Source organism: Nonomuraea sp. NPDC050547 (genome assembly GCF_044457345.1).
In the GTDB taxonomy this organism is placed as follows: domain Bacteria; phylum Actinomycetota; class Actinomycetes; order Streptosporangiales; family Streptosporangiaceae; genus Nonomuraea.
Genome location: NZ_JBITGW010000030.1, coordinates 56442 through 102689, shown reverse-complemented (window position 1 = coordinate 102689; position 46248 = coordinate 56442). Strand labels below are relative to the sequence as shown.

General features: G+C 69.4%; 51 protein-coding genes and 1 rRNA gene (1 of these 52 cut by a window edge). 24 read left to right on the top strand and 28 right to left on the bottom strand.

Features of this window, described 5'->3' with window-relative positions; translation table 11 throughout:
* Positions 1 to 83 (top strand): 5S ribosomal RNA (gene rrf / locus ACIBHY_RS50850); the annotation flags it as partial.
* A gap of 568 nt (positions 84 to 651) precedes the next feature.
* On the opposite strand, the gene ACIBHY_RS50845 is transcribed toward rrf, so the two are convergent.
* A complete protein-coding gene (locus ACIBHY_RS50845) occupies positions 652 to 1113 on the bottom strand; it encodes an Lrp/AsnC family transcriptional regulator (protein WP_397258166.1) in 462 nt (153 codons plus the stop codon).
* 218 nt (positions 1114 to 1331) lie between these two features.
* On the opposite strand from ACIBHY_RS50845, the gene ACIBHY_RS50840 reads away from it, so the two are divergent.
* Together ACIBHY_RS50840 and ACIBHY_RS50835 are read left to right on the top strand one after the other, a co-directional pair.
* The gene (locus tag ACIBHY_RS50840) at positions 1332 to 2213 is read left to right on the top strand and encodes a phenylalanine 4-monooxygenase (protein ID WP_397258164.1); all 882 of its coding nucleotides are present in this window, start codon (positions 1332 to 1334) and stop codon (positions 2211 to 2213) included.
* Positions 2214 to 2261: 48 nt separating this feature from the next.
* A complete protein-coding gene (locus ACIBHY_RS50835) occupies positions 2262 to 3260 on the top strand; it encodes a serine hydrolase (protein ID WP_397310578.1) in 999 nt (332 codons plus the stop codon).
* Positions 3261 to 3264: 4 nt separating this feature from the next.
* On the opposite strand, the gene ACIBHY_RS50830 is transcribed toward ACIBHY_RS50835, so the two are convergent.
* Genes ACIBHY_RS50830 through ACIBHY_RS50810 form a run of 5 tightly spaced genes read right to left on the bottom strand, consistent with a single transcriptional unit; the run spans position 3265 to position 7657 of the window.
* Entirely contained in the window at positions 3265 to 3969 is a 705-nt protein-coding gene (locus tag ACIBHY_RS50830) for a response regulator transcription factor (protein WP_397258160.1), read from the bottom strand.
* Positions 3969 to 4796 carry a phosphate ABC transporter ATP-binding protein PstB gene (gene pstB, locus ACIBHY_RS50825; protein WP_221341587.1) on the bottom strand — a complete coding sequence of 276 codons (828 nt, stop codon included), beginning with the start codon at positions 4794 to 4796 and terminating at the stop codon, positions 3969 to 3971. The genes ACIBHY_RS50830 and pstB overlap by 1 nt, the downstream gene beginning before the upstream one ends.
* 19 nt (positions 4797 to 4815) lie before the next feature.
* Positions 4816 to 5712: a phosphate ABC transporter permease PstA gene (pstA, locus tag ACIBHY_RS50820; protein WP_397258159.1), complete on the bottom strand. Its 897-nt coding sequence runs from the start codon at positions 5710 to 5712 to the stop codon at positions 4816 to 4818.
* Complete coding sequence (gene pstC / locus ACIBHY_RS50815; protein WP_397258157.1) at positions 5712 to 6653, bottom strand: phosphate ABC transporter permease subunit PstC; 942 nt, start codon at positions 6651 to 6653, stop codon at positions 5712 to 5714. Before pstC ends, pstA begins: the two co-directional genes overlap by 1 nt.
* A complete protein-coding gene (locus ACIBHY_RS50810; RefSeq protein WP_397258155.1) occupies positions 6653 to 7657 on the bottom strand; it encodes a PstS family phosphate ABC transporter substrate-binding protein in 1005 nt (334 codons plus the stop codon). Before ACIBHY_RS50810 ends, pstC begins: the two co-directional genes overlap by 1 nt.
* 150 nt (positions 7658 to 7807) lie before the next feature.
* Here ACIBHY_RS50810 and ACIBHY_RS50805 point away from each other — a divergent pair, with 150 nt between their 5' ends.
* Positions 7808 to 8278 carry a low molecular weight protein-tyrosine-phosphatase gene (locus ACIBHY_RS50805; RefSeq protein WP_397258153.1) on the top strand — a complete coding sequence of 157 codons (471 nt, stop codon included), beginning with the start codon at positions 7808 to 7810 and terminating at the stop codon, positions 8276 to 8278.
* On the top strand, positions 8275 to 9060 hold the full coding sequence (locus ACIBHY_RS50800; RefSeq protein ID WP_397310577.1) for a fructosamine kinase family protein: 786 nt from the start codon (positions 8275 to 8277) through the stop codon (positions 9058 to 9060). The genes ACIBHY_RS50805 and ACIBHY_RS50800 overlap by 4 nt, the downstream gene beginning before the upstream one ends.
* On the opposite strand, the gene hisN is transcribed toward ACIBHY_RS50800, so the two are convergent.
* Entirely contained in the window at positions 9061 to 9879 is an 819-nt protein-coding gene (hisN, locus tag ACIBHY_RS50795) for a histidinol-phosphatase (protein WP_221341570.1), read from the bottom strand. It lies immediately after the preceding gene.
* Between the two features lie 94 nt (positions 9880 to 9973).
* Between hisN and ACIBHY_RS50790 the strand changes: the two genes are divergently transcribed.
* Positions 9974 to 10417, top strand: a complete 444-nt coding sequence (locus tag ACIBHY_RS50790; RefSeq protein WP_397258147.1) for a DUF4442 domain-containing protein — start codon at positions 9974 to 9976, stop codon at positions 10415 to 10417.
* A gap of 241 nt (positions 10418 to 10658) precedes the next feature.
* Here the strand turns inward: ACIBHY_RS50790 and ACIBHY_RS50785 are convergent, their stop codons facing one another.
* From ACIBHY_RS50785 to aroA, 3 genes are all read right to left on the bottom strand, one after another.
* On the bottom strand, positions 10659 to 11558 hold the full coding sequence (locus ACIBHY_RS50785; protein ID WP_397258146.1) for a zinc-binding dehydrogenase: 900 nt from the start codon (positions 11556 to 11558) through the stop codon (positions 10659 to 10661).
* A 162-nt stretch (positions 11559 to 11720) separates the two neighbouring features.
* Positions 11721 to 12764 carry a ribosome small subunit-dependent GTPase A gene (rsgA, locus tag ACIBHY_RS50780; RefSeq protein WP_397258173.1) on the bottom strand — a complete coding sequence of 348 codons (1044 nt, stop codon included), beginning with the start codon at positions 12762 to 12764 and terminating at the stop codon, positions 11721 to 11723.
* The gene (gene aroA, locus ACIBHY_RS50775; protein ID WP_397310576.1) at positions 12761 to 14062 is read right to left on the bottom strand and encodes a 3-phosphoshikimate 1-carboxyvinyltransferase; all 1302 of its coding nucleotides are present in this window, start codon (positions 14060 to 14062) and stop codon (positions 12761 to 12763) included. Before aroA ends, rsgA begins: the two co-directional genes overlap by 4 nt.
* Before the next feature lie 88 nt (positions 14063 to 14150).
* Here aroA and ACIBHY_RS50770 point away from each other — a divergent pair, with 88 nt between their 5' ends.
* Both ACIBHY_RS50770 and ACIBHY_RS50765 read left to right on the top strand, forming a co-directional pair.
* Complete coding sequence (locus tag ACIBHY_RS50770; protein WP_397258142.1) at positions 14151 to 14897, top strand: SOS response-associated peptidase; 747 nt, start codon at positions 14151 to 14153, stop codon at positions 14895 to 14897.
* 152 nt (positions 14898 to 15049) lie between these two features.
* Positions 15050 to 15382, top strand: a complete 333-nt coding sequence (locus tag ACIBHY_RS50765; RefSeq protein WP_184972441.1) for a TraR/DksA C4-type zinc finger protein — start codon at positions 15050 to 15052, stop codon at positions 15380 to 15382.
* Here ACIBHY_RS50765 and ACIBHY_RS50760 read toward each other — a convergent pair.
* Positions 15379 to 16113, bottom strand: coding sequence for a class I SAM-dependent methyltransferase (locus ACIBHY_RS50760; protein WP_379638938.1), 735 nt, complete (start codon positions 16111 to 16113; stop codon positions 15379 to 15381). The genes ACIBHY_RS50765 and ACIBHY_RS50760 overlap by 4 nt on opposite strands.
* Before the next feature lie 253 nt (positions 16114 to 16366).
* On the opposite strand from ACIBHY_RS50760, the gene ACIBHY_RS50755 reads away from it, so the two are divergent.
* The 7 genes from ACIBHY_RS50755 to ACIBHY_RS50725 all read left to right on the top strand — a co-directional run bounded on the left by ACIBHY_RS50755 (position 16367) and on the right by ACIBHY_RS50725 (position 22843).
* Entirely contained in the window at positions 16367 to 16972 is a 606-nt protein-coding gene (locus ACIBHY_RS50755) for a sigma-70 family RNA polymerase sigma factor (RefSeq protein ID WP_397108455.1), read from the top strand.
* Positions 16969 to 17235: a mycothiol system anti-sigma-R factor gene (rsrA, locus tag ACIBHY_RS50750; RefSeq protein WP_184972447.1), complete on the top strand. Its 267-nt coding sequence runs from the start codon at positions 16969 to 16971 to the stop codon at positions 17233 to 17235. The genes ACIBHY_RS50755 and rsrA overlap by 4 nt, the downstream gene beginning before the upstream one ends.
* Before the next feature lie 10 nt (positions 17236 to 17245).
* Positions 17246 to 18184: an NAD-dependent epimerase/dehydratase family protein gene (locus ACIBHY_RS50745; protein ID WP_397310575.1), complete on the top strand. Its 939-nt coding sequence runs from the start codon at positions 17246 to 17248 to the stop codon at positions 18182 to 18184.
* A 236-nt stretch (positions 18185 to 18420) separates the two neighbouring features.
* Positions 18421 to 19770, top strand: a complete 1350-nt coding sequence (locus ACIBHY_RS50740) for an HD-GYP domain-containing protein (protein ID WP_397258139.1) — start codon at positions 18421 to 18423, stop codon at positions 19768 to 19770.
* Positions 19767 to 21029, top strand: coding sequence for an HD-GYP domain-containing protein (locus ACIBHY_RS50735; RefSeq protein ID WP_184972453.1), 1263 nt, complete (start codon positions 19767 to 19769; stop codon positions 21027 to 21029). The genes ACIBHY_RS50740 and ACIBHY_RS50735 overlap by 4 nt, the downstream gene beginning before the upstream one ends.
* A gap of 176 nt (positions 21030 to 21205) precedes the next feature.
* Entirely contained in the window at positions 21206 to 22588 is a 1383-nt protein-coding gene (locus ACIBHY_RS50730) for an acetyl/propionyl/methylcrotonyl-CoA carboxylase subunit alpha (protein ID WP_397258137.1), read from the top strand.
* 42 nt (positions 22589 to 22630) lie between these two features.
* Positions 22631 to 22843, top strand: a complete 213-nt coding sequence (locus ACIBHY_RS50725; RefSeq protein ID WP_397258135.1) for a biotin/lipoyl-binding carrier protein — start codon at positions 22631 to 22633, stop codon at positions 22841 to 22843.
* Here the strand turns inward: ACIBHY_RS50725 and ACIBHY_RS50720 are convergent.
* Positions 22833 to 23213: a thioesterase family protein gene (locus tag ACIBHY_RS50720; protein ID WP_397310574.1), complete on the bottom strand. Its 381-nt coding sequence runs from the start codon at positions 23211 to 23213 to the stop codon at positions 22833 to 22835. The genes ACIBHY_RS50725 and ACIBHY_RS50720 overlap by 11 nt on opposite strands.
* 239 nt (positions 23214 to 23452) lie before the next feature.
* Here ACIBHY_RS50720 and ACIBHY_RS50715 point away from each other — a divergent pair, with 239 nt between their 5' ends.
* Entirely contained in the window at positions 23453 to 25018 is a 1566-nt protein-coding gene (locus tag ACIBHY_RS50715; RefSeq protein WP_397258131.1) for a protein kinase, read from the top strand.
* Between the two features lie 5 nt (positions 25019 to 25023).
* Here ACIBHY_RS50715 and ACIBHY_RS50710 read toward each other — a convergent pair whose 3' ends face one another.
* From ACIBHY_RS50710 to ACIBHY_RS50695, 4 genes are read right to left on the bottom strand one after another with little or no spacing between them, the layout of a single operon-like run.
* A complete protein-coding gene (locus ACIBHY_RS50710) occupies positions 25024 to 26670 on the bottom strand; it encodes an acetolactate synthase (protein WP_397310573.1) in 1647 nt (548 codons plus the stop codon).
* A gap of 39 nt (positions 26671 to 26709) precedes the next feature.
* The gene (locus ACIBHY_RS50705) at positions 26710 to 27477 is read right to left on the bottom strand and encodes a DUF4097 family beta strand repeat-containing protein (protein ID WP_397310572.1); all 768 of its coding nucleotides are present in this window, start codon (positions 27475 to 27477) and stop codon (positions 26710 to 26712) included.
* Entirely contained in the window at positions 27474 to 28127 is a 654-nt protein-coding gene (locus ACIBHY_RS50700) for a response regulator (protein WP_397258126.1), read from the bottom strand. Before ACIBHY_RS50700 ends, ACIBHY_RS50705 begins: the two co-directional genes overlap by 4 nt.
* Positions 28118 to 29278, bottom strand: coding sequence for a histidine kinase (locus tag ACIBHY_RS50695; protein ID WP_397310571.1), 1161 nt, complete (start codon positions 29276 to 29278; stop codon positions 28118 to 28120). Before ACIBHY_RS50695 ends, ACIBHY_RS50700 begins: the two co-directional genes overlap by 10 nt.
* A gap of 147 nt (positions 29279 to 29425) precedes the next feature.
* On the opposite strand from ACIBHY_RS50695, the gene ACIBHY_RS50690 reads away from it, so the two are divergent.
* Positions 29426 to 30058, top strand: a complete 633-nt coding sequence (locus tag ACIBHY_RS50690) for a hypothetical protein (protein ID WP_397310570.1) — start codon at positions 29426 to 29428, stop codon at positions 30056 to 30058.
* Positions 30059 to 30061: 3 nt separating this feature from the next.
* Here ACIBHY_RS50690 and bioD read toward each other — a convergent pair whose 3' ends face one another.
* Together bioD and ACIBHY_RS50680 are read right to left on the bottom strand one after the other, a co-directional pair.
* Positions 30062 to 30778 (bottom strand): dethiobiotin synthase, encoded by a 717-nt coding sequence (bioD, locus tag ACIBHY_RS50685; protein ID WP_397310569.1) that lies wholly within the window; start codon positions 30776 to 30778, stop codon positions 30062 to 30064.
* A 149-nt stretch (positions 30779 to 30927) separates the two neighbouring features.
* A complete protein-coding gene (locus tag ACIBHY_RS50680; RefSeq protein WP_184972473.1) occupies positions 30928 to 31647 on the bottom strand; it encodes a GntR family transcriptional regulator in 720 nt (239 codons plus the stop codon).
* A 1033-nt stretch (positions 31648 to 32680) separates the two neighbouring features.
* Between ACIBHY_RS50680 and ACIBHY_RS50675 the strand changes: the two genes are divergently transcribed.
* Positions 32681 to 34171 (top strand): histidine kinase N-terminal domain-containing protein, encoded by a 1491-nt coding sequence (locus ACIBHY_RS50675; RefSeq protein ID WP_397258117.1) that lies wholly within the window; start codon positions 32681 to 32683, stop codon positions 34169 to 34171.
* Positions 34172 to 34587: 416 nt separating this feature from the next.
* Here the strand turns inward: ACIBHY_RS50675 and ACIBHY_RS50670 are convergent, their stop codons facing one another.
* Together ACIBHY_RS50670 and ACIBHY_RS50665 are read right to left on the bottom strand one after the other, a co-directional pair.
* Positions 34588 to 34839 (bottom strand): WhiB family transcriptional regulator, encoded by a 252-nt coding sequence (locus ACIBHY_RS50670; RefSeq protein WP_184972476.1) that lies wholly within the window; start codon positions 34837 to 34839, stop codon positions 34588 to 34590.
* A gap of 273 nt (positions 34840 to 35112) precedes the next feature.
* The gene (locus ACIBHY_RS50665; protein ID WP_397258115.1) at positions 35113 to 36054 is read right to left on the bottom strand and encodes a diacylglycerol/lipid kinase family protein; all 942 of its coding nucleotides are present in this window, start codon (positions 36052 to 36054) and stop codon (positions 35113 to 35115) included.
* A 455-nt stretch (positions 36055 to 36509) separates the two neighbouring features.
* On the opposite strand from ACIBHY_RS50665, the gene ACIBHY_RS50660 reads away from it, so the two are divergent.
* Positions 36510 to 36869 (top strand): hypothetical protein, encoded by a 360-nt coding sequence (locus tag ACIBHY_RS50660; RefSeq protein ID WP_397258113.1) that lies wholly within the window; start codon positions 36510 to 36512, stop codon positions 36867 to 36869.
* On the opposite strand, the gene ACIBHY_RS50655 is transcribed toward ACIBHY_RS50660, so the two are convergent.
* From ACIBHY_RS50655 to sodN, 3 genes are all read right to left on the bottom strand, one after another.
* On the bottom strand, positions 36866 to 37645 hold the full coding sequence (locus ACIBHY_RS50655) for an RNA polymerase sigma factor SigF (protein ID WP_379612213.1): 780 nt from the start codon (positions 37643 to 37645) through the stop codon (positions 36866 to 36868). The genes ACIBHY_RS50660 and ACIBHY_RS50655 overlap by 4 nt on opposite strands.
* Before the next feature lie 17 nt (positions 37646 to 37662).
* Positions 37663 to 38088 carry an anti-sigma factor gene (locus ACIBHY_RS50650; RefSeq protein ID WP_184972484.1) on the bottom strand — a complete coding sequence of 142 codons (426 nt, stop codon included), beginning with the start codon at positions 38086 to 38088 and terminating at the stop codon, positions 37663 to 37665.
* Between the two features lie 144 nt (positions 38089 to 38232).
* Complete coding sequence (sodN, locus tag ACIBHY_RS50645) at positions 38233 to 38634, bottom strand: superoxide dismutase, Ni (RefSeq protein WP_221341572.1); 402 nt, start codon at positions 38632 to 38634, stop codon at positions 38233 to 38235.
* Positions 38635 to 38706: 72 nt separating this feature from the next.
* Here sodN and ACIBHY_RS50640 point away from each other — a divergent pair, with 72 nt between their 5' ends.
* Complete coding sequence (locus tag ACIBHY_RS50640; RefSeq protein WP_397310568.1) at positions 38707 to 39042, top strand: S24 family peptidase; 336 nt, start codon at positions 38707 to 38709, stop codon at positions 39040 to 39042.
* Here the strand turns inward: ACIBHY_RS50640 and ACIBHY_RS50635 are convergent.
* From ACIBHY_RS50635 to ACIBHY_RS50620, 4 genes are read right to left on the bottom strand one after another with little or no spacing between them, the layout of a single operon-like run.
* Positions 38991 to 39758, bottom strand: a complete 768-nt coding sequence (locus ACIBHY_RS50635) for an ABC transporter substrate-binding protein (protein ID WP_397310566.1) — start codon at positions 39756 to 39758, stop codon at positions 38991 to 38993. The genes ACIBHY_RS50640 and ACIBHY_RS50635 overlap by 52 nt on opposite strands.
* A 47-nt stretch (positions 39759 to 39805) precedes the next feature.
* Positions 39806 to 40552: an amino acid ABC transporter ATP-binding protein gene (locus ACIBHY_RS50630; RefSeq protein ID WP_397258107.1), complete on the bottom strand. Its 747-nt coding sequence runs from the start codon at positions 40550 to 40552 to the stop codon at positions 39806 to 39808.
* Positions 40549 to 41358: an amino acid ABC transporter permease gene (locus tag ACIBHY_RS50625; RefSeq protein WP_397258105.1), complete on the bottom strand. Its 810-nt coding sequence runs from the start codon at positions 41356 to 41358 to the stop codon at positions 40549 to 40551. The genes ACIBHY_RS50630 and ACIBHY_RS50625 overlap by 4 nt, the downstream gene beginning before the upstream one ends.
* Positions 41358 to 42209, bottom strand: a complete 852-nt coding sequence (locus tag ACIBHY_RS50620) for an ABC transporter substrate-binding protein (protein WP_397258103.1) — start codon at positions 42207 to 42209, stop codon at positions 41358 to 41360. The genes ACIBHY_RS50625 and ACIBHY_RS50620 overlap by 1 nt, the downstream gene beginning before the upstream one ends.
* A 274-nt stretch (positions 42210 to 42483) precedes the next feature.
* Here ACIBHY_RS50620 and ACIBHY_RS50615 point away from each other — a divergent pair, with 274 nt between their 5' ends.
* From ACIBHY_RS50615 to ACIBHY_RS50600, 4 genes are all read left to right on the top strand, one after another.
* A complete protein-coding gene (locus tag ACIBHY_RS50615) occupies positions 42484 to 43674 on the top strand; it encodes an NADP-dependent malic enzyme (RefSeq protein ID WP_397258101.1) in 1191 nt (396 codons plus the stop codon).
* A 109-nt stretch (positions 43675 to 43783) separates the two neighbouring features.
* A complete protein-coding gene (locus ACIBHY_RS50610) occupies positions 43784 to 44236 on the top strand; it encodes a hypothetical protein (RefSeq protein ID WP_397258099.1) in 453 nt (150 codons plus the stop codon).
* A 103-nt stretch (positions 44237 to 44339) separates the two neighbouring features.
* Positions 44340 to 45698, top strand: a complete 1359-nt coding sequence (locus ACIBHY_RS50605; RefSeq protein ID WP_397258097.1) for a hypothetical protein — start codon at positions 44340 to 44342, stop codon at positions 45696 to 45698.
* A 36-nt stretch (positions 45699 to 45734) separates the two neighbouring features.
* Positions 45735 to 45956, top strand: coding sequence for a sigma factor-like helix-turn-helix DNA-binding protein (locus tag ACIBHY_RS50600; protein ID WP_397258095.1), 222 nt, complete (start codon positions 45735 to 45737; stop codon positions 45954 to 45956).
* Positions 45957 to 46004: 48 nt separating this feature from the next.
* Here the strand turns inward: ACIBHY_RS50600 and ACIBHY_RS50595 are convergent, their stop codons facing one another.
* A protein-coding gene (locus tag ACIBHY_RS50595) for a trypsin-like serine peptidase (RefSeq protein ID WP_397310565.1) crosses the window boundary here: on the bottom strand, positions 46005 to 46248 show its final stretch. It continues 1241 nt past the right edge of the window; 244 of the gene's 1485 nt are visible here — the last part of the coding sequence; its start codon lies off the right edge, out of view; its stop codon occupies positions 46005 to 46007.

Here is a 46248-nt window from a genome sequence, read left to right as displayed (position 1 = left end):
ACATTCCGAACCCGGAAGTTAAGCTTCTCAGCGCCGATGGTACTGCACTCGGGAGGGTGTGGGAGAGTAGGTCACCGCCGCACAAACACGTATGCGAGATGAAGGGGTCCAACCTTAGGGTTGGGCCCCTTTTTCGCGTTCACCACCACCACACAACACGCAACACGCAACACGCAACACGACCTTCGTGCGCGCCTCCCACCACACCACCCCGCCTGCATTTCCATCCCCGCCTGCGCTTCCACCACACGATCCCCCTCGTGCACCTCCACACACGATCCCCGCCAGCCGGGCCTGGCCACCCCGCCCTTGCGGCCACCTTGCCCCGGGCGAGGTTCGCCGCACCGTCCCGGCGAGCGCCCGCCGGCCCCCACCTCACCCTCTCCACCCACATCACCGCCCTCACGCCTCGCCTCGCCGCCCACCCCTCGACGCCCACCCACTCCCCGCCACCTCCCCGACGCTTGTCCGGCGCCGGTGCGGCGAACACCCCCACGGGCACGAACGGCGCAACGCGCACGGCGCTCGGGTCCGTCTCGTCGCTTGTCCAGCGCCGGTCCTGGGAGAGCTCGGGCGGGTGTGTTGGGCCGGGGCGGATCCGTCGTGGCATCCTGCATCCCCGCCGCCCCGGGGGGACGGATCCTTCTTGGGTTATGGGGTTGCTGCTGTGTTGAGGAGGGGCTCTATGCGGAACGGGATCTGCGTGGAGAGGGCGATGGTGGAGTCGGTGCGTTGGACGGCGGGGGAGGCCAGGACTGTGGCGATGATCTCCTGGAGGTGTTCGGTGCTTTTCGCCACCACTCGGCACAGCAGGTCGTGCTGGCCGCTGGTGCCGTGGACCTCCAGGATCTCCGGGATCTCGTGCAGGGCCTCTACGGACTCGGTCAGCCGGCCCTGGGCTATCTGGAGCCACACGAACGCCAGGATCGGGTAGCCGACCCTGGCGGGTTCGACCGTGGGGCCGAAGTCGGTGATCACGCCGCGGGTCGTCAGCTTTTCCACGCGGGCCTGGACGGTGCCCCTGGCCACCCCCAGGAGGCGGGCCAGTTCGGTCAGGCCGATGCGGGGGTGTGCCCGCATGGTCGTCAGCAGGCGGGCGTCCAGTTCATCCATGCGTCTACCCCTGTGCGATACGACCAGGGATCGAGGCCGTCCCTGTATGAGGCGGAGCCTATCTGGCGTTGGGCTGTACGTTTCGGCCAAGGGTGGCATGACCTATGCGCTGTGCGGAATGACTAGCTTCCGCAGATCTTGTCGGGCGATTTGAGGCAGATCGTGCAGTCCAACTGCTCGCTCTTGCCAGCGAATCAGGAAATTGCTGTCATGTGCACATGTTCGAGGAAGCACAGTACTTCGCCCCGGTCGAGACGCAGGGGGATGGCTCGGTCGTGGTCGAGCTTGCGCAGTCGCATCCGGGGTTCGCCGATCCGGTCTACCGGGCGCGGCGTAACGCGATCGCGGGGCTGGCCGTGAACCATCGGCGGGGGATGCCGATTCCGGCCGCCGAGTACACCGAGGAAGAGCACGGCATCTGGGCGCTGGTCGCGGGGGAGCTGGCCGTCAAGCACAAGCGCTACGCCACCGAGGAGTACCTGGAGGGAGCTGCTCGGCTCGGCCTGCCGTACGAGCGGATTCCGCAGTTGGAGGAAGTGAGTGAGCTGCTGGAGCCGCTCACCGGGTTCCGGTATCTGCCGGCGGCGGGGCTGGTGCCGCTGCGGGAGTTCTATGGGGTGCTGGCTGATGGGCTGTTCCACTCCACTCAGTACATTCGGCATCATTCTGTGCCGTTCTACACGCCTGAGCCTGATGTCATCCATGAGGTGATCGGGCATGCCAACGCGCTGGCGAACGATCGGTTCGCGGCGCTCTACCGGCTGGCCGGGGATGCCGCGCGGCGGGTCGAGGGGGACGAGGCGCTGGAGTTCGTGTCCAAGGTCTTCTGGTTCACGATGGAGTTCGGCGTGATGGCGGAGCGGGACGAGCTGCGCGCCTATGGGGCGGGGATTCTGTCGTCCTATGGGGAGATCGAGGAGTTCCGCGGGATGCGGATCCGGCCGCTCGATCTGCGCGACATGGGGCAGACGGAGTACGACATCACCAAGTACCAGGATGTCCTGTTCCGGGCGGAGTCCATGCGGCATCTGGAGGACGTGGTCGGGGAGTTCTGGGCCACCTGCGACGACGACTCGATCGCGAAACTTACCCACGTCTAGCAGTCCCCGTGATTTATCACGATAATGCGTGACAAATCACGGGGGAGAGTGGGATACGTGTGGTGGCGGGTGTTCGCGGCCTCCGCGCTCGTCCTGCCCACCAGCCTGTACGGCCTGCCGCCCGTCAACCACAGATCACCCGCCCGGCAACCCCACACGGCCCGAGCCGCCCCGTTGATCGGCCCTACCCGGCCGACCACCGAAGAGGATCACGGCACGCCATCGGACGGCACCCAAGCGCCGCCGCCGGACGGAACCCGGGCCACACAGGCCACGCCGCCGCCCAAGGAAGGCACGGACGAGCATGAGCCCAAGCCGCCCCCACTCAACCCCAAGGCGATCACCAAGCGGCTGAACCGCTACCTGGCCGGCCGTCCGGGTCCGGTCACCGCCACCGTCAAGGACCTGGCCACCGGCCGCGTCTACCGCTACCACAAGGGCGAGCGCCTCATCACCGCCAGCACCGCCAAGGCGCTCATCCTGATGGCCCTGCTCCGCAAAACCCCGTGGCGCAAGCTGGACAAAGCCACCCGCCACGACGCCGACATCATGATCCGCTACAGCGACAACCACGCGGCCGACCGGCTGTGGACACGCATCGGCGGCGCCGCCGGCTTCACGAAGGCGGCCAGGAAGTTCGGGCTGCGGCACACGAGCGGTGTGCCCGGCGACTGCCTCGACCTGTACTGCTGGGGCATCACCAGGACCTCGGCCGACGACCAGGTCAAGCTCATGAACGCGCTGGTGTCGAAGAGGAGCCCACTCCCGGAGAAGGAGCGCGAGCGAGTGCTCAAGCTGATGGGCGCGGTGATCGACGGCCAGAACTGGGGCGTGAGCGCGGGCGCGTGCGAGGGCCAGCGGACAGCGCTGAAGAACGGCTGGCTCAAGCGGGTCTCCACCAAGCGCTGGGCCGTGGTCAGCGTGGGCCTGATCGGCAGAAGGTACGCGGTGGCGGTCCTGACCGAGGGCAGCCCGCAGGTGGGCGACGGCATCGCCATGGTCGAAGGCGTGGTCACCCGGATCCTGCGCTCATTCAGGAAGTGCTAGGAAGCTAAGGCGTCACCAGGCGATAGCCCACACCTCTGACCGTCTGGATGAGCTGGTCGTCCTCGTCGCCGAGCCGTGCGCGCAGCCGTTTGACGTGGACGGCGATGGTGTTGGTGGACGTGGCGTCGGTGGCGTTCCACACGTGCCGCATGATCTGCTCGCGCGTCACCGTGCGGTCCGCGTTGCGCATCAGGTAGTGCAGCAGCTCGAACTCACGCAGCGGCAGGTGTACGGCCCGGCCGCTCACCCGCACCTGGTAGGCGCGTACGTCGAGCTCCACCTCACCCACCCGCAGCAGCGTGCGCGACTCCGGAGAGGCGGCCTGCACGAACGGGAGCAACTCCAGCACCCGGTACGGCCGGGCCACACAGGCCGCCGCTCCCGCCGCCAGAGCCTGCACCGCCTGCTCGGCATGCCCTTCGCCGACGCCGAGCAGTACGGGAACGGCTCGCGTCAGCCGTACTGCTCGCACGAACTCCACGGCGCTGATGACCGGCAGGGTCGCCGAGACCAGCACCACATCGGGCCTGAGAGCTCCAGCTTGGAGCAACGCCTGCGCGCCGTCGCTGACTCCGGCGACGGTCACGCCCTCGCGTTCGAGCGCGGTGGCCAGCTCCTGGACGATGCTCTCGTCGGGATCGGCCACCAGCAGCACGGGCGCCGTACGAGTGTCCCCGTGCACCTCGGATGCCGTCTGCTGGTGGGCCATCAGCCGAATCGTCCGGTGATGTAGTCCTCGGTGCGCTTGTCAGAGGGATTGGTGAAGATTCGGCTGGTCTCGTCGAACTCCACCAGGCGGCCGTGCCGTACGCTCTGCTCGTCCACTTCGGCGGTGAAGAACGCCGTGCGGTCGGACACGCGTGCGGCCTGCTGCATGTTGTGCGTCACGATCACGATCGTGTAGTCGCGCGACAGCTCCTGCATCAGATCCTCGATCTTGGTGGTGGCGATCGGGTCGAGGGCGGAGCAGGGCTCGTCCATGAGGATGACCTCGGGCCTGACCGCGATCGCGCGGGCGATGCACAGTCGCTGCTGCTGGCCACCGGACAGGGACAGGGCGTTCTGCTTGAGCTTGTCCTTGACCTCGTCCCAGAGGGCCGCCTGGGTGAGCGCCTGCTCGACCAGGTCGTCCATCTTGCCCTTCATGCCGTTGACGCGGGGGCCGTAGGCGATGTTGTCGTAGATCGACTTGGGGAAGGGGTTCGGCTTCTGGAAGACCATGCCGATTCGGCGGCGTACCTCGATGGGGTCGACGTGGTCGCCGTAGAGGTCCTCGCCGTGGTACATGATCGAACCGGCGGCACGGGCGCCTGGGATGAGGTCGTTCATCCGGTTGAAGCAGCGCAGCACCGTGGACTTGCCACAGCCGGACGGACCGATCATGGCGGTGATCTCGCGGTTGCCGATGGTCAGGTCGACTCCGCGGACGGCCTCGTAGTCGCCGTAGAAGACGCTGAGATTCGAGACGGTGAACACCGGGTCCAGAGCCTCGATGTTCCGGGGGGCCTCCGGCCCGCGAACGGTGATGTTCGGCATGATCTCGGTCATTTCTTCCTTACCACCGCTTCTGGTAGCGGTTACGGAGCCAGATGGCCGCTGAGTTCATCAGCAGCAGGATCGCGAGCAGGACCACGATGGCCGCCGCGCCCACGACCTGGACCTCGGGACGAGAGTTGGTGATCAGGTTGTAGATCTGGACCGGCAGGACGGAGAAGCTGCTGCTCAGCCCGTCAGGGTTGAAGCGGACCAGCGTGGCCGCACCGAGCAGCAGGAACGGCGCCGCCTCGCCGATCGCGCGAGACAGCGCCAGGATGGAGCCGGTCGCGATGCCGGGCACCGAAGCCGGCAGCACCTGCCGCCAAATCGTCTGCCACTGCGTGGCGCCGAGGGCCAGCGAGCCCTCGCGGATGGACGGCGGCACCGCCTTGATCGCTTCGCGGGCGGCGATGATCACGATGGGCAGCACCAGGAGCGACAACGTGATCGCACCGGTGATCACGCTCGGGCCGAGGCCGAAGCCGCGGGAGATGACGCCGAGACCGAGGATGCCGTAGACGATCGAGGGGACCGCCGCCAGGTTGGCGATGTTCAGCTCGATCAGCCGGTTGTACCACTTGGTCTTGTCGGCGTACTCCTCCAGGTAGACCGCGGCGAGCACACCCGTGGGCAGTGCCATGATCGCGGTCAGCGCGACCACCCACAGCGTGCCCATGATGCCGGACAGCACACCGGCCGTCGCGGCGTTGACCGACCGCAGCGACGGGAAGTTCTGGATGAGGTTCAGGTCGAGACGCTGCCAGCCCTGCGTCACCACGTAGACGAGCAGGACCACCAGGAAGATCATGGCGATGCCCAGGCTGGCGAGCAGAGCGATCCGGAACAGGTGCTCCTTGACCGGTCTGCCCTGGCTGGCCAGCCGTACGGTCGAGGCAGGCGTGGACAGGATTGCCATCAGTCGTACACCTCGCGGTACTTCTGCACCATCCGGGCGCTGAACCAGTTCATCGCGAAGGTGATGATGAACAGCAGCGAACCCACGGCGAAGATCGTCTTGTAGGGGATCGAGCCGGTCGAGAGGTCGCCGGCGCCGGCCTGGGCGATGAAGGCCGCCATGGTGGCCATCTCGTTCGTCGGGTCGAAGGTGAAGATCGACTTGAAGCCGCCCGCGACCGCCACGATCATCGTCTCGCCCGCGGCGCGGGAGATCGCCAGGATGACCGCGGCCACGATGCCGGAGAACGCCGCGGGCACCACGACGCGGACCGAGGTCAGCATCTTCGAGGCGCCCAGCGCGAAGGAACCCTCGCGCAGGCCGTTCGGCACCGCCGCCATCGAGTCCTCGGCGAGGGAGGCGACGATCGGGATGATCATGATGCCGACGAGCAGGCCGGCCGAGAGCGCGTTCTTCGCCTCAAGGTTCAGGAAGGGGAAGACGTCCTTCAGCAGCGGAGTGAGGAAGGACAGCGCGAAGTAGCCGAAGACGACGGTCGGCACACCGGCCAGGATCTCGAGGACCGGCTTGAAGAACTTGCGGACGCCCGGCTTGGCGTACTCCGAGAGGTAGATCGCCGCGGCGAGGCCCAGCGGCACCGCCACGATGACGGCGATCAGCGTGATCTCCAGCGTGGCCACGACGATCGGCCAGACGCCGAACGTGGCCGGCTTGATCAGCGGGCCCCAGTTGGTCGAGCCGAAGAACTGGGCGAGGCTGACCTCTCCGAAGAACTCGATCGTCGGCTCGACGAGCGAGTAGATGATGCCGACCGTGGTCGCGATGGAGACCAGCGCCGCCGCAAGAAGCAGCGCCTTGACGATCGCCTCTCCGTAACGCGGGCGCGACCGCGCCAGGGACCTTCCGGTCCCCGGTGCGGTCGCCCGGTGCTGTGCAGCCATCAGCCCGCCTTCAGCGCCGTGATGTCACTCTTGAGCTTGGCCTCCTGCTCGGCGTTGAGCGGGATGAACTTCGCCTCCTTGGCCAGCGAGCCGATGTTGGCGCTCAGGTAGTCGAGGAAGCCGGCGACCTCGGGCCGCTTCACGGCCGCGGTCGACGGGTAGACGAACAGCGAGCGAGCCAGCGGGGTGTACTTGCCACCCTGGGCGGCCTCCACGCTGGGGGCGACGCAGCCGCTGCCGGAGTCGATCTCCACGGCGGTCAGCTTGTCCATGTTCTCTTCGTAGTAGGTGAACCCGAAGTAGCCCAGGCCGCCCTTGGCGCCGGCGACGCCGTTGACGATGTCGTTGTCGTTCTCGGAGGGGCTGTAGTCCTTGCGGCTCGCGCCCTCCTCACCGTTGATCTCGTCGGTGAAGTAGTCGAACGTGCCGGAGTCGGCGCCGGGGCCGTAGAGCTTCAGGGCCTCCGCGGGGAACTTGGCGTCGACGTCCTTCCAGGTCTTGACCTTGCCCTCGGCGGCGGGCTCCCACATCTTCTTGAGCTGCGCCGTGGTCAGGCACTTGGCCCAGGTGTTCTCCTTGGGCACCACGACGGTCAGGGCGTCGGTGGCCACCGTCAGTTCGGTGAACTTGATGCCCTTGCCCTCGCAGAGGGTCTTCTCCTCGTCCTTGATCGGGCGGGAGGCGTTGGAGATGTCGGTCTCGCCGGCGCAGAACTTCTCGAAGCCGCCACCGGTGCCCGAGGTACCGACCGGAACCTTGACCTGCGGCTGCTCCTCGCCGAACGCCTCGCTCGCAACCGAGATGAGCGGGGCGACGGTGCTGGAACCGTCGATCTTGATCTCGCCGCTCAGGCCCGCGGGGGGCTCGGAGGCGCCGGCCGAAGAGGGGGCGGAGGCCTCGGGGCTGGTGGCCGCTGTGTTACCGCCGCCGCCACAGGCCGCCGCGAGGGAAACGACGAAGGCGGCCGTCGCCACCGCGCTGAGGCGGCGCTGTCCACTGGTCACGGTTTGTGTCCTTCTCGTATGGAGATCCTTGCTTGCTACGTGACCGATAAAACTTGGGGAAAGTGAACGGAAATGAAACGAGTCGTGACCGGCGACGGAAGTCGTGCCTCGCCTCGTGTGAATAGCTCCTCAAGCGGCATGCTTGACCCCATGACCTACCGCGTATGCCTGGTGTGCATGGGAAACATCTGCCGCTCGCCCATGGCCGAGGTGGTCCTGCGGGCCACGCTGGCCGAGCACGGACTGGACGAGGTGGTGGTGGACAGCGCGGGAACCGGTGACTGGCACGTCGGCGGGCCCATGGACCAGCGGGCCGCGCAGACGCTGGCCGAGCGCGGCTACGACGGCTCCGCCCATCGGGCCAGGCAGTTCACCGGGGATTGGTTCGGCCGTTATGACCTGGTCCTGGCCATGGACACGGCCAACCTTCGGGCGCTCAGGCGGCTCGCGCCCGCCGGGCGGGAGGTCAGGTTGTTCCGCTCGTTCGACCCGTCCGCGCCGGCGGAGGCGGAGGTGCCCGACCCCTATTACGGCGGCCAGGATGGCTTCGACGAGGTGTTGCGGCAGGTCAAGGCGGCTTCGGAAGGGCTTGCCAAGCACTTGGCCGACGAGCTCCGGTGAGGGTGGTCGAGCGGCTCGGCTCCTCGCACGGATGGCGGTTGGAGCGGGGTTTCCTGGCCGACGGGCGCGAGGTCTTCGCCAAGTCCGGAGTTGTTTCCCCTTTGTTCACTTCCGAGGCGGCCGGACTGCGGTGGCTGGGCGAGGTGATCGACGTGCCCGAGGTGATCGAGGCGGGCGCGGACCGGCTCGTGCTGTCCTGGGTACCGACCGAGCCGCCCACACCGGACGCGGCCGAGCGTTTCGGGCGGGGGCTCGCGCGGATGCACCGCGCCGGGGCCGACGCTTTCGGCGCGCCGTGGCCGGGGTTCATCGCCGAGCTCCCGATGGACAACTCGCCCGCGCCCGACTGGCCCGCCTTCTACGCCGCGCGCCGCGTTCTTCCCTTTGTACGGCGGGCCGCCGCGTTGACCGCCGGGGACAGAGACCGGCTGGAGCGGTCCGTGGCGATGTTTCCGGAGATTTCGGGGCCGGTGGAGCCGCCGGCGCGGATCCACGGCGACCTGTGGGGCGGGAACCTGCTGTGGTCCGGCGGGACCGGGGTGCTCATCGACCCGGCGGCACATGGCGGACACCGGGAGAGCGATCTGGCCATGCTGGCTCTGTTCGGCGTGCCGTACCTGGACCGGATTCTTGGGGCCTATCAGGAGGAGCACCCGCTCGCGGACGGATGGCGGGAACGGGTGCCCCTGCACCAGTTGCATCCGCTGCTGGTGCATGTCGTGCTTTTTGGCGAGAGCTACCGGGGACAGCTGATGCGCGCTGTGGATCGGCTTCTGGGCTGATCAGGCGTTGAGGTGGTTCAGGACCGTGTCGTGGAGCGCGCCGTTCGTGCACACGAGGCTGCCGCCTTCGAGGCTGGGCGCGCCGGCGACGTCGCTCCACCGCCCGCCGGCCTCCTCGACGATCACCGTGAGCGCCGCCATGTCCCACGGAGACAGCTCCGGCTCGGCCGACAGGTCGACGGCGCCCTCGGCGACCATCATGTGTGACCAGAAGTCGCCATACGCCCTGGTACGCCAGCAGGCGCGGTTCAGGTCGAGGAAGTTGTTGAGCTTGCCCTGCTTCTCCCAGCCGCCGAAGCTGGAGTAGGAGAACGAGGCGTCGCCCAGATCGGTCACCGCCGAGACCCGCATGCGGCTGGCCTTGGTGAGGCTCTTGCCGGTCCACGCGCCGCCGTCCTTGGCCGCCCACCAGCGCCGGCCGAGCGCGGGCGCCGAGACGAGCCCGACGACGACCTCGCCGTGGTCCATGAGCGCGATGAGCGTGGCCCAGACGGGCACGCCGCGTACGTAGTTCTTGGTCCCGTCGATCGGATCGATGATCCACGATCGGGCGCCCCAGCCGGTCCGCCCGAATTCCTCGCCCACCACGGCGTCGCGCGGACGGGCCCGCCGCAGCGTGCCGCGGATCGCCTCCTCCACCGCACGGTCGGCGTCGCTGACCGGCGTGAGGTCCGGCTTGGTGTCGACCTTGAGATCGACCGCCTTGAACCGCCGCAGGGTCATGTCATCGGCGGCGTCCGCCATGACGTGCGCGAGGCGTAGATCGTCGTTGTAACCCGTCACGATGAGCCACGCTACCGTGCCGGGCACACGCCGCATCAGAGGCCGATTCCCCCTTTCTTGCTGACATTCCCCACCATTTGCCGCAACTCTGGACGTGGCTTCATGTGTTACTGGTGAGTAGCATTGCGGCATGTCTTTTGATGTGGGCGCTTTCATGCTCCAGACCGTGCCGTTCGCGAACACCCTCGGGGTCGTCTTCGACAAGGTGAGCGACGGGTACGCCCTGTGCCGTCTGCCGGACCGTGCCGACCTGCACAACCATGTGGCGGGACCGCATGCCGGGGCCCTGTTCACGCTGGCCGAGTCGGCGTCCGGGGCGGCCATGCTGTCGGCGCTGGGCGACCAGTTGTCGCGCGCGGTGCCGCTGGCGACCGGGGCGACCATTCGGTACCGGAAGCTGGCGATGGGCGAGGTGACCGCCGAGGCGCATCTCCAGGTCGAGCGGTCCGAGGTGGTGGGGCGGTTGGACGCGGGGGAGCGGCCGGAGTTCGAGGTGGCGGTGGAGCTCAAGAACGCCGAGGGCGTCCTGGTCAGCGAGATGACCGTCTCCTGGACCCTCCGCCCCAACCGCTGACCCCGCTACCACCACCCCATGAGCCCCACGCGCTGGGCCCAGCGGCACCCACCCCGTGGCCTCCGCCCGACCAGGGGCTCTCGCCTCAGCCAGGACGCTCGTCACCCGGTCCCAGGCGCCGGCCAGGCGAGCTGACACCCCGGGGCGCAACCCATGTGGTGGGCTCCTCGTGCGGCCGCCGGTGCTCGTCGCGGGGTCGGGTCGTGGCTGGCTCGATGGGCGCTTCGGCCCTTCCGGGTGATCAGGGGAGGGTGAGGACGGCCTTGCCCCGGACTTCGCGGGACAGCAGGGCCTCGGCCGCGACGGTGGCCTGGTCCCACGGGCCGCGCCAGCCGATCTCGACCTCCAGCTCGCCCTGCTCCAGGAGCGCGAGGAGATGGGCGAGGTCCGGGCCGAAGGGCGCGCTGACGTTGAAGTTCTCGATCCGGCCGCGTGCCGAGGCCGAGCCCGCCCGTTCGAAGTCGATCAGCGTCGGCTGTTTCGCCGCCCGGCCGATGGCCTGGACGACGCCGTCGTCCTCCAGCCGGTAGAACGCCTCGGCCAACTGCTGGCCGCCTACGGTGTCCAGCACGCCGTACACGCGCTCGGTCAGGTCTGCGGGGCCGCTGACGATCTCGGCGGCGCCCAGCGCGCGCAGGCCCTCCGCACGGGCCGGGCCGCTCGCCGACGCGATCACCCGCGCACCCTCACGAGCGGCCAGTTGTACGGCGAAGCGCCCCACCCCGCCCGACGCCCCGGTGACCAGGACCCGCCGCCCGGCGATCGGGCCAAGCCGACGCACGGCCTGCACGGCTGTCACCCCAGCCACCGGCAACGCCGCAGCGACCCCCAGATCCACAGAATCGGGAACCACCGCGAGCTCAGCGGTGTCCACGGCCCGCAACTCCGCCCAGGCCCCCGACCAGTCAAAGCTCACGACCCGGGTGCCGACGGCCGGCCCCGATCCGTCGGCGGCCGCCCGCACGACCACACCCGCGGCGTCCCACCCGGGCACCCGCCGCGACCGAGGATCGTGGTAGGCCACCTCACCGAAGTTGAGCGACACCGCCGACACCCGGATGAGCACCTGAGACGCGGTGGGCACAGGCTCGGCGACGGTGGCGATGGACAGTTCCGGCTGGAAGATCAGCGCTTTCATCATGCCGAGAACCCTGCCACCCACCCCTCACGACCCACGCACACCCCACGCACGACCCGCCGACCTCCACGACCCGCCCGAGCGCTGGCGCGCACGGTGGGCCGACAGACACCCCACCCACGCCCTTGGCGGCTCTGGTCCGGCCTCTGTCCCGCGAGAGCGGAGTTACTCGGCGGAGGGTTCGGGGTCGCGGGTGGCGAGGAGGCGGCGGAGGCTGTCGAGGCGGGCCGGGTCGGCGTGGCCGTCGGCGACCCAGGCGTCGAGTGCGCAGTCGGGGCCGCGGTGGGTGCAGCCCTTGGGGCAGTTGACGGTGACCTCGATGAGGTCGGGGAAGGCGGCCAGCACGGTTTCCACCGAGATGTGGGCCAGGCCGAAGCTGCGTACCCCGGGCGTGTCGATGATCCAGCCGCCCTCGGGCAGCTCCAGCGCCACGGCGGAGGTGGAGGTGTGGCGGCCGCGGCCGGTCACGGCGTTCACGTGGGAGACGGCCCGGTTCGCGTCCGGGACCAGGACGTTGACCAGGGTGGACTTGCCCACGCCTGAATGGCCCACCAGCACGCTGACGCGACCGGTGAGGTGGTCGCGCAGTTCCTCCAGTGAGCCGCCCTTGTGGACGACCACGTGGGGGACGCCGAGCGGTTCGTACAGGGAGAGCAGCTCGTCCGGCGGCGCCAGGTCCGACTTGGTCAGGCACAGCAGGGGCTCGATGTCGGCGTCGAAGGCCGCCACCAGGATGCGGTCGATCATGCGCGGCCGGGGTGGCGGCTCGGCCAGGGCGGTCACGATGACCAGCTGGTCGGCGTTGGCCACGACCGGGCGCTCGATGCCGTCGGTGTCATCGGTGTCGTCGGCGGAACGGCGCAGCATCGAGGTGCGGGGTTCGACGCGGACGATGCGGGCAAGGGTGTCGGGTTCGCCGGAGACATCACCGACGATCGCCACCCGGTCACCCACGACGATGCCCTTACGCCCGAGTTCGCGCGCCTTCATCGCGACCACCAGACGGCGAACGGGCTTGGCCTTCCTACGCCCCCGGCCCCCGGACGCGGCGGGCGCCGCCTCCACCAGCGTCGTGTAGCGGCCCCGGTCGACGGCGACCACGAAGCCCTCGACGGCGTCCTCGTGGGCAGGACGAATCCGGGTCCTCGGCCGCGAACCCTTACCCGGCCTGACCCTGACGTCGTCCTCGTCGTATTCCCGCCGCTTCAGCGGTCTACTCCCCCCAGCATCTCCCCCCACATGCGGGTGAACTCCGGCAGGGTCTTACCCGTTGTCGCGATGTTCTCCACGTCGACGCCGGGCACCGCCAGCCCGATGACCGCTCCGGCGGTGGCCATGCGGTGGTCGGCGTAGCTGTGGAAGACACCGGCGTGGAGCGCGCGCGGCCGTACGATCAGGCCGTCGTCCGTCTCCTCCGCGTCGCCGCCCAGGCGGTTGATCTCGGTGACGAGCGCCTCGATGCGATCGGTCTCGTGGCCCCGGATGTGCGCGATGCCGCGCAGCCTGCTCGGCGTGGTGGCCAGGGCGGCCAGCGCGGCGATCGTGGGCGTCAGCTCGGACACGTCACGCAGGTCGGCGTCAATACCGATGATCTGCCCGGCACCGGCGCTGGTGAGGGTGAGAGCGGCCACGCCCTCGCCGGTCGGCGTCAGTTCGATGGTGGCGCCCATCCGGGTGAGCAGGTCGCGCAGGACGTCGCCCGGCTGGGTGGTGCGCAGCGGCCAGTCGGGGATGGTGACCGAGCCGCCCGCGACCATGGCGGCGGCCAGGAACGGCGCCGCGTTGGACAGGTCGGGCTCGACGGTCGTCTCCCGTGCCGCGATCGGGCCCGGGGCGACTCGCCACACGTCGGGTTCTGTGTCGTCGACGCCCACGCCCGCCGCCCTGAGCATCTGGACCGTCATGAGGATGTGGGGCTGCGAGGGGACCGGCGGGCCCGCGTGCCTGATCGTGACGCCCTTTTCGAAGCGGGCCGCCGCCAGCAGCAGTCCTGAGACGAACTGGGATGAGCCCGACGCGTCTATCGTCACCTCGCCGCCGCTCAGCGGGCCTCGGATGGTGAACGGCAGCGCGTCGTTGTCGATCGATGCCCCGAGGGCGCGCAGCGCGTCGAGGATCGGACCCATCGGGCGCCTGCGGGCGTGGGCGTCGCCGTCGAAGCGCACCTCGCCGTCGGCCAGCGCCGCCATCGGAGGTACGAACCGCATCACCGTTCCGGCCAGGCCGACGTCGATGCTCGCGCCGCCGGTGACGGGGCCGGGGGTGACGCGCCAGTCGATGCCCGCCGCGGTTTCGGCCACGGTCTCGAAGCCCGCTCCGAGCGCGCGCAGGGCCGCCACCATGAGGTCGGCGTCGCGGCTGCGCAGCGCCTGGCGGACCAGGCCTGGACCGTCGGCGAGCGCGGCCAGCAGGAGCGCGCGGTTGGTCACCGACTTGGAGCCGGGCAGGGCGACGGTGGCCACGACGGGAGCGGTCGCGACCGGGGCTGGCCAGTGCTGAGCGGGCATGGTCAAAGACTACTGGCAGCCGGTACGGCAGGCCGCAGCCTGTGGATGGAGGCGCGAACGCCGCCCTCGAACATGGCAGGGTGGTGCTATGTGCGGTAGATACGCCTCGGCGCGGAAGAAGCACGAGCTGCTGGAGGAGTTCCAGGTCGAGCTCGACGCCGAGCCCGACAAGGAGCTGAGCCCCGACTACAACGTGGCCCCCACCAAGCAGGTCTACGCGGTTCTGAGCCGCGTGCCCGAGGAGGCCGAGCGCGCGGTCAGGCAGTTGCGGGTGGTCAAGTGGGGTCTGGTGCCCGTATGGGCGAAGGACCCCTCGGTGGGCTCCCGGATGATCAACGCGCGGGCCGAGACGCTGGCCGAGAAGCCGGCCTACAAGCAGGCCTTCGCCAAGCGCCGCTGCCTGATCCCGGCCGACGGGTACTTCGAGTGGATGCCGGTCGAGGGCGACAAAAAGAAGAAGCAGCCCTACTTCATCCATCCCGAGGACGGCGGGGTGCTGGCGATGGCCGGGCTGTACGAGTTCTGGAAGGACAAGACGCGCGCGGACGACGACCCGCTGAAGTGGCTGGTCACCTGCACGGTCATCACGACGGACGCCGAGGACGACCTCGGCCACATCCACGACCGGATGCCGATGATGATCGAGCGGGAGCGGTGGGCGGAGTGGCTGGATCCGAAGCTCACCGACACCTCGGCGGCCCAGGGGCTGTTGATCCCGGCGCAGTCAGGCCGGCTGGTTGCGTACCCGGTGTCCACAGATGTGAACAATGTCCGGAACAACGGGCCGGACCTCATCAAACCCCTGCCTGACCCAGGAGAAAGCGGACTTTTCTAGAAGGTGTAAGAACCTCGCCAAGTGGGCATCCGGTGGAAAAGCGATGCGACCGTTCACTCGGTGTCACCGCGACATTCACCCCCTATTTGCGCAGGGCGGGACCACCGGGGAGTCTCGCCAGGCTCCCCTCACCTGCCCGGAGGTGCGGATTCGTGGACCACACGACCGCTCGTGAACGCCTGGACAGCATGCTCGCCGAACTCGACCGCTCCATCAGGGTCCTGACCGGCGAGCCCGTCGCCGTGCGTGAGCGTTCGGCGGCCGACGCCGGGTCCGACCTCACCGAGGCCGACCGCGCCCAGGCCATGCTCGACGTGGCCGTCGCGCAGCGCCGCGCCGTCGTGAACGCGCTCAGGCGCATCGACGACGGCGTCTACGGCGAATGCGTCGACTGCGGCAAACCGGTCCCGGAAGGACGCCTGGAGGCCCGCCCAGAGGCCGCCCGCTGCGTGCAGTGCCAGTCGAAGCAGGAGCGGCGCCGCTAGGACTTGCGGGCGCTGGCCACCAGGTGGATGCCGACGGTGTCGTCGTCGTCGGGGTGCGCCTCCAGTTCGGTGCGCACCAGCCAGGCCAGCGACCGGGAGTCGGAGCCGAGCACGTGGTCGACGGTCGAGGGGGACAGGACGGTGCGCGGCCGTACCCACTCGACCTCCAGGCCCGCGCCCATCAGCAGCTCGCGCAGCTGACCGCTGCTGAAGCAGCGGGTGATGCCGCCGTCGGGCCAGGGGACGAGCATGACCTCGCCCGTCTGGCGCAGGTGCTGCCACTGGCCCTGCTCGGCCAGGATCGCCATGCCCAGCACCAGCGAGTCGACGCACAGCAGCGCGCGCCCGCCGGGGCGCAGCACACGGGCCACGTCGGACATCGCCGACTCGGCCATGAGCTCCACCGACATGGCGCGCTCCTCCGCGAGCACCGCGTCCACGCTCTCGTCGGGCAGGAAGGACAGATCGTCCGAGCGCACCTGGCGGACTCTGACGTCGCGCAACCTGGCCTGATCGGCGGTTCTGCGGAAGTCGACGACCTCGATCACCTTGTGGCCGGCGCGCGCGGCCTGGCCGGACCAGCGTCCGCGCCCGCCGGACAGGTCGAGGATCACCGAGGGCTGGCCGGGAAGCCACCTGCTCAGCTGTTCGGCGACGACCGCGCGATAGAACGTCCAGTACGGCCCGAGGGTCCCCGAGCCGTTCAGTTCCTCGGCCGGAATGGGCAGCACACGCGACTCCTGGGTTGCGGGACAATGGCTACCAACCGGTACGTATTCATCTTCCCCGCACCGGGTTGTTCGTCACCTTCTATCTTGCGGGAACAGACGCGGGCGCGGGTGGGTTGAGTCGAGCATGCTCGCAGTTGCAGGTCGTCCACAGCCACCGTCACCCGGCCCCAGTGACCGGCGACTTGGTGCCAAGCAGGTATTCTCCCCTGAGTACGGTGTACCGCAGCAGCCGGCCACCGGTGATCTTAGGGGGGTGGGTCCGGTGCCCGCGACAGGCGCGGAGACTCTGGAGCAGCGCAGTGAGCGGTTCGAGCGCGACGTCATGCCGTATCTCGAGCAGCTCTACTCCGCCGCGCTCCGGATGACCCGGAACCCGGCGGATGCGGAGGACCTGCTTCAGGAGACCTTCGCCAAGGCGTTCGCCTCGTTCCATCAGTTCCAGGAGGGCACGAACCTCAAGGCGTGGCTCTACCGGATCCTGACCAACACCTTCATCAACAGCTACCGCAAGAAGCAGCGGGAGCCGAAGCAGTCGGGCACCGAGGAGATCGAGGACTGGCAGCTCGCGCGCGCCGAGTCCCACACCTCGTCCGGCCTGAAGTCCGCCGAGGTGGAGGCGCTTGAGCACCTGCCCGACGGCGACATCAAGCAGGCGCTCGCGGCGCTGCCCGAGGAGTTCAGGATCGCGGTCTACCTCGCCGACGTCGAGGGGTTCCCCTACAAGGAGATCGCCGACATCATGGGCACCCCGATCGGCACCGTGATGTCCCGGCTGCACCGCGGCCGCAGACAGTTGCGGAGCCTGCTCGAGGACTATGCTCGCGACCGTGGCCTTGTCCCTGCGGAGGGGTCGAAATGAGCTGTGGCAACCCGCATGACACCGACTGTCGTGAAGTGCTGGACAAGGTCTACGCCTACATCGACGGAGAGCTCGGAGAGGGCGACTGCGTCGACATCCGGGTGCACCTCGACGAGTGCGACCCGTGCCTCAAGGAGTACGACCTCGACAAGGTCGTGAAGCAGCTCGTGGCCAAGCACTGCGGTTGCGATCCGGTGCCGGCCGATCTCAGGTCCAAGGTGCTCGGCCGTATCGAGCAGGTCCGGGCGGAGCTGTCCGACTAAGATCTTCCCCATGCGCGTGGTGGTCACCGGAGGAGCCGGTTTCATCGGGTCGAATCTCGTCGACCGCCTGCTGGGCGACGGCCACGACGTGGTCGCCGTGGACGACTTCTCCTCCGGCAGCCGTGCCAACCTGGCCGGCGCCCTGGCGTATGAGCGCTTCCGCCTGTGCGAGCTGGACATCCGCGACCCCGCGATGATCGCGCTGGGCGCGGAGTGGAAGCCCGAGGTGATCTGTCACCTGGCCGCGCAGATCAGCGTCCGCAGGAGCGTGGCCGACCCGGTGCACGACGCGCGGGTCAACGTCGAAGGCACCGCGTCGGTGCTGGCCGCCGCGCGCGAGGGTGGCAGCCGCAAGGTGGTGTTCGCCTCCTCCGTCGCGGTGTACGGCCGGCCGCCCGCGATCCCGGTTCCCGCCGACGCCCCGGCCGACCCCCGCTCGCCGTACGCGGCCTCGAAGCTCAGCGCCGAGACGTATCTGTCGACCTTCCACGCTCTGTACGGCCTGGAGTACACCACGCTCGTCCTCTCCAACGTCTACGGCCCGCGCCAGTCCCCCGACGGCGAGGCCGGCGTGGTCGCCATCTTCACCGACGCCCTGCTCAACGGCGTGCCCACGGTCCTGTACGGCGACGGCACGCAGACCCGCGACTACGTCTTCGTGGACGACGTGGTCGACGGCTTCGTGCGCGCGTGCGGCGCCGACGGCAACGCGTGCCGCTTCAATTTGGGCACCGGCATCCAGACCACCGACCGCCGCCTGCACTCCCTCATCGCCGACGCGGTGGGCGCCCATGACAAGCCGGGCTTCGCGCAGCCCAGGCCGGGCGACCTGCCGGCCATGGCCGTGGACCCGGTGCCCGCCTACGACGGGCTGTCCTGGCAGCCCGCGAGTGACCTCGCCAGTGGCCTGCGCGCCACAGTCGAGTGGAGGCGGAGTTGCCGCAGGTAGTGGCTTGATTACGCTTTGCTTGCGATTCTCGACTCCGCCCGTTTCAGCACGTCAACTTCTGTAGCGTGAATCACAGAATTCGACGTGGAGGAAGTGGATGTTGAAGGTTTCGACCGCCCGGCTGATCACGGCGCTCGTGCTGATCACACCGGTCGTTCTCCTCTTGGCGACCGGCGGGGGCGGTGGCGCCCTCCCGCCCGGAGTCTCCTGGACCTGAGCTCCAAAGGGGAGCCGCAATGCGTGATCTCTCGTGGCCTGCGAAGGTCTATCTGTTCGCCGTGATCGGCGCGGCGACCGCGCTGTTCGCCCACAGCCTGATCACCAAGGGGCAGCTGGTCGCCTCGGAGAGCCTCGGCATCCTGCTCGTGCTCGCGCTGCTGTTCCTGGTGTGCGAGTCGATGCCGACGCTGCTCAACGTGGAGCAGTTCGCCGTGTCGGTGAGCTTCTCCGCCGCGCTGGCCGCGGTGGTGCTCATCGGAATGGAGGGCGCCGCGCTGGTCGGCCTCACGGCGGTCCTGAGCGTACGGCCCGGCCTGCCGTTGATCAAGCGGCTGTTCAACGGCGCCCAGTTCGCCCTGTGCGGTTATGCCGCCGGCTGGGTCTACCAGCAGTTAGGCGGAGTCTCCGGGGTCCCGCAGGTCAACGCGTTCGACGACCTGATCGGCCCCTACGCGGCGGCCACGGCCGTCTTCGTGCCGCTCAACATCGTGCTGACGCTCACCATGATCTCGCTGGCCACGCAGGTGAGCGCGGGCGAGGTGCCGATGCGGGGCATGGTGCAGTTCCTTCTGACCTATCTCGGCTACGGCACGTTCGGCCTGCTGGTGGCGGGACTGTGGGCGACGATCCAGTCGATCTCGGCGGTGCTGGTGCTGCTGCCGCTGTTCGTGGCCAGGTGGGCCTTCGGCCAGTACCACGCGCAGCAGCGCTCTTACGACGCCACGATGGCCGCGCTGTGCCAGGCCGTCGAGACGAAGGACTACTACACCCGCGGCCACTGCACCCGCGTCTCGCTCGCCTCCACCATGATCGCGCAGGAGATCGGCATGGGCATGGACCGGCTGCGGGCCATCCGCTACGCCGGCATGCTCCACGACGTCGGCAAGCTGGGCGTGCCCACGAAGGTGCTGCAGAAGGAGGGCCCGCTGACCGAGGAGGAGTTCGCCGCGATCCAGCTGCACCCGATGCGGGGCCTGGAGATCGTACGCGGCATCGACTTCCTCGACGAGGCCTTCGCCGGGATCATGCACCACCACGAACGCCATGACGGCAAGGGATACCCGATGGGGCTGGCCGGGCCGGAGATCCCGGAGTTCGCCCGGGTCATCGCGGTGGCCGACGCGTTCGACTCGATGACCTCCGACCGCTCCTACCGGGGCGCGCGCCCGGTCGAGGTGGCGGTGGGCGAGTTGGAGCGGGGCGCGGGCACCCAGTTCGATCCGGTCATGGTGGCGGCGTTCATCAAGGCGCTGGAACGCAACCCGTGGCAGCCGCAGCGCCGTGTGGAGCCGCCGCCCGAGGACGCCGCCACGATCAAGGACCACGACGACCCGACCATGCCGATCCAAGTAGTGACGGGCCAATGAAACGCGCCTTTCAGGGCCTGGACTCCGGGCAGTTGTTGCTGATCTGCGCCGCCGGGCTGGTGGCCGTGGCGGGGGTGGCCCACACCGCGGCGGTCGGGCTCGACCGTCCGGAGGTGGCCATCGGCTTCGGCGCGCTGATCGCGGTCGGCGAGCTGGCCCGGCTGACCATGCCGGGCAACAGGGAGGTGGCCCCGATCGGCGCCGCCGCCGCGCTCGGCTACACGCTCCTGCTCGACCTGGCCACCAACCCGCTGCGTCACTCGGCGCTGCAGGTGGTGGCGGTGATCGCGGTCGGCATGATGGCCGGCGCGCTGCCGCATCTGGCGGTGGGCCGGCCGCCGCGCCTGGACGCGATGGCCAGGCGGCTGCTGACCGGCGCGTTGCTGGCCTTCGCCTTCCGCCCGCTGGCCGGCACCCTGCACGAGCTGACGCTGGGCGATCGCGGCACCTGGTGGCCCGCGCTGACGGTGATGGTCACGCTGATCGCGCTCACCCTCGGCATCGACGTGCTGATCGCCGCGATGCTCCGCGCCGAGCAGGTACGCACCGCGTTCAAGGTGGCGGTCAGCGACGAGGTCCGCACCGCCTTCCCGCTGGGCGCGGCGGTCGCCGCCTCCGGCGTGCTGCTCGCGCTGGCCTCCCACAGCATGGACCTGGTGGCGCTGGTCGTCTTCGCCGCGCCCCTGCTGGTCACGCAGGTCGCCTTCCGCAAGTACGCCGGCATCCGCGCCACCTACCTGCAGACGGTACGCGCGCTGTCGCGGGTGACCGAGGTGGGCGGCTACGTCGAGCCCGGCCACTCCCGCAGGGTGAGCCGCCTGTCAGTGGCGATCGGCCGCGAACTGGGCATGTCCGAGCCGGAGCTCCTGGAGCTGGAGTACGCGGCGCTGATGCACGACATCGGCCAGCTGTCGCTGCGCGACCCGATCCCGGGCGGCGCGACCGTGCTGACCGATCCCGAGCAGGCCAGGCGGATCGCCGAGCTGGGCGCGGAGGTCATCAGGCAGACCGGCGTGCTGGACCGTGTGGCCGACGTGGTGCGCCGCCAGTGCGACCCGATCGACGAGGATCCGCCGCTGTCGAGCCGCATCATCAAGGTGGCCAACGCCTACGACGACCTCGTCGGCGGCTCCACCGACCGCGACCGCGCCGGCGCCGCACTCGAACGGCTGCGCCTGGCGGGCGGCTCCGAGTACGACGCCGCCTGCATCGGCGGGCTGGCCCGCGTGGTCGACCGGGCGCCTGCCCACCGGATTTAGGGGGGTCGGGACGGAGATCAGGAGGGTTTCCGGCCTCGTACAAAGCGGCGGGCCGTTCGGGGCGGCATAGCGGTCCTCTTGCCCCTCTCCTTTGTGTGGTTCCTACAGAACACCCTCCCGGGATCGATGGTTTTGCGGGGAAGGGGTGGCTGAGGGCGCGGTCGTAGGGTTGGCGCGTGCTTACAGCGACCCTGGGGACCCTGGGACCCGTTCTGATCGCCAACAGAGGTGAGATCGCGCGGCGGATCAACCGCACGGTCCGGCGGCTGGGCCTGCGCGCCGTCGCGGTCTACTCCGAGGCCGACGCCGATCTGCCGTTCGTCACCGAGGCCGACGAGGCGGTGCCGCTCGGCCCGGCCAATCCCGCGCAGTCCTATCTCGACGTGGACAAGGTGCTCGCGGCGGCCCGGCTGACGGGGGCGCGTGCCGTACATCCGGGATATGGCTTTCTCGCGGAGAACGCGGCGTTCGCCCGCGCGGTGACCGAGGCCGGGCTGGTGTGGATCGGACCCGCGCCCGAGGCGATCGAGCAGATGGGCGACAAGATCAACGCGCGCAACCTGATGGAGGCCGCCGGTGTGCCGGTGGCGGCGGGCACCCGCGAGCCGGCCACCGATCTTGAGCGGGCCGTGACCGCGGCCGCCGAGATCGGCTATCCGGTCATGGTGAAGACGGCCGGCGGCGGTGGCGGCATCGGGATGAGCGTCGCGCACGACGAGAAGGGGCTGGCCAAGGCGTTCGAGCAGGCGTCCAGGGCGGCGGCGCGCTTCGCCGGCGCGGCCACGGCCGGTGGCGAGGGCGACGTGCCGGCCGGTCCGGCGATCCTGCTGGAGCGCTACATCGAGCGGGCCCGCCACGTCGAGGTGCAGATCCTCGGCCTGCCCGACGGCCGCGTCGTGGCGCTGGGCGAGCGCGACTGCTCGGTGCAGCGCCGCCACCAGAAGGTCGTCGAGGAGTCCCCGTCGCCCGGCGTCACGCCCGAGCTACGCGAGCGCATGCTGGCCGCCGCGGTGCGGGCCGGCGAGGCGGTGGGATATCTGGGCGCGGGCACCGTGGAGTGCCTGGTCGACGCCGACAAGCAGGACTTCGTCTTCCTGGAGATGAACACCAGGCTCCAGGTGGAGCACCCGGTCACCGAGCTCGTCACCGGCCTCGACCTGGTGGAGCTCCAGCTGCGGGTGGCCGCGGGCGAGAACCCCGAGGTAGGCCCGGAGCCGCGCGGCCACGCGATCGAGTTCCGCGTCTATGCCGAGGATCCCAAGCGTTTTTTCCCCGGACCTGGAAAGATCACGGTCTGGCGGGAGCCGGCCGGCGCCCGGGTCGACTCCGGCTACGTGGAAGGCAACACGGTCACCCCGTTCTACGATCCCCTCATGGCCAAGCTGTGCGTGTACGGCGACAGCCGCGCGCAGGCCATCGAGCGGGCCAAGGACGCGGTCGCCGGGTTCGCCGTCGAGGGCCCCAAGAACAACCTGCCGTTCTGCGCGGAGCTGCTGGACAACGCGGAGTTCGTCAGCGGGGACTATGACACGGGTCTGGTCGGGCGTATGCGTGCATAACGCACGTGACATGGTTGGATCGTCAGGAAGAGGGGAGCACCCGTGGCCGAGGTACACGCGGAGATGGTGGCGAACGTCTGGAAGGTCGTCGTCAAGGAGGGCGACACCGTCGAGGACGGCGACACGCTGGTCATTCTCGAGTCGATGAAGATGGAGATCCCCGTCCTCGCCGAGGACCCCGGCGTGGTGGTGGCGCTCAAGGTCGCCGAGGGTGACGTGATCCAGGAAGGCGACCTGATCGCCGTCATCGAGTAGCGCGCTCCATGAACCGTTCGCGGTCGACGACGACCCGCTCGATGGTGCCCTGACCGACCAGCTTGGTGCGGTCGCGGGCGACGAAGCTGAAGACGAGTCGCCGGCCGTCGACTTCGGTGAGCTCGGTGGTGATCTCGACGTGGGTGCCGACCGGGCTGGCCGCCAGGTGTTCGAGCTGGACGCGGGTCCCGACTGACGTCTCGCCCGCGCCCAGATGCGGGCGTACGGCCTGCACCGTGGCCATCTCGGCCAGCGCGAGCAGCCGCGGCGTGGCCAGCACCGGCACGTCGCCGCTGCCGATCTTGGTGGCGGTGTCCTCACGCTCGACCATGATGAGCAGCTGAGACCGGAGGCCGGGAGCGAGCGTCATGGCCTCAGCCTACTGGTGGTGCGGATGGCACCGGTGGGGTCCGGATCTCCGGGAAACGCGGACAAGGTCCATCAGAAGGCCGCAGGATAGGGTTTGTACGGCTTGTGGCATATGAGTGGCGTGTGGGACGCCAGGGTCATACACTCTCGAAGTTCCGTGACCTCTGTGTTACCCCGCTGCGACACAAGTTCGCTTTGTTGGTGTCTGGGGTTGGAGAGGCAGGGGGTACCGGGGGAGACATGGTCGCGCAAGGGACGACGCTGGCGGGGAGGTATCGCCTCGACACCCGCATCGGCGCCGGTGGCATGGGCGAGGTCTGGCGTGGCGAGGACATCGTCCTCGCGCGAACCGTCGCTGTCAAAGTGCTGCTCCCAGGTCGGATGGACGACCCCGGCTTCGTGGCCCGCTTCCAGGGCGAGGCACGAGCCATGGCCACGATCAACCACCCGGGCGTCGTGGACGTCTACGACTACGGAGTCAGCGGCGACACCGTCTACCTGGTGATGAAGTTCGTCGACGGCGAACCGCTCGACCGCCTGTTGATTCGCCTCGGCCGCATCGCGCCCGAACCGGCGATGGAGCTCATCGCGCAGGCGGCCTCCGCGCTGCAGGCCGTACACGACCAGGGCATCGTGCACCGGGACGTGAAGCCGGGCAACCTGATGGTCCAGCGCGACGGCACGCTCGTGCTCACCGACTTCGGCATCGCCCGCTCCGACCTGGCCAACCGGCTCACCGACGCCGGCATGGTGCTCGGCACCGCCGCCTACTGCGCGCCCGAGCAGGCCGAAGGCGCCCCCGTGACCCCCGCGGTCGACATCTACGCGCTCGGCGTGGTCGCCTACGAATGCCTCGTCGGCCAGCGCCCCTTCGACGGCGACAGCGCGGTCACGATCGCGCTCAAGCACATCAGGGAAGCTCCGCCACCCCTGCCCGCCGAGATCCCGCCGGCCGTGCGCGCGCTGGTGGAGAAGGCGCTGTCCAAGGACCCGGCCAGGCGTTTCGCCAGCGCCGCCGAGATGAGCCGCGCCTCCCGCCAGGTCGCCGCCGGCGAGGTGCCCGACGTGGTCACCGGCGCGACGATGGCGCCGCCGGTCGAGGCGTACCAGACGGGAGCGGTCCAGGGGCCGCCCGCCCCGCCCTCCGACGACAACACCACCGTCGCCCAGCCGCGCCGCGGCAACCGGCGCGCCGCCAAGGCCCGTCGCAGGGGCGGCCTGGTCGCCGCGATCGCGGTCGCCCTGGTACTCGGCGTGGGCGCGGGCGCGATCGCGATCACCGGGATGACCACGGACGGCGACCCGGAGACGCCCGCCACCCGGGTCGGCTCCGAGGTGACCACCACCAAGCCCTCGGCGCCCAAGAACACCAGGACCAAGCACCGGCCCGTCACGACTCCTCCCGAGGAGCCGACGCGCCAGCCGACCAGGGCTGAGCCCACCGAGGACCCGGAGCCGACCAGGACGCCAGACCCGACGAAGACGCCCACGACCACGCCGTCGGCCACGAAGGGCACCAAGACGCCGTCGCCCACTCCGGCGATCAAGAAGCCGGTGCCGGGAGTGGTCAACATGAAGTACCCGGACGCCCGTAGGATCATCACCTCCGCCGGGTTCACCGTCCGCGTGGACGACCAGGAACGCGGCCAGTTCCCCGAGCGCTGCCTGACCGTGGTCGAGCAGAGTCCGGGCGCCGGCGCCAAGCTGGAGCTGAAGAAGGTCGTCCAGCTGACGCTGGTCAACACCGAGCTCTGCTCCCCGACGCCGACGCCTTCCCCGACGCCGACGCCGAGCCTCAAGCAGTAGCCGCCTCAGACCCCCGTGGTGTTGCGGGGGTAGGCGATCTGCGGGTCCGTCGCGATGTTCACCATGTACGGCACGCCGGAGTCGAAGGCCCGCCGCAGCGCGGGACCGATCTCCGACGGCCTGGTCACCAGCTCGCCGCCGCCGCCCAGCGCCGTCACCACCTGGTCGTAGCGGGTCTGCGGCCGCAGCTCGGCGGCCACGTCGTAGCCGTAGAGCATCTGCATCGGGTGCTTCTCCAGGCCCCAGATGCCGTTGTTGCCGCAGATCATGACGACGGGCAGGCCGTGCCGTACCAGGGAGTCGACGTCCATGAGGGAGAAGCCCGCGGCGCCGTCGCCGAGCAGCAGCACGACCTGCGAGGACGGGCGGGCCAGGCGGGCGGCGATCGAGTAGCCGAGACCGGTCCCCAGGCAGCCGTACGGGCCGGGGTCGAGCCAGTTGCCCGGCTGCTTCGGCTCCACGTACTTGCCCGCGTAGGAGACGAAGTCGCCGCCGTCGCCGATCACCACGGCGTCGTCGGCGAGGATCTTGTTCAGTTCGCCGTAGATGCGCATGGGGTGGATCGGGTCGGAGCCGGCGGTCAGGAGGTCGGCGTCGGCGGCGACGGCCGCGGCCGCGGTCTCGGCCAGCCTGGCGGTCCAGGGGGCGTAGCGGGCGGGCTTGATGTCGGCTTCGCCGCATGCCGTACCCAGGCTCCAGAAGACCACCGACAGGTCGCCCGCGGCCGACGCGGCCGGTTGCATGTGGGTGGCGAGCTGCGACGGCGCGTCCACGATGTGCACCACGCGCGCCAGCGAGGTGCCGTTCTTGCCGCCGAACCAGCCGTAGCCCAGGCGGAAGTCGAGCGGGGTGCCGACCACGATGACCAGGTCCGCCTCGCCGAACGCCTGTCCGCGGGCACGCGTGACCAGCAGGTCGTGGCCGGCGGGCAGGATGCCGCGGCCCTGGCCGTTGAGGATCACCGGCAGCTTCCACGACTCGGCGAAGTCGCGGGCCGCCTCCTCGGCGCGGTCCATCCACACGTCGGAGCCGAGCACCAGCACCGGCCGCTCCGCCTCTCCGATCAGACGGGCGATCGTCGCGACGTCATCCGGGTCCGGCTCCAGCGGCGACGGGGTCTGGGTGTCGGCGGCGTGCACGGGCGAGGGGGAGAACAGGTGGTCCATGGCGAAGTCGATGAACACCGGGCCGCGGTGCGGCGCGATCGCCGTGCGGAAGGCCATCTCGACGTCCTGGCCGATCGAGTCGGGGCCGGTGGCGGTGAAGGCCAGCTTGGTGATCGGTTCGAGCAGGGGAGGATGGTTCAGCTCCTGGAGCGCGCCGCTGCCCCAGCGCGACTGCGGCGCCCGGCCGCCCATCACGACCAGGGGCGAGCCGTTGAAATGCGCGGTGGCGACGCCGCTGACACCGTTCGTGATGCCGGGGCCGGCGGTCAGCACCGCCAGGCCGGGCTTGCGGGTGAGCCTCGCCGTGGCCTCGGCGGCGAAGACGGCGCTCTGCTCGTGGCGTACGTCGAGGATCCGCATGTCCTCGTGCACCGCGCCGTCGTACAACGGGAAGACGTGGCCTCCGGAGAGGGTGAACATGGTCTCGATGCCATAGGCCTTGGACACGGCGACGGCTGCGTCACCGGCATGCTTCGCGGACTCCATGCCGGGAACCTACCAACCAGTCACCTCCTCAAACAGAGGTCATCCACAGCAGATGTCGACCCGGCCGTACTGGGCACGGGCGTCGATCTTGCGGACCGAGGAAGGGTCGTGGACCACGTCGACGTCGGGGGTCTCCGCCTGGACGGTGACGTCATAGGCGCCGTCCTCCACGTTGATCCTGATGTCGCCCTGCGTGCGGACCAGCGCCTTCACGTTCATGGGCCGCTCACGGAAGTTGAGCTCGACCTGTCCCTCGCCGGTCTCGGTGTCGGCCGTGTCGCCGCGCAGGTCGTAGGCGCGGATGCTGCCGGAACCACTGCGCGCCCACAACGTGCCCACGGTCTGGGTGACGCCGATGTCCCCGGAGACCGTGGTCATGCGGACGTCGCCGTACAGGCTGTCGACCCGGAGGGTGCCGGCCTCCACCGTCGCGTCCAGGTTGGTCTCCGAGGGCACGAAGACCGTGTAGTCGGTGTCGCACGTGAGGCGGCGGTCGTTGTTGATGTTGGGGCAGTCCGCGGCCAGGCGCAGGGTGGTGCCGTTCCAGTCCTCGGAGACGTTCGGCCGCGTCTCCGACCAGCGCAGCCGCTGGTCGAGCTGGATCTCGCCGGCGGCGCCCGGCACGATCGACACGCTCACGTCGCCGCGCGCCTCGATCTGGAGCTTCTTGCCGACGAAAGGGATGGTGCGCGTGCTCTGGTGCGTCGGCGGGCGGGCACGGGCGAAGCCCGCCCACATCCCGCCGCCGGCCAGGAACAGCGCGAGCACCGTCAGCACGGCGCCGAACGTCAGCCAGACCGCCCTCACAGCGCGCTCCTGATCTTGAGGAAGTGCAGGACCGCCAGCACCCGGCGGTGGTCGCCTTCGGCGGGCGAGAGGTCGAGCTTGGTGAAGATGTTGCCGATGTGCTTGCCGACCGCCCCTTCGCTGAGCACGAGCTCCTGCCCGATGCCGGCGTTCGAGCGGCCCTCGGCCATCAGCTTCAGCACCTCCTGCTCGCGCGGGGTGAGCCGGTCGAGCGGGTCGCTGTGCCCGCGCAGGAGAAGCTGGGAGACCACCTCGGGGTCCAGGACCGTGCCGCCCGCCGCCACCCGGCGCAGCGCGTCGATGAACTCGGTCACGTCGGCCACCCGGTCCTTCAACAGGTAACCGACGCTGCCGGTCGCCGAGGAGAGCAACTGGGCGGCGTAGCGTTCCTCGACGTACTGCGAGAGCACCAGAACGGCCAGCTCCGGCTGCTGGCGGCGCAGCACGAGCGCGGCGCGCAGGCCCTCGTCGGTGTGCGTGGGCGGCATCCGGACGTCGGTCAGCACGAGGTCGGGCCGGTGCTCGTCGGCGGCCCGCAACAGCCCCTCGGCGTCGCCCGAGGTCGCCACCACCCGCATGCCGGAGGCTTCGAGCAGCCGGATGAGCCCTTCCCTGAGCAGAACGGAGTCCTCGGCCAGCACTACTCGCACGGTAGCTCCACTTCGATCATCGTCGGCCCGCCGAGCGGGCTTTCCAGGTGCAGCGATCCATCCACCGAGCGGACGCGTTGCGCCAGCCCGCGCAGCCCGGTTCCGCCCTCCATGCTGGCCCCGCCCCGCCCGTCGTCCACGATCGTCAGCGTCAGCCATTGGTCGCGCCGGCGCACCGAGATCTCGGCGGACCGCGCCTGGGCGTGCTTGGCGATGTTGGTGAGCGCCTCGGATACCACGAAGAACGCGACCGCCTCGATGGTGGGCGAGACCCGTTGGGCGATGTCGACGCGCAGCCGTACCGGCACCAGGGAGCGGGCGGCGACGCCGGACAGGGCCGCGTCCAGGCCCTGGTCGTTGAGTACCGCGGGGTGCAGGCCGCGCACGAAGTCGCGTAGCTCGCGCAGGGCCTGCTTGGCCTCCTCGTGCGCCTGCTCGATGGCTTCCTTGGCGGGCGCCGGCAGGTCGGTGAGGGTGGCGCGGGCCAGGCCCAGGTTCATGGCCAGCGACACCAGCCGCTGCTGGGCGCCGTCGTGCAGGTCACGCTCGATGCGGCGGCGCTCGGCGTCGGCGGCGTCGATCACGCCCGCCCTGCTCTCCTGGAGGTTCTCGATGCGCTCGCCGAGCTCAGCGTGGCTCGGCCCCAGCAGCGCCCGCGCGATCGAGATCTCCAGTACAGCCATCGCCCGCGCCGCGATCGGAGCCAGCATCAGCATGGCCAGTCCCACGGCCGTGAACAACGACGCCACGACCGGATTGCGCAGATCGAACCTGAACACCCCCGGCGGCGGCTGCAGCACCGGCTGCAGGAACGCGGTCAGCCCCACCACCCCGCCGCCCCACAACCCGCAGACCAGCACGACAGCGAACGCGCTCAGCACCGGCGCCAGCAAGTGGAAGCCGATCTGCCGCCACAGCCGCCGGTCGCGCCAGGCCGTGCTGCGCGGCACCGGCGGCAGCACGAACCCCAGGAAGGCGGCCAGGCGCGAACGCTGCACCGCGGTCAGGCCGCGCACGCTGCGCCGCAGCACCGGCGGCAGGACGGCCAGCACGACCGTCAGCACGGCGAGCACCACGGCGATCGGCACACCGGTCACGACATGCGCCGTGTCCAGCCAGGTACGCGCCGACCAGGGGCGGGGGACTTTCATGCTCTCCAACCTATGGACTGGCCGCCGATCCTCGACAGGGGTCTGCTGGGCGAAGTGGGGGTGGTGCTAGCCCCACCCTGCCTTACGTCCGAACCAGTGGGCCACGATCCGCATCTCACGAAGGGGGACCGGGACAGGGGAGGAACGATGATGACGACAGGGATCGCCCTCGCGGCGGTGACCGCGACGCTGGTGTGGGGCGTACCCGCGCAGGCCGCCTCTTCGGCGCTGCCGAAGGGCCTCCTGCTGACGGAGGCCGCCGCGCGCGGGCCGCACAAGGACGTCGAGCAATGGAAGATCAGCGACGCGCGTACGGCGGGCCTGCTGCTCGACCCGTGCGAGCACCGCTACTGGTCCGGCAAGAAGGCGGCCGACCGGGGCCGGATCGCCTCCCGGACGATCGTCAAGACGGTCGAGGTCGAGTCCTGGGGTGAGCAGGTGGCCCTCTACCGCGACGTGAAGGCGGCCAAGACGGTCATGAACGGCCTGCGCGCCGACCTGAAGCGCTGCGCCGTCAGCGGCGACGACTTCCTGAAGTCCACCTACACCAGCCGTCCGCTCAAGGTCGGCGACGAGGGCATCAGGGCGGTCCAGCGGGACTACGAGGGGGCCATGCGCTTCGTCGCGGTCAGGAAGGGTGCGGCCGTGCTCATCTACATCGAGGTCGGCGACTCCGGGCGCGGGCTGCCGGTCAAGGACTTCAAGGCGCTGGTGAAGCAGGCCAGGACGATGGCGGCACGGGTGTGCGGACTGCCGCAGGCCCGCTGCCGGAACGCCTGACGGTCACCACGCGGGCTTGAACGTCTGGCGGAACCTCGCGGGGTCGAAACCGCCCCCCAATGTGGGACCGAGGGCGGCGTGGGCCAGTGCGGCGAAGTCGGGGTGGCCGGCGGCGTTCGCGGGAAGCGCGCCGGCCAGCGGACGGGCGGCCAGCATCTCCAGGTCGGCCACGTTCAGGCGCTCGGCCAGGTCCGGCTCGTCCGGCCACGACCCGATCACCAGCCCGGCCAGGTCGAGGCCCCGGTGCGCGAGCGCCTCCAGCGTCAGCGCGGTGTGGTTGAGCGTGCCGAGCCCGGGGCCCGCCACGACCAGCACCTGCGCGGTCAGCAGCCGGGCCAGGTCGGCGAGCGTGGTGCCGTCCTCGTCGAAGCGCACCAGCAGGCCGCCCACGCCTTCGACCAGGACGAGCTGGTTCGACTCCGCCAGCTCCCGCACCCGCACCGCCACCTCGGGCAGCGACACCGGCGGCAGACCGCTCGCGCGGGCAGCCGCCGCGGGCGAGAGCGGGTCCGGGTAGCGGGCGAACTCGAAGGTGGTGGTGACCCCGGAGAGCCTGATCACCTCGTCCAGGTCAGCGGGTTCGCCGGGCCTCACGCCGGTCTGGGCGGGCTTGACCACGGCCACGTTCGCGCCCCGCCGCCTGGCCAGGGCGGCGACCGCGGCGGTGACGACCGTCATGCCCACTCCGGTGTCGGTCCCCGTGACTACCACGACACTCATGAGGCCCACGATAGCGACCGCACGGCCGGCCCAGGGCGCGGCCGTCACGGCGAGGTGGCGGCGCGCCCGATGGGCGTGGAAGCGACTTGGGGTGCGCGGGTGGTGGCGGGGGGTGGGTGGTGCGGCTTGCCGTAAGGGGGAATGGAGTTTTAGGGGCGGCGTAGGCGGGTGACGAATTTGTAGCGGTCGCCGCGGTAGAGGGATTGTGCCCACTCGACCGGATTGCCGTCGGCGTCGAAGGCGTGGCGGGTCAGCAGGAGCATCGGGAGGCCGACGTCCACGCCGAGGGCCTTCGCGTCGTACGGCGTGGCGAGGACCGTCTCGATGATCTCCTCGGCGTCCGTGAGGCGCACGTTGTAGGCGTTGTGCAGCGTCTCGTAGAGCGAGGAGTGCACTTCCAGCTCGCGGCGCAGCCTGGGGAAGCGGCGGGCCGAGAGGTGGGTGGTGTCGATGGAGACGGGTTCGCCGTTGGCCAGGCGCAGGCGGTGGATGCGCAGCACGCGTCCGCCCGGGTTGATGGCCAGGCGGCGGGCGAGCGGCTCGTCGGCGGTGATGTAGCCGATCTCCAGGATCTTGGTGTCCGGTTCGAGCCCGGCGGTGCGCAGGTCGCCGATGTAAGAGGTCAGCTGCAGGACCTGCGCCACCTTGGGCTGGGCGACAAATGTGCCCTTGCCCTGGATGCGCAGCAGCCTGCCCTCCACCACGAGCTCGGTGAGCGCCTGGCGCACCGTCGTGCGCGACGTCTCGAAGCGTACGGCCAGCGTCCGCTCGGGCGGCAGCGCGGTACCCGGCGGCAGGCTCTTGGTCAGTTCGAGCAGGCTGCGTTTGACGTCGTAGTACTTAGGTACGCGAGGGGGGTCCTCAGTCACGCTCTCACCTTCACTTCTGCCACGGCGGTGAGGGCGTGTCTGATCACCGCGAGATCATCGGAACTCAGATTGGCCCGAGCGGTCAACCACAGGCAAGAGTGTCGTGTGGGCACTGGCGGCGGCCGGAGGCATCCGACGCGTACGCCGTGCTCCGCACAGGTGGCGGCGACCCCCAGTGCGGTCTCCGGCGCCCCTCGGACGACCGGCACGACAGCTCCTGCCGGGACGCCGGTATCCAGGCCGGACTCGCGGGCCACGGCGGCCAGCTCGCCCGCCTGGACACGCGCGCGTACTGGCAGCTCAGGCTGACTGAGAAGGATATCCACCACGGGGCATGCGGCGCTCACGCGGGCCTGGGCTGGGGCCGTGTCCGAGGTGAACGACCTCGCTGAGTCGATCAACGTGCTGGTCACCTCCGGGGTCGCTCGCACAGTTCCGGCTGGGAAACTGAGCGATGGGGACAGTGTGACGGTTCTCACAATGTGAGATTCCCGAAAAAACCCATTTGAGTGCACAATCCCCCACCCTTCCCCGCCCCTGCCCCACCCCACCCCACCGACCCTCACCCGCCCCACCACGCCTCCTGCCTCGGGCCGCCCGCACCTCCGGCATCTGCCAGGCCCGCACCCCCACCAGGCCCGCACCCCCACCTGTCTGCACCTCCACCCGCCCACCACAGCTCCGTCTTCCCGCCCGCCGCGCCTCGCCCCCACCGCGCCGCGTCCCTCCGGCCAGGCCTGACCCTCCACCTGCCCCGCGCCTCCACCCGTCCACCGCACCAGTGGCCGCCGGTTCCGCACCCCGGCGTCTCCGCTCGGCCACCGCACCAGCGGCCTTCGGCCTCGTGTCTCCTGGGCCGCCTGTGCCCGACGTGCTCGGGTCGGCGTCGTCCGTGTGCCCTTCGGTGTCCGGGCTTCCGCCCCCATTAGCAACCGGGTAGTTGTGCCCGGGATTGGTCCCGTAGGGCGCGAAACGGCTCGGGCAGCGGGTGGTCGGTTTGGTTGTAGCGGTGCTAAGCACGCATGATGCACTCGTGCCGACTCTCAGCGACCTCGTCGTCCGCCACACCGCCCTTGACGAGGCTGATCTCGATTGGCTGCACTCGCTGGTCTCCGACTGGCAGCTGCTGGCCGACCTCTCGTTCGCCGATCTCATCCTGTGGACGCCCCTGCTGGAGGAGCGTGGCTGGATCGCGATCGCGCAGATGCGTCCCACCACCGGCCCCACCGTCTACCACGACGACATCGTCGGCAGCGTCGTCGGCCGCGGCGAGCGCCATCTGATCGACACCGCGTGGAACGAGCGCCGCATCTGCCGCGAGGGCGACCCCGACTGGTCGACGGGCGTTCCGGTCCGCGAGGAGACGATTCCGGTACGCCGCACGCTGCCCGACGGCTCCGGCCGCTTCATCGGCGTCATCCAGCGCTCCACGAACCTGTCGTCGGCCCGCACCCCCTCCCGCCTCGAACTCACCTACCTTCAGAGCGCCTCCGACCTGGCCCAGATGGTGGCGGAGGGACGGTTCCCGTTCTCGGGGGAGGAGCCGATCCTGGTGCGGTCGCCCCGGGTGGGCGACGGCCTGCTCAGGCTGGACCGTGCCGGACGCGTCACCTACGCCTCCCCGAACGCCCTGTCCGCCTACCGCCGCCTGGGCCTGCACGCCGACCTCGTGGGCGCCGAGCTGGGCCGCGTCACGGCGCAGCTCTGCTACTCCGACGAGCCCATCAACGAGGACCTCATGATCGTGGCCAGCGGGCGCGCGGCCAAGGAGACCGAGGTGGAGTCGGGCGGCACGATCGTTCAGCTCCGGGCGATCCCGTTGATCGTGGGCGGCGGCCGTATCGGAGCGCTGGTCCTCATCCGCGACGTCACCGAGCTGCGCCGCCGCGAACGCGAGCTGATGACCAAGGACGCCACCATCCGCGAGATCCACCACCGCGTCAAGAACAACCTCCAGACCGTGGCCGCCCTCCTCCGCCTCCAGGCCAGGCGCCTACGCGTCCCCGAGGGCAGGGAGGCGTTGGAAGAGGCGGTGCGCCGCGTGGGTTCGATCGCGATCGTGCACGAGACGCTCTCGCACGCCCCCGAGGAGTTCGTGGACTTCGACGACATCGCCGACCGCGTGATCGCCATGGCGGGAGAGGTGTCGGCTCCCGAGGCCGCCGTCACCCCGCGCCGGGTGGGCGCGTTCGGCATCCTCCCGTCGCTGATCGCCACCCCGCTGGCCATGGCGCTGACCGAACTCCTCCAGAACGCCCTCCAGCACGGCCGCCCCAAGCGCCTCCAGGTGGTGGTGAAGGCCGAGCCCGAGCGCCTGAACATCCTCGTCTGGGACGACGGCCTGGGCCTCCCCGAGGACTTCGACCTGGAGAACTCCACCAGCCTCGGCCTGCAGATCGTCCGCACCCTGGTGGTCGGCGAACTCTCCGGCAAACTCGCCCTGGCCCCTCGCGACGGCGGCGGCACCGAGGCCTCCCTCTCGATCCCCCTCCCCACCGCCCCTCCCGACACGTCCCGCCCCTAGGACGCGCCGCAACAGGCCATTTCGAGGGTACGGCGGGCGTGTTCCTGGGGATACGCGGGATGCGAGCCCTGGGGCCGGAGGCAGGGCTGACGGCACCACTCAGGGCGCGAGAGCGGTGGCCGCGTAAGCTCGGGTGGCTGCGCGAGCTTGGGGTGACGCGGCGTTGGCCTGCGATTTTGGTGGTCGGCGCTTGGGCTGGGCCGGTCAGGCGTTGCGGGGGTGGCATGCGGGAGCCGCCACGGCGCGTTCTTGGTCGTCCAAGGGGTCGGACCACTTGGGCGGCCAAGGATGCGCCGTGACGGCGGGTACCACGTCCGACGTGAGAAGCGATCCCCACGATCGGCGCCCGCCAAGGGCGGCGGGTGGTGTCAGGCCGGCTGTGCCGTACCTTATGATGATCTTCAAAGACCTTGTGCTCAGAGGGCGGCGGCGCGAGTGCGGGCGCGGCGGCGCTTGAGTGCGCGGCGCTCGTCTTCGCTCAGGCCACCCCACACGCCGGCGTCCTGACCGGACTCCAGCGCCCACTTCAGGCACTTCTCGACGGCCGAGCAGGAACGACAGACCTGCTTGGCCTCCTCGATCTGCATGAGCGCGGGGCCGGTGTTGCCGATCGGGAAGAACAGCTCGGGGTCCACGTCACGGCAGGCAGCTCGGTGGCGCCAGTCCATGCGTCACTCCTTAGTGGATGGAGCCGGTGGTTGACTCCGTGCGGCTAGTACTTTGTGAAGAGATTCACTAACTCGCGCGAACCTTTCCCGAATCCTGTGGACCCGGGGATGCCCGCTGAACACCGGCAGACCTCTAAGGGGCTGATTAAAGGTCCTACGTTCCGATGTCATTCACGAGCTTTTCAGCCACGCAGAGTGCACGCAAGAGGGTTGGTGGGAAGTTTTGGCGGAGATGGATGTCGGATGCGTCACACAATGACCGAATGTAACCATCTAGACCAGAACTTGTAACGCGTTCGGTGTAGCCCGGAATGTGATGGATTCTCGCTCGCCGAGGTAGTCACCGTCGAGCTGAAAGGCGACGGGGCGTTCGGCGGTCAGCGTGAACTCGGCCTCGTCGTGCAACTGGACCAGGTGGCGTCCGGACGGAAGGCGATCACTCTCCGTGAGGATCTTGCGGATCAGCGGCACCATGGTCGGGAGCCCCAGCCGCTGGAGCCCCAGCAGGTCGAGCCCGGTCTCGAAACTCGCCCACGGAGTAGGGGTGACCGGATGCGTGCCCACGTAGGTCCAGGGCGAGGTGTTCGAGATGATCGCCATGAAGATTCCGTGCGCGGTCGGGATGCCGGGGCCGGTGAGCGTCATGGCCGGGGTGCGCTTGTCGGTGGCGACATAGTGGCGTAGCGCGGTGTTCACATAACGTGCGGGAGTGGCCTTTCTGCCGCTCCCGCGCAGCCCCTCGACGGCCCTGATCACCTCGGCGTCATAGCCCATGCCCGAACAGAAGATGAAGTACCTGCCCTCATCCTCCCATTGGGCATGTCCCAAACTCACGATCCGCCGCCGGTCCTCCCGCAGCGCCTCCAGTACCGCCCCCGTGGCCTCGACAGGGTCGTTGGGCAGGCCGAGCGCGCGGGCGAAGACGTTCGCGCTGCCGCCGGGGATCACGATGAGCGCGGGCCGCTCGGTCGCGCTGGTGGCGGACGTGTTGAGCAGGCCGTTCACCGTTTCGTTGACGGTCCCGTCCCCACCGAGTACGGCTACCGCGTCGAACCCCTTCGCCGCCGCCTTCCCGGCCAGAGCCGCCGCGTGCCCGCGATAGCCGGTCTCCTCGACGGTCAGATCAACGGCGGCGCCCAGGGCGCGGATGAGGACGTCGCGGGTCCGCGAGTTCGTGGTGGTCGCCTTGGGGTTGACCAGCAACATCGCACGCATGCTTCCACCGTAACCGCTACCTGATCGCCCCACTCCTCCCACACCCACCCAAAAACCCCACACCCACCAAACCCCAAGAACCAGAACAACCCGACCACCCGGGTGAAGCGGCTTCGACGAGCCACAACCCGGCGGCGTTAGCCCGCGCTCTTCCCGGCGCCGAGACGGCGGGACGTTGGGCGGTGGGGCTCGGCGCTCTCGGCAGGTGGCCGGCCTGGGGCACGGTGGCTGGTCAACGTGGGCCGTGACGGCGGGGACCACGTCCGACGTGAGAAGCGACCCCCACGATCGGCGCCCGCCCGCGACGGCGGGTGGGGGCGGCTGGGCTTGCCGTAACGGAGCGTGGGCTTGTGAGGGGGGCTTGTGAGAGGGGCTTGTGAGAGGAGAAGAGCAGCGACGGCCGAGGAGGGAATGGCGGCTAGGGTGAAGGGGTGACGCGTCCTGGGACTTTGTTGGTGGCGGCGGTGTTGGTGGCCCTGGAGGGGCTGGTGGCCCTGGGCCTGGGGGTTTACGTCGCCGTCGAGGCCATCGTGGGCAGGCCGGAGAGCATGACGAGCGCCGTCGCTGAGGCCGGGTTCGGGCTGCTGGTCGGGGCCGGGTTGCTGTGGGTCGCGTGGGGCGGGTTGTTCAAGGTGGAGCGGTGGGGGAGGGCGCCGAGCGTGCTCACCCAGATCTTCATGATCCCGGTGGCTGTCACGCTGATCCAGGCGGACCGGCCGGCCCTGGGGTTCCCGCTGATGGCGGTCGCCCTGGTCGGCCTCGGCGTGCTGCTGGCGCCCCCCACCACGAAGGCGCTCTACGGGGAGGACGGCTAGTCCTCGGCGGTCAGTCCCTCGCGTAGCTGCGCGAGCGTGCGGGCCAGCAGGCGCGATACGTGCATCTGCGAGATCCCGAGCTCGGTGGCGATCTGCGACTGCGTCATGTTCCCGAAGAACCGCAGCAGCAGGATGCGCTTCTCGCGCGGCGGCAGCCGTTCGAGCAGCGGTTTGAGCGATTCGCGGTACTCGACGCCTTCGAGCGACTCGTCCACGATGCCGAGCGAGTCGGACACGGCGGGCGCGTCGTCGTCGCCGGAGTCGGGCGCGTCGAGCGAGACGGTCGAGTAGGCGTTGGCCGACTCCAGGCCCTCCAGAACCTCTTCCTCGGTCATCTTGAGGAAGGCGGCCAGTTCGGCCACGGTCGGGGCGCGGCCCTCGCGCTGCGACAGTTCGCTTATCGCCTTCGTCAGCGACAGCTTCAGCTCCTGCAGGCGGCGTGGTACGCGGACCGCCCAGCCCTTGTCGCGGAAGTGACGCTTGATCTCGCCGACGATCGTCGGCGTGGCGTAGGTGGAGAACTCCACGCCGCGAGCGAGGTCGAAGCGGTCGATGGACTTGATCAGGCCGATGGTGGCGACCTGGGTGAGGTCGTCCAGCCATTCGCCGCGGTTGCGGAAGCGGCGGGCCAGGTACTCGACAAGGGGAAGGTGAAGCTCGACCAGCTCGTCCCGGATGCGCTGACGGCGCGGCTCGTCGGGACCTAGCTCGGCCAGCTCGGCGAAGAGCATGCGGGCACGCACCCTGTCGGGGACGGCGTGTTCGCTGGTGGCCATGGCTCCAGTCCTTTCCGTCACGCCGGCCTCGCCGCGCCTCGGCGCTTACGCAGGACGATCGCCATGCGGTCGGGGGAGTCGGTCACGGCGTCCACGTCATCCGCAAGGGCGGTCAGCACCATCCACGCGAAGTCATCGCGTTTGGGCGCCGAGTTGCCCACGGTCGCGACCTCCACACTGACCTGCATCTCCTGCCCGGTCAGCTCGAACTCGGCCGTCAGGTCGGTGCCTGGCACCGCCTCGGTCAGCAGCATGGCGCACGCCTCGTCGACGGCGATCCGCAGATCCTCGATCTCGTCGAGCGTGAAGTCAAGCCGCGCGGCCAGCCCGGCGGTTGCCGTACGCAGCACGGACAGGTAGGCGCTCGCTGCGGGGAGCCTGATGCTCACCACGTCGCGGATGCCCGCCACGCCCTCAGCGCGCGTCTCGGTTTCCTCGGTCACGTTCCTCCCTCGGGTCAGCGACCCCGTACGGTTTCGACGCTGACTGCAACTTACCGCCCCGGAGAGGTGCTTGGCGGATTCAGACTCGCCAACGAACGAAAAGGCTCTGCGTGGCTGGTACCACACAGAGCCTTATCTCCCGATTTAGGCGGCCTTAGTCGCCCAGAAGATCTTGGAGATTTCGTCGATCTTGCCGAGAAGGTCGTCGGCCTTGGCCACGTCTACCGTGCCCTTGCCGCCCGCCGCGCCGGCCAGCTTCGTGGCCTCCCAGAACAGCTGGTGCAGCTGCGGGTACTGCTCCAGGTGCGGGGGCTTGAAGTAGTCGGTCCAGAGCACCCACAGGTGGTGCTTGACGAGCTCGCTGCGCTCCTCCTTGATCGTGAGGGCGCGCGAGCGGAAGACCGGGTCCTCGTTGCCGGCGTACTTCTCCATGATCGCCTTGACCGACTCCGCCTCGATCCGGGCCTGAGCGGGGTCGTAGACGCCGCAGGGCAGGTCGCAGTGAGCGGAAGCGACATGCTTGGGTCGTAGCAGTCGTGCGAGCATCAGAAAGTCCTTCCTTGATGCTGAGTCAGCTTGGTCCGGTTACCGACCTTACTCGGCTGCAAACGCCCATGGATGAGGGGGTCACAGCACATGAGAGTGCGTGTCGAAGGGGACTCCATGCGGCCCGCGCTCCGTCCGGGCGACTGGCTGCTGGTACGGCAGGGCGCCACGGTCCACCCGGGAGACCTGGTCGTCGCCCGCCTGCCCGGCGATCCCGCGCGCCTCATCGTCAAGCGGGCCCAATGGCACGGCGAGGAGGGATGGTGGCTGGAGAGCGACAACCAGCGCGCTCCGGGCAGACGCGACAGCTGGGACTTCGGCCCGGTCGACGACATCGTGGGCCGTGTCGTGCTGCGCTACTGGCCGTTGCTCAGGTTGCCCAGCCATTTGTCGCGCAACCGCGCGTAGGTTCCGTCTTTTCTGGCACGTTCCAGAACCGTGTTCACCGTGCGGAGCAGCTCGGTGTCTCCCTTGCGTACGGCGATGCCGTACTCCTCGCCGGTCTCCAGGCTCTCCAGCAGCTTCAGCTCCTTGCCGAGCTTGAGCTTGGTCAGCCAGAGCGCGATCACCGGCCGGTCCTGGATCAGCGCGTCCACGTGTCCGGCCTGCAGCCCGATCAGCTGCTGCAGCGAGTCGTCGTACTCGACGACGGTCAGGCCCTTCTCGCGCGCGTAGTCGGCGCCCGTGGTGCCCGTCTGGACGCCGACCTTGATCTTGGCGCCCGTCAGCTTCTTCAGCTTGCTGTCCCTGCGCACCAGGACGGCCTGAGAGGCCTCGAAGTAGGGCGTGGAGAAGTCGAGGTTCTTCTTGCGCTCGGCGGTGATCGTGATTCCGGCGGCGGCCAGGTCGCAGGTGCCGTCGTTGAGCGCGCTGCCGTTCTGGATGGCGTCGAACTCGACGCTGACGACCTTGAGCGGCCGGCGCAGTTCCTGGGCCACCAGGGAGACCAGGTCCACGTCGAAGCCGACGATGACGCCCTCCTGCTCGAACTCGAACGGCTCGTAGGGCGTGTTGGTGCACATGGTGAGGGCGCCGGAGGGGTCGCCGTGCCGTACGCGCTCGGTTCCGCAGGCGGCGAGCGCGAGCAGCGCGAGACCGGCCGAGATCACCGCGCGACGTCTCACGCGGGCGGGGGAGCCCGCATGAGACGTTCTGCCGCGTGCGGTGCTCATCAGCCCTCGGGGTGCAGGACGCGCCGCAGGAACGCCCTGGTCCGCTCGTGCTGCGGGTCGCCGATGAGCTGGGCGGGGGTGCCCTCCTCGACGATCACGCCGCCGTCCATGAACACGACCCGGTCGGCCACCTCGCGGGCGAAGCCCATCTCGTGGGTGACGACCATCATCGTCATGCCCTCCTCCGCCAGCTTGCGCATGACCGTGAGCACGTCGCCGACGAGCTCGGGGTCGAGGGCGCTGGTGGGCTCGTCGAACAGCATCAGGTCGGGGTTCATCGCCAGCGCCCTGGCGATGGCCACGCGCTGCTGCTGGCCGCCGGAGAGCTCGGAGGGGCGGGCGGAGCACTTGGCGCCCACGCCCACCTTGTCCAGGTTCTCCCTGGCGATGATCTCCGCTTCCTTCTTGCTGCGCTTGAGGACCCGCTGCTGGGAGATCATGACGTTCTGCAGAGCCGTCATGTGCGGGAACAGGTTGAACTGCTGGAAGACCATGCCGATGCGGCGGCGTACGGCGTCGATGTCCACGTCGGGGTCGGTCACCTCGACGCCCTCGACGAACACCTTGCCCTCGGTCGGCTGCTCCAGCATGTTCACACAGCGGAGCAGCGTGGACTTGCCCGAGCCCGACGGCCCGATGACGCAGACGACCTGTCCGGGATCGATGGTGAAGTCGATGCCCTTGAGCACGTGGTTGTCGCCGAAGCTCTTGTGCAGGTTCCTGACGTCGATGGCGTGTGGCGTCATCGTTTCTCCAGCCTGCGTGCGAGGTAGCCGAGCGGGATCGTGACCAGGAGGTAGGTGATGCCCGCCGCCATGATCGGAGTGGCGTTGGAGTGCTCGGAGGCCAGGTCGTTGCCGAACTTGGCCAGCTCCACGTACTGGCTCGACACCCCGAGGAACAACACCAGCGAGGAGTCCTTGAGCAGCATCACGAACTGGTTGGTCGTCGGCGGGATGACGATCCTGACGGCCTGCGGGACGACCACCGTGAACAGCGCCCTGCTCGCCGACATGCCGAGCGATCGGGCGGCCTCGGTCTGGCCCTTCGGCACGGCCTGGAGTCCGGCGCGGAAGACCTCGGCCTGGTAGGCCGCGCCGATCACGCCGAGGCCGAGGAAGACCGAGCCGTAAATGCCGAAGGGCAACACGAAGCCGGGCAGCGCCACCGGAAGGAAGGTGATCATGATGAAGATCAGGACCGCGGGCAGGCCGCGGAAGATCTCGATGTAGATCGTCGCGATCCACCTGTAGACGGCCACCTGGGACATGCGCATGAGCGCGAAGAGCAGCCCGAAGACGAAGGCGAGGATGAACCCGCCCAACGTGTAGACGACCGTGTTCTTCAACGCGATCGTAAACAACTCGGGAAGCGTTTCCCGGGCGACATCGAGTTTGGCGAAGTTCTGGGCCAGGTTCGGCCAGTCCACGTAGAAGACCAGCCCGATGGCGGCGAGGCCCAGGACGACGTACTGGACGATCCGCGTGACCCGCTGCTTCTGGCGAGGGCTGAGCCGGGCCCGGCCCGGCTCAGCCACCGTAGACGGCTTCATCAGCCCAGCTCACCAGGCTTCTTGTCGAACCACTTCACGAAGATCTGCTCGTAGGTGCCGTCCTTCTTGGCGGCCTCGATCGACTCGTTGATGGTCTTGAGCAGGACCGGGTCGGCGTTCTTCTTGAGGCCGATGCCGTACTGCTCGCCGGTGTCGAGGCTGGCGATCACCTCGAACTTGGCGGCCACGTCCGGCTTCTTCAGCCAGGTGAGCACGACGGGCAGGTCCTGGACGATGACGTCGGCCTGGCCGGCCTGCAGGGCGAGCAGTTCCTTGGCCGAGTCGGCGTACTCGACCGGGTCGAAGCCCTTGCCCTTCACGAACTCCAGGCCGGTGGTGCTGGCCTGGGCGCCGAGCTTGAGTCCCTTGGCCTTGACGTCGTCCAGTGACGTGGCGCCGGTGCCCTTCTTGGCCAGCAGGGCCTGGGTGGCGTCGAAGTACGGCACGGAGAAGTCGATGTTCTTCTGACGCTCAGGAGTGATCGTCATGCCCGCGGCGGCGACGTCGCACTTGCCGGAGGCCATGGCCGCGCCGCTCTTGATCTGGGCGAAGTCGATGTCGACGATTTCCTGGGTCACGCCGAGCTTCTTGGCGGCCAGGTCGACGATGTCGACGTCGAACCCCACCACCTTGTCGCCTTCCTTGAACTGGAAAGGTTCATAAGGGATGTTCGTGCATGTCGTGAGCTTGCCGGGGTTCACCAGCTTGGCGCCGCCCGCGGCGGTGCCGCCCGTCGGTTGCGCGGTGTCGGTGCCCGCCTGCTGGCCGCCGCAGGCGGACAGCGTCAGGGCGGCGGTGATAGCGAGCGTGCCTACGGCGTAGCCACGGCGTCGCGAGGACCAGAGGGCCATGTTCGGCCTCCTCATGAGGTATGCCACGAAAGTAAGGTTTTGTGAAGTTTAGATGGCGGTTAGTAGCAGTCCGTGCGTTCTGATTTAACGATGCGTCAACAGAACGGCGTCAGCTCCGACACCTGATCTATCTCACCATGTGGCACAATCATGAAACGGGTGACCCCCGTACCCCTCACGAGACGACCCATCGACGAGGGGAACCTGGCAGCTACCGAAGCCAGGCCTCCTTGTGGCGTCTGTCCTTCCGTCCGATGAACCTACAGGGGTCTCTGTGGCTGTCACGCCCGCTTCCACCTCGCTCGATTCCTTCGACCTGGATCCCGCTTTCGCGCTGCACCGCGGCGGCAAGCTGGAGGTCCGCTCGACCATCCCCGTCCGTAACAAGGACGACCTCTCCCTCGCCTACACCCCCGGAGTGGCCCGCGTCTGCTCGGCCATCGCCGACTCCCCGGAGCTGGTCAACGATTACACCTGGGTCTCGAATGTGGTCGCCGTCGTCTCCGACGGCACCGCTGTGCTAGGCCTCGGCGACATCGGCCCGGCCGCCGCGATGCCCGTCATGGAGGGCAAGGCCCTCCTGTTCAAGGAGTTCGGGGGCGTCGACGCGGTCCCCATCTGCCTCGCCTGCACCGACGTCGACGCGCTCGTCGAGACGGTGGTACGGCTCGCGCCCTCCTTCGGCGGCATCAACCTGGAGGACATCAGCGCCCCCCGGTGCTTCGAGGTCGAGGACCGGCTACGCGACCTGCTCGACATCCCGGTCTTCCACGACGACCAGCACGGCACCGCCATCGTGGCCCTGGCCGCGCTCAAGAACGCCGCGCGGGTCACCGGACGCTCCCTGTCCGACCTGCGCGCCGTGGTGGCCGGAGCGGGCGCCTCCGGTGTCGCGGTGAGCCGCATCCTGCTGGAGGCCGGCATCGGCGACATCGCCGTGGCCGACTCCAAGGGCCTGCTCCACCTGGGACGTACCGACCTCAACCCGGTCAAGGCCGCGCTCGCCCGCGACACCAACAAGGGCGGCCATTCCGGCTCCACCGAGTCGGCGCTCGCCGGCGCCGACGTCTTCATCGGGCTGTCGGGCTCGACCGTCGCCGAGGAGGCCATCGCCTCCATGGCACCCGACGCGATCGTGTTCGCCCTGTCGAACCCGACCCCCGAGATCGACCCGGCCGCCGCCCGCCGCCACGCGAGCGTCGTGGCCACGGGCCGCTCCGACTACCCCAACCAGATCAACAACGTGCTGGCCTTCCCCGGCGTCTTCCGCGGCGCCCTCGACGTGCGCGCCCGCACGATCACCGAGAACATGAAGGTGGCCGCCGCCGACGCCCTGGCCGACGTGGTGGCCGACGACCTGACCCCCGACTACATCATCCCGAGCCCGTTCGACGCCCGGGTGGCGCCCGCGGTGACGGCCGCCGTCGCCGCCCAGGCCCAGATCGACGGGGTCAGCCGCATCTAGTCCCGCACGATCGCAGCGCCCGGCCGGAGCAATCCGGCCGGGCGCTTTCTGCAAGCCGTTCTTAAGCGACGTTTGAGAAGCTCGCGGAAACGTCGATCTTGGAGGACAGATGAAAGCCGTTCTGGTCAGCGCGGCGGCCGCCGCGATGCTTCTCGTCGCGACCACCCCGGCCTCCGCGGAAACCGCCACAGGCCTCAAGACCGTGTACGGCTGGGCGAAGATCTCCGGCAACTCCCACCTGATCCTGACCCCGTACAAGGCGTCGCTGGGCGAGATCGGGGAGAGCGGCCTGCTCGGCTGGTCACTGGACAAGAAGACCGGCAAGCCGATCCGGATCGCCTACACGGAAGGGCTGGACTACCGCCAGGTCAACAAGAAGTGCGGCAACCGGGCCGCCGGATACCCCCACGACAGCGCCACCAAGAAGGCCTACGGCAAGACCAAGTGCGACCCGATCCACCTCTGGCAGCGGCTCAAGAAGGGCCGCATGGCGGTGCGCGTGGTCTTCGACGACACCAAGCGCCCGATGGCCGTACGCGTCTGGGAGCTGAACCTGCCGTAGCCCGCCTCGTCTTTAGGAACTGCAGAAAACCTCTTTACTCTTCGTGCTATAAAGGGAGCGCTCTGTAAGGATGGCGGGCGCCGGCTCCCGGGCGAGGAGAGCTATGGAACGCGAGCCCAACCGACTGCTCCAGCGAGTCATCGTGGAGGCGGGCTTCTCACACAAGGGCCTTGCCCGGCGGCTGAACGATCTGGGAGCAGCGCGCGGCACCCCCGGCCTCAAGTACGACCACAGCTCCGTTCTGCGCTGGATCGGTGGTCAGCGGCCGAGGGAACCGGTTCCATGCCTTCTCGCGGAGATCTTCGCGCTCCGGCTCGGCAGGCCGGTGACCGCGGAAGAACTCGGCATGCCGGCCATGACCACACCCCTCGATCTCGGGCAGGAGTTCACGCACACCTGGCAGGAGGGGGTCGCTACCGTGACAGCACTGTGGCGCGCGGATGTGGAGAGGCGGAGGTTCCTGCTCGACTCGACGTTCGCGATCGGGGCGGGCTCGGTGGGGGCCCTGCGCTGGTTGGCGGCGCCGGCGGAGGGGAGGCCGACCGGCGGGGGAGGGCGCAGGGTCGGCAACGCGGACATCGCCGCGATTCACGAGGTGACCCGTTCGTTCGGGGAACTGGACAACCGATTCGGCAGCGGCCGCGTGCGCTCCTCGGTCGTGAAATATCTGGACACCGCCGTCTCGCCGCTCCTCAAGGACGGCTCCTACGGCGAAGCCACCGGCCGCCAGCTCGCCTCGGCAGCCGCCGAACTCACCCGCCTGGCCGGCTGGATGGCCTACGACCTCGAACAGCACGGCCTCGCCCAGCGCTACCTGATCCAGGCGCTGCGCCTGGCCCGCGGCGCCGCCGACCACGCCCTGGGCGGTGAGATCCTGGCCGGGATGGCCCACCAGGCCATCTACATGGGTCAGCACGGCCACGCACTCGACCTGGCCCGCGCCGCGCAGCTGTCGGCCGGGCGGGCGGGAGTACGGACGCTCCTGGCCTCCGCCCACGTCCTGGAGGCCCACGCCCACGCCGGACTCGGCGACGCCCGTGCCTGCGGCGTCTCGCTCAACGAGTCCGAGCAGGCCTTCGCCGCCCGCCGTACCGAGGAGGAGCCGGCGTGGCTCGGGTACTTCGACGAGGCGTACCTGGCGGCCAAGTTCGCCCACTGCTTCCGCGACCTCGGCGACGGCGAGCGCGCCGTCCGCCACGCGCGCCGCTCGCTGCAGATGGACGGCCGCTTCGTGCGCGGCCGCATGTTCAACCTCTCCCTGCTGTCGGCCGGGCTCCTGCAGGACGGCGAACTTGAGGAAGCCTGCGCCGCCGCGACCGACGCGCTGGTCCTGGGCGCCGAACTCCAGTCGGCCCGCTCCCGCTCCTACGCCGCCGACCTACGCCGCCGCCTCGAACCGCACCAGCAGGAGCGGGCCGTACAGGAACTCACGGAACGCACCCGCGACCTGGCCTCCGTCTGACGTCACATCCGGCGCCCGCGAATCGTCACTGCGGGTATGGACAGCAGTGATGACGAGGACAAGCTCTTGGCCGACGCCGTGCGGCTGGCCTTGCTGGACGTGCTGAAGACCCTGTCACCGGCCGAACGGCTCGCCTTCGTGCTGCATGCTCTGTTCGGCCTGCCGTACCAGGAGATCGCGGCCCTCCTGAACCGCTCACCGGCGGCGACGCGGCGGCTCGTCGACGACGCCCGCCGCCGCCTGGACGGCCACCTCTGAACACGCGAAAGCCCGCGGCATGGCCGCGGGCTTTCGTCGTGCCGCTCGCTAGTGCAGGATCTCGCCGTTCGGGCCCACGACGGACTTCGTCTCCGCGTAGGTCGCCTTGTTGTAGACGTCGGCGGTCTCGCTGTCGAAGTAGGCGGAGCTGATGAAGTCGATCCGCTGGTTGCCGTCCTGGTCGTGGAAGATGCTGGTCACGCCGTTCAGGTAGCCGGTGCGCTTGGCGTTGTTGTACCTGAGCAGCCAGGGCCCGCCGTCGGCGCCGCCGGTCAGCGAGCACTTGAGCACC

Coding starts and splice junctions, on each gene's coding strand:
- ACIBHY_RS50830 (WP_397258160.1), bottom strand. CDS start 3,969: ATGGCCCACCAGCAGACGGCATCCGAGGTGCACGGGGACACTCGTACG.
- ACIBHY_RS50720 (WP_397310574.1), bottom strand. CDS start 23,213: ATGACGCTCGCTCCCGGCCTCCGGTCTCAGCTGCTCATCATGGTCGAG.
- ACIBHY_RS50740 (WP_397258139.1), top strand. CDS start 18,421: ATGCGTGATCTCTCGTGGCCTGCGAAGGTCTATCTGTTCGCCGTGATC.
- ACIBHY_RS50845 (WP_397258166.1), bottom strand. CDS start 1,113: ATGGATGAACTGGACGCCCGCCTGCTGACGACCATGCGGGCACACCCC.
- ACIBHY_RS50715 (WP_397258131.1), top strand. CDS start 23,453: ATGGTCGCGCAAGGGACGACGCTGGCGGGGAGGTATCGCCTCGACACC.
- hisN (WP_221341570.1), bottom strand. CDS start 9,879: ATGCGGCGTGTGCCCGGCACGGTAGCGTGGCTCATCGTGACGGGTTAC.
- ACIBHY_RS50620 (WP_397258103.1), bottom strand. CDS start 42,209: ATGGCCCTCTGGTCCTCGCGACGCCGTGGCTACGCCGTAGGCACGCTC.
- ACIBHY_RS50770 (WP_397258142.1), top strand. CDS start 14,151: ATGTGCGGTAGATACGCCTCGGCGCGGAAGAAGCACGAGCTGCTGGAG.
- ACIBHY_RS50610 (WP_397258099.1), top strand. CDS start 43,784: ATGAAAGCCGTTCTGGTCAGCGCGGCGGCCGCCGCGATGCTTCTCGTC.
- ACIBHY_RS50655 (WP_379612213.1), bottom strand. CDS start 37,645: ATGGCCACCAGCGAACACGCCGTCCCCGACAGGGTGCGTGCCCGCATG.
- ACIBHY_RS50670 (WP_184972476.1), bottom strand. CDS start 34,839: ATGGACTGGCGCCACCGAGCTGCCTGCCGTGACGTGGACCCCGAGCTG.
- ACIBHY_RS50630 (WP_397258107.1), bottom strand. CDS start 40,552: ATGACGCCACACGCCATCGACGTCAGGAACCTGCACAAGAGCTTCGGC.
- ACIBHY_RS50625 (WP_397258105.1), bottom strand. CDS start 41,358: ATGAAGCCGTCTACGGTGGCTGAGCCGGGCCGGGCCCGGCTCAGCCCT.
- ACIBHY_RS50735 (WP_184972453.1), top strand. CDS start 19,767: ATGAAACGCGCCTTTCAGGGCCTGGACTCCGGGCAGTTGTTGCTGATC.
- ACIBHY_RS50605 (WP_397258097.1), top strand. CDS start 44,340: ATGGAACGCGAGCCCAACCGACTGCTCCAGCGAGTCATCGTGGAGGCG.
- ACIBHY_RS50840 (WP_397258164.1), top strand. CDS start 1,332: ATGTTCGAGGAAGCACAGTACTTCGCCCCGGTCGAGACGCAGGGGGAT.
- sodN (WP_221341572.1), bottom strand. CDS start 38,634: ATGCTCGCACGACTGCTACGACCCAAGCATGTCGCTTCCGCTCACTGC.
- ACIBHY_RS50745 (WP_397310575.1), top strand. CDS start 17,246: ATGCGCGTGGTGGTCACCGGAGGAGCCGGTTTCATCGGGTCGAATCTC.
- aroA (WP_397310576.1), bottom strand. CDS start 14,062: ATGCCCGCTCAGCACTGGCCAGCCCCGGTCGCGACCGCTCCCGTCGTG.
- pstA (WP_397258159.1), bottom strand. CDS start 5,712: ATGGCAATCCTGTCCACGCCTGCCTCGACCGTACGGCTGGCCAGCCAG.
- rsrA (WP_184972447.1), top strand. CDS start 16,969: ATGAGCTGTGGCAACCCGCATGACACCGACTGTCGTGAAGTGCTGGAC.
- ACIBHY_RS50805 (WP_397258153.1), top strand. CDS start 7,808: ATGACCTACCGCGTATGCCTGGTGTGCATGGGAAACATCTGCCGCTCG.
- ACIBHY_RS50690 (WP_397310570.1), top strand. CDS start 29,426: ATGATGACGACAGGGATCGCCCTCGCGGCGGTGACCGCGACGCTGGTG.
- ACIBHY_RS50665 (WP_397258115.1), bottom strand. CDS start 36,054: ATGCGTGCGATGTTGCTGGTCAACCCCAAGGCGACCACCACGAACTCG.
- ACIBHY_RS50790 (WP_397258147.1), top strand. CDS start 9,974: ATGTCTTTTGATGTGGGCGCTTTCATGCTCCAGACCGTGCCGTTCGCG.
- ACIBHY_RS50600 (WP_397258095.1), top strand. CDS start 45,735: ATGGACAGCAGTGATGACGAGGACAAGCTCTTGGCCGACGCCGTGCGG.
- ACIBHY_RS50785 (WP_397258146.1), bottom strand. CDS start 11,558: ATGATGAAAGCGCTGATCTTCCAGCCGGAACTGTCCATCGCCACCGTC.
- bioD (WP_397310569.1), bottom strand. CDS start 30,778: ATGAGTGTCGTGGTAGTCACGGGGACCGACACCGGAGTGGGCATGACG.
- pstC (WP_397258157.1), bottom strand. CDS start 6,653: ATGGCTGCACAGCACCGGGCGACCGCACCGGGGACCGGAAGGTCCCTG.
- ACIBHY_RS50695 (WP_397310571.1), bottom strand. CDS start 29,278: ATGAAAGTCCCCCGCCCCTGGTCGGCGCGTACCTGGCTGGACACGGCG.
- ACIBHY_RS50640 (WP_397310568.1), top strand. CDS start 38,707: ATGAGGGGGTCACAGCACATGAGAGTGCGTGTCGAAGGGGACTCCATG.
- pstB (WP_221341587.1), bottom strand. CDS start 4,796: ATGCCGAACATCACCGTTCGCGGGCCGGAGGCCCCCCGGAACATCGAG.
- ACIBHY_RS50710 (WP_397310573.1), bottom strand. CDS start 26,670: ATGGAGTCCGCGAAGCATGCCGGTGACGCAGCCGTCGCCGTGTCCAAG.